A 57,671-nucleotide genomic window follows, 5' to 3' on the forward strand; every position below is an offset into this window, starting at 1 on the left:
TTTTCTACAGTTGCACCACTGAAGATACTCCGCTGGAGCCTATCTCAATTCTGGAAGATCAATACTTTTTACGCTTCAGGGAAAATAAAATATTAAAGGAATACCGCATCATAGAATTAAAAGAATCCGGCAGCATATATTCAGATGTTGAAGGTGATGCAAACAGGCCGGGAGCATTAGAACTGTGGGGAGCTGATATTCCTGTTCATGCTACTTCAATAAACGCTATTTTAAATGATGATGCTTCTCCGGAAAAATTTCAGCTTAACCTCTATACTTCTGAAGAAATAGAGGTGGAAAAAGAATATACCATAGGCCCAGATACTTACATGGATTTTATCTTTTACAAAGGGAATACGCTCTACGGCGACCATTTAGCCCATGATCCCGAAAAATACAACTGGAAAATCCTTTTCTCCACTATTAATGAAGATGAAATAAGCAGGCTATTCTCCGGAACACTACAGGGAACAAATGGCAAAATTGAAATTACGGAAGGCTGGTTTCATGTTCCCCTGGAGGAAATTTTAGTCGCCAGTGAATAGATAAATCCAAAAGGAAATATTTCAGTTTTTAAAATTTATAATTCAGCGCCAGGATGAAATTCCTTCCAGCCGCTGAAATTCCTGAAGAATACGTCCTGTAAAGCTGATTGATAATATTTTCCAAAGCAGCAGTGGCGTTCCAATGTTTGTTCAGATTATATTGTGCAGCCAGGTTCACGGTATACCAGGCGGGGGAATATGGGTTCCCATCTTCATCTATCGCATAGAGATAAGGCTTATCCTGCTCTGATGGCGCCAAATCTTCAAAATTAAACTGGCCGTTATATTCCCCGTAAAAATCCAGTTTTAATTTACCCTTGTTCCAGAGGAGATGCATATTGCCAAATAGCGGGGCGGCATGACGCAAAGGCAAATACTCCTCCCCTTCCTTTTCCTTTCCCTCCATAATACTTATTTGAGATGTAAGCCTTAAAGCCACAGAAAAATCAATCTGCACTCCTCCTTCAAACCCGTAAACATAGGTGCTGGCGGCATTTTTTATGGCCTGTACCCGGCTTGGCTCTCCCTGGTAGTCAATCACCGTTTCTCCATTAAGAGAAAAATCCCGGCGCACCATAGCATTATCAAGAAAAGAATAAAAACCGGTGAGCTGAAAATTAATATTTCCAGCAGGAGACCACTCCAGCCCCAGTTCCGCATTATATGCATATTCAGAATCCAAATCTGGATTTGGCACCACCACAGCACCAGGCTCAGAATCAAAAATTTTACCAATATCATCAATATTAGGAGCCCGAAAAGCTGTGGAAAGATTTAACCTCCATCTAAAATAATTGTTCTGTTTCCAGTTAATCCCGGCACTTCCGGTTAAAGCGCCGGTGCTGATATTTGCTTCTTCAAACGGAAAATCATAAAACCGGTCATTAAATTCAGCATCAAGAAGAATATGGCTATAGCGCAAGCCTGACTGAAAAACCAAATCTTCGTTTATTTCCCATTGATAACTGCCATAGGCTGCAAGGGATTGCCAGGAAGAACCATCAGGATAACGGGATGCTGTTGGCATATTTTCGCCAGTAGTAATATTGGTGCTTTCTCCTTCAGAATTCACGTTATTCAGAACATATTCCAGTCCGTAGAAAAATTTACTTTCAGCAAAAGCCTTTTCAAAATCTAAGTTAAGAGAATAGGCATCTACGTTTTCTTCAGTAGTAAATAAAATTTCTCCTCCAAAATCGCGATCGTTCCGGCTCTCTGCAAAAAATTGATAAGCGCCTGTAAACTGCGCTTTATCATAAAACTTCCCGCTCCCTTTTTTGTTGATTTTGAAGTCGCCGAGGAACCAGGTTTGCGGACCATAGTACCATTCTGCAGCACGCAGCTGGCCATCCCTTTTTCTATACAACCTGTCGTACCGCGGATAATTTGAAGTTTGGGAAAAGATAAGCCCCAGATTAAAATCCCAGTCGCCACCGGGCATATATTTAATTTTTTCCAGAAGGTTTATCTGGTTGTAACCTGTAGGTTTTTGCAGCCTGGGATCTTCATTTTCTACCTGGACATCTTTCCCGTTACGCCTCAGAGCGTAATCTTCCCGAAGATATTCATCAGGCCCGTGTTTTCCCATTTTTAAATCATCAAAATCTGAATAAGAAATAGATGTTTGGAAAGCCAGTTTCCTGCCCCCAATATTCACATCGGCATGAATTGTTTTTTCAGTATTGGCTGTGGCATAACGGGCATAGGCATTTCCAGAAACCAAGGTTTCTTCTGAAAACGAAAATTCAGGATCCAGTGTATAAAAATTCATTACCCCGCCAATGGCATCACTGCCGTAGACCACAGAGCCGGGGCCAATAAGAATTTCAGCTTTTTCCACAGCAAGCGGATCTATGGAAATTACATTCTGAAGATTTCCGCTCCTGAAGATAGCCGTATTCATACGTACACCATCAACAGTTATCAACAGCCGGTTGGTGGCGAAACCACGAATCATGGGGCTTCCTCCGCCCAACTGACTTTTTTGAACATATACCTGACCGGTGTTTTGGAGCAGATCGGCTGAAGTTTGCGGACTGTAAAGTTTGATCTCTTCCGGGCTAACGCTAATTATTTTCTGCGGAATATTTCTCCTGTTCATCTGAAATTTAGAAACCGAAAGGACCACCTGTTCAAGCTCATTTTGGCCCGATAGCAGAAAAACCACATTATTATTCCGCAAAATTTCAGCTTTGCTTATCCTTTTTTCTTCATGAGAAACATGCTTAAGAATAATAATATCATTCTCTGAGAACTTTGAAATATCTGCAAAACCCTTAAAATTGGTAAAGCTGGTTTTGGTTTTTTCAGCATTATAAATTGCCACGTTCCCCAGCGGCTTTCGGGAATCTTCCCCTAAAACCTGAATTTCCTGGGCATCAACCGAAAAAAGACTTATAAAAAAGGCAAATATGCCGTAGTATCTTTTCATCTGTTTAAATTTTAGGCTTTAAGCTGAATGGTTACAGGTTTTAACCATTCCGCCTATGTTTGCCTATTTTAGGTCCAGCATCATGCTGAATTTATTAATTAAAGATTTCATTTAATACGGCAAGGGACTTTGGCTTCCTGAAACCTTCAATATGCAGCTCGTAATAAAGCAGGAGCATATTTAAAAATGCCGTGCGGCTGTGTTGATTGAGTTTTATGTTTTGAGAAGTATCAAAATCGGCGGAAAGGAACTGCCTTAAAAGAACCACATTCGCTCCTTCCACGCAATACTCATTGGTATTAATATCCTGAAAAACCCCATCCAGCAAGTTAAAAAAAGGCAAATCAGCCTGGGAATCATCTGGCTGAAATCCCAAATAACGTGTAAACTTCAACAGAAATAATAAATGAAAATTAGCAATGGAATCATGAAGGTCCAGCCAGTTAAGACTAAACTTAAGATATTGAAACAAAGCAGGATTGGGTTCTTCTTCCTTAATGGCATTTTTCAGAACTTCAGCCAAAAACATCACCATAGAGCTTTTTAGCACATTAGTATGCAACGACTGGTAGGTATGCAAAACTTTGGCTTCCTTTAAATATTCCAGTGTGCCTTTGTCTTTATGACTGGCGACGACTTCCAGCTGAGTCAAAAGCTGAAAAAGCGATGCCTTAAATTTCCCTTTTTTTGATTTTAATATCCCGCGCAGCATATATGTTTTCACGCCGCTCTCGAGTGTGTAAGCCCTCACAATAAGATCTGCCTCGCCATATTTAAGCGCACTTAATATTATGGCTTCTGTGTTAACAAGCATCAGGAAGAAATTTGGAATTCAAAGATATTAAAAAAGCCGCCCAAAAAGGAGCGGCTTAAATCTGCTTTTATACATGGGTATTTACACAACACCCTGGGCCAGCATGGCATCGGCAACTTTTACGAAACCTGCAATGTTAGCTCCTTTTACATAATCTACATATCCGTCTTCATATGTTCCGTATTCCACACACTTAGAATGGATACTGTTCATGATTTCGTGAAGCTTCTTGTCTACTTCTTCTGAAGTCCAGGAATAACGCAAGGAGTTTTGCGACATCTCCAATCCTGAAGTAGCCACACCACCCGCGTTTGAAGCTTTACCTGGCGAAAATAGGATTTTCGCCTCCTGGAATACTTCTACAGCTTCCGGGGTACAAGGCATATTGGCACCTTCCCCAACACACATACATCCATTCTCAACCAGTTTTTTAGCATCCTCTTCCTGCAGCTCATTTTGGGTAGCGCAGGGAAGTGCAATATCGCATTTTACGCCCCATGGGGTCTCCCCGTCGTAATATTTGGCATCTGGGTATTCTTCTACATATTCGCTGATTCTACCGCGCCGCTCGTTCTTAAGCTTCATGATAAAATCCAGTTTATCTGCGTCAATTCCTTTTTCATCATAAACATAACCTCCGGAATCGGACATGGTAAGCACTTTTGCGCCTAACTGAATGGCTTTTTCAGCCGCAAACTGGGCTACGTTTCCTGATCCGGAAATGATTACTGTTTTACCTTCCAGTTTTTCTCCTCTCCTGGAAAGCATGTTTTGTGTGAAATAGACGTTACCGTAACCAGTGGCTTCAGGACGAATTAAGGAACCGCCATAGGAAATTCCTTTCCCGGTAAGAATTCCGGTAAATTCGTTTCGCAATCTTTTATACTGGCCAAAAAGATAACCAATCTCGCGGCTACCCACCCCAATATCACCGGCAGGAACATCGGTATCTGCTCCAATATGTTTAGCCAGCTCTGTCATAAAGCTCTGGCAAAAGCGCATTACCTCATTGTCTGATTTTCCTTTTGGATCGAAATCTGATCCTCCTTTACCTCCGCCCATTGGCAAAGTGGTAAGGGAGTTTTTAAACACCTGCTCAAAAGCGAGGAATTTCAGGATACTAAGGTTTACCGATGGGTGAAATCTCAAACCTCCTTTGTACGGCCCAATTGCAGAATTCATCTGAATCCTGAACCCTCGGTTTACCTGAATGTTTCCTTCGTCATCAAGCCAGGAAACCCTGAACATTACTACACGCTCTGGCTCTACCATACGTTCAAGAAGCTTGACATTCTGATATTTTTTATTTTTTTCTATAAAGGGAATTATAGTTTCTGCAACCTCATGAACAGCCTGCATAAATTCCGGCTCGTTCTGATTTCTTTTTGATACCTTATCTAAGAACTCTTTTACATTTTGTTCCATACAATGTGGTGCTAATAAAGTTTATTAAAAAATATTGCTTTTCTGCGGTGCAAATATAGAAGTTCTGTAAAAGATAGCCGATGATTTTTATTTTTTGATATAATATTAACAGCGCCTTTTTGAAGGCTTTGGAGCCTTCATCTTCAAATTCACTATTGTTAAAGTTCTTTTTATATATTTGCTACTGTCTCATAACCAGTCTCAATGCCCCGAACTGCTTACTTCTTATTATTTTTTACTTTTTTTTTGGGTAAAAGTTGTTACGCGCAATTCGGACTTTCTCATGAAATTGGAGCACTCGCAGGACCGGCTTCTTTTTATACCGATTATGGAGAGCGATGGAATCTGAATACGAATGTTAACAATTCGGGACTAGGCGTAGGGCTAATTCACTATATCAATTTTGCCTTTGATGCTGAATGTAGCTGTTACACCCGCAACCGCTTCTTTAATAATCACTTCAGGATACGTAATGAGATTGACTATTTTAGATCTAACCTGGAACACAGGGGGCCGGTCGCATCTAAAAATACAGTGGGAGGCCAGCTTTTAAGGGCCATGCATGGCTCCACCGAGACCTTTGAGATAGGGAGTTCTCTGGAATATCATTTTTTAAATATCAAGGACTTTACTAATTATGGCTATATTTTTTCCCCGTTTCTAAGTCTGGGGGTTCATTATGTGTATTTTAGTCCTTTCGCTTACTCAGATCTTGGCTCTTTAGATGACCCTTCGAATGTTTTCCCCACATTTGTTGACGGCATAAATCTGGAATCTGGGAGTACTTTTGCGGTCGTGGGAAGCATGGGTGCACGCTATAAGATTGGGCGAAGCGGAGATGTTATGATTGAAAGCCGGTGGAACTATTACAACAGTGATTGGTTGGACGGGTTAAATATCGATGCTCCCCAGAACAAAGCTAAAGACTGGGTTTTCTGGCTGAATATTGGTTATGTATACTATCTGAATTTTTAAAACGCTATCGTTTCAGAATCCACTATTTTTCCTCCATTCTCGATAATTTCTTGCTTAGCTTCTTCAAATTCAGCGTTATCGAGCGCCCTTGTGGCATCTTCAATTAATGTCGCTGAAAATCCCTCTTTTAGAGCATCTTTAACCGAAAAGAAAACACAAAATTCAGCCGCGAGTCCGCAGAAATAAATTTCCTTAACACCTTTTTCCTTTAGATATCCTGACAGACCGGTAGATTTTAAATGCGCATTGTCATAAAAACCACTGTAACTATCAATTCCTGGGTTTGTCCCTTTTCTGAATATTGCTTCTATTTTTGAAGTTTTCAGGTTTTTGTGAAAAGCAGCGCCTTCAGAATTTTGCACACAATGCTCCGGCCACAAAATTTGTTCTATTCCGTCCAGATCTATTTTTTCAAATTCCTTTTTTCCGGGATGGCTTTTTGCAAAACTGGCATGTTCTTTTGGGTGCCAGTCCTGTGTGGCTATAACGAGGTCAAATTTTTCCTGAAGCCTGTTAATTATAGGCACTATTTTATCGCCCTCCGGAACAGCCAAAGCTCCACCCGGCATAAAATCGTTCTGAACATCTATAATAAGTAGTGCCTTCATGTTTTGCTTTTATATTCCTTAATCAATTTATCCCGTTCCTCTTTTAAGCGGGCGCTCAAGCCCACCTTGTAAATATGTGGATTATTGAAACGCTTATATTCAATAGGCAATTCTGCAACCCGTGAAAGGCTGTACTCCGCAATTTCCTTCAGCGTACGCTTATTCAACAGGCTTTTTCCATTATCCATCACCTTCTCCAGTAGCGGCTCCTGCTCATACTCTTCAATATTAAGTGATTTATAAGGCTCAAAAGGATGATACATTTCTTCTATACGCGTTTCTTCCGCAAGACCAATAACATCGGCACCAATGCACTTCCCTTCTTTATTTTTTATCCTGAAAACCTGTTTTTTATGCGGAAGGGTAACCTTGGAAAGGCTCTCTGAAATCTTTATCCTGGGTTTCCCTGCGGAATAAACCAATTTATAAACCCCGTCCAGTGCGGCATCAGGATTACCCGTAACAAGATTTGTCCCTACTCCGAAAATATCTATAGGCGCCTGCTGCTCCAGAAGGCTTTTTATTACAAATTCATCAAGTTGATTGGAAGCTGCGATCTTTACATATTCAAGGCCCGCAGCATCAAGAAGTTTGCGGCTTTCTTTTGCGAAATATGCCAGGTCTCCGCTATCCAGCCGTACTGCTAAAAGTTTCTGCCCTCTCTCCTCCATTTCTTTTGCCACTGTTACAGCATTGGGAATACCACTTTTTAAAGTGTTATAGGTATCCACGAGAAGCACACAGTTTTCCGGCCGCCCTTCAGCAAAATCCCTGAAGGCTTCAAGTTCATCATCGTAACTCTGTACAAAAGAATGCGCCATTGTCCCTGAAACAGGAATATCCATCTCCCTGCCTGCAATTACATTGCTGGTACCGTCAAAGCCACCTGTAACTGCTGCACGGGTGGCATAATAGCCGCCCGGGCCCTGAGACCTTCTTAATCCAAAATCCAGCAACATTTTATCTCCCGCCACCAGCCTGGTCCTGCTGGCTTTTGTTGCGATAAGGGTTTGAAAATTGAGAAGATTTAGCAGAATGGTTTCAATAAGCTGTGCTTCAATAATACTGGCTTCTATCTGCAAAACCGGCCTGGTTGGAAAAACAACATCTCCTTCTTTTACTGAAATTATATTACCTGTAAACCTGAAATTTTTAAGGTAGTTAAGAAAGTTTTCCCTGAAGCCCTTTGTTCTTAAATATTCAATTTCTGACTTATCAAACCTGAAGTTTTCAATGATTTCAAGCAGGTCTTCCAATCCTGAGAAGACGGCATACCCCCCGTTGAAGGGAATTTTTCTGAAAAAATATTCAAATACAGCCTTTTGATCTTTATGGCCTTTTTCAAAATAAACCTGTGCCATGGCCAGCTGATACTGGTCTGTATAAGTAGCGGTAAAATTGAACATAATAAATTTGCCTTGGATTTGAACTTAATAAAGTTCTTCAAGCTTTCTCTGGTAAATTTCCAGGTCTGCCTGCGTGAACAGGACAAATTTAATCTTTTCTAGGTGCTTTAACTTTGAAACTTCCCCTAAAATTGTTTTTACGGCAACTTCAGTGGCTTCTTCCATAGGGTAGCCAAAAACTCCCGTTGAAATTGCGGGAAAAGCAATGGATTTAATTTTATTCTCTTCAGCAAGCTTAAGAGCATTCTTATAACAATTGGCGAGTAGGTCTTCGTAATTTTTTTTTCTTTCATACATCGGGCCAAGGCAATGGATCACATACTTATTCGGTAATTTATATGCCCTGGTAATAACAGCTTCTCCAGGACGTATGGGCGCAAAATCCTGGCACTCTTTATAAAGCTCTGGGCCAGCTGCATGATGGATAGCTCCTGCCACACCTCCCCCGGTTGTTAATTCGGCATTAGCAGCATTTACAATGGCTTCCACATCGGGTTGCTGTGTTATTCCGCCTTTTACAGCTTCTATACTTACATTGGTGTGAGTACTTTCCATGTTGAAATTTTTTATGAATCTAATATTTTTTTGCCTGATAAAAAATGAAAATCTTAATTTTGACAGGAAAAATATAAGACATTGACTTTTAAGAAGGTATAACAGGTTCTTCTTTTAAATTTTGCCCTCTTTTGGCAGAGAAGTAAAATCAGGAATATTTATTCAGAATTTTTAGTATGAATTTAAAAATTACTTTATATTTGCATCCGCAAAATTGATTGCAAAATTCCTCCTTAGCTCAGTTGGTTAGAGCATCTGACTGTTAATCAGAGGGTCCTTGGTTCGAGCCCAAGAGGAGGAGCAATAAGTTTAAGGCAAAATCCATTGGGCGAGAAGCCTGTCCCGAGCGAGTGAAACGGAGTCGAGGGAAGCCCAAGAGGAGGAGCAAAAATAAAAAGGGTATTAGTGACCTTTTAAAATGACACTAAAGACATACTGAAATTCCTCCTTAGCTCAGTTGGTTAGAGCATTTGACTGTTAATCAAAGGGTCCTTGGTTCGAGCCCAAGAGGGGGAGCAAAATGAAGCCTGACAGAGATGTTGGGCTTTTTTATTTTTGCTCGGATGCAACTATAGTGAAATAGGTAGTTGAAAAGCTGTTAGTGCAAATTATTTTTTTCCAGCAACCGGTAACAAAGCCCTGAAGAGATTCCAAAGATGATATGGGCAATAAATAGTTGCTCCAGGTGCTTCCTTAGATGAGTGTGAGGAGGATCAGGATGAAGTTGGAGCGCGGTAAACCATGCTGCCATACCTATAATTCCGCTTGGTACGCCAAGTAAAAATCCACTTGCCAGGCCCGGCTTCAGAGAAGAATTTTTCCAAATTTGATCATACACCATATTAAAAGACACTCCTATGCTGTAATGTATAAGCCATCCTGCAGGGATGGAGGCTTTTGCAGAGATCTTTTCCGGGGCAATTCGGTGGACGAGCTTACTCAGCATTACCGGTTCCTCAAACTGTTCCTGGTGTCTTTTTGCCTGCCTATAGCTATAAATGGTCATAAAGCTGGTGCCGGCTATGCTGCACAAAAGTATTTTCAGCATAATCTATGATTTTTTTAAAGTTGATTGTTTTTTTCCTCGGCTTCTTCTGTCTTTTCAGTGAGCGCAGATTGCGTAAGAGCAGATTCACTTTCATACCCTTTATAAACCTTTGCTCCAGTTTCTTTTGGATCAGGCAGGAGTTTATTGGCGAGGCCAAAGATACTTCCATTTAATCCTGGAGCTAAACCTTCAATAGCTACGGCGAGTTTGGCCGGTAAACCTACATTCAGCACTTTTCTGCCGTACTGCATTGCATTGATGATTTTGGCAGCTGCTTTTTCGGCACTCATCGATAATCCGGGAATGGAATCGGAAATTTTAAACCACGCGTATTCTTTATGATGTTGAGCTTTAACATCAATATTTCTTGGGCTTCCCGTTTGCATTAAACCAGGGTAAACTGAAGTAACCAGTATATTATAACGGGAAAGTTCTGCAGTAATGCCTTCTGAAAATCCCGCCAGGGCAAATTTACTAACCGTGTATGGCAACAAATGCGGGAAACTAACTTTGCCATTAATAGAGGCAATATTTACAATACGGCCTGCCCTTTTTGCCTTCATGGCGGGCAAAACTTCCTGAACCAGGTTAAAAGGACCCCAAAAATGTACTTTAAGAGCCTGCTGATAATCCTTTTCCCTCATATTTTCCATTGGCCCTACCTGAATAATGCCGGCATTGTTGATGAGGATTTCCACCTCTCCCCATTTTTGGCGAATAGAGGCAATGAGATCATGTACCTCCTTCTTATGGGTTATGTCACACTTTATACTAAGGAAATCCGGAGTTAATTGAGACAATTGTTTGGAGGCCTCTTTCAATTCATCATCATCCCGTCCACAAATAGCCACCCGTGCTCCTTTACTTGCGAGCTGCCGGGCCATAACCAAACCCAAACCCCGGGTTGCCCCTGTTACCAATACCACCCTGCCCTGCAGTTCAAGATGTTGTTTTTGCCTACGTAGCAAGCCTGCAGTAATTAAACCACCCACTGCTGCCCCTCCTAAAATATAGCGACTAAGTTTCATGTTCGACCTATTATATTGAAATTACAATAACACCAGCCAACATGGTTTTTGTAGTATTCCGGCTGCTATACTGCTTGACAATTTTTTCCACCATCTCATCATCCTTCTTTGGAATAATACCCTAGATTAAATATAGAGCAAATAAACTATTGAAGCAATTTTTATTTTTTAGATATCACCCCTCCAAAATTTAATTCAAGGCGAAAATAGTATTATAAATTGCCAAAAAAGATTTATTACATGCTGCCTCCTCTTCTTATATTTGAATAAAATTGGAAGTTCATAAATAAAACCACATAAATATAATAATCTAGTAAAAAGGAAGGGGTTATCCTCTTAAATTCACATCTTTCAGCTCTGTTTTAATTGCAGAGGATTAAACAAGGCCAGCACAACAGCTTAATTAATTTTATAATATGAAGAGATATTTCTTTTTCAGAGATAAGTATATTGCCGGTATTACGAGTATCATAATGGGAATGTCGGCATTTACGAACCTAAATGCCCAGGATCAGAACGCTGATATCCTGAATGCCCCGCCAGATATGAGTGAGGATTTTGAAGATTATTCCAATACTTTTTATTTTGCAGATGAGCTTACGGAATTTGATCCTGCCACTGGAAAAGGAACTATAAAATACCTGCGCAATAATTACGAAACTAACCAGGCCTTCAATAACATGCTGATGCGGCCGGTGCCCGTGGAAGCCAATGAGTTCCCAACTACCGAATACGAAGCTTCGCCGGAACTGCCTTTTAAAATCCAGTTTGTTTCAGACAGGACTGTCCGCATAAAAATGGCTTCCGGGCCGCAGTTTCATGGCCAGGAAGAATCATTAATGCTTGTTGATGGCACGGCACCCAGCCACCCTGAAGCATGGGAATCTTCAAAAATTGATGGCGGCTATAAATTTACCAGCGCCCATGGTTCTGTAGAAATTCAGACCAAGCCATGGCATGTGAAGATCTTTGATGAAAACGGGAAATTATTGACCAGCACTTTACATAGTTCTGATGTTTCCAATACCTACACTCCTGTTTTGCCCTTTTCGTACGTGCGCAGAAACAGCGATTACTCCAGAAGTATGGCACCCGTTTTCACTCTCGAGCCGGGAGAAAAAATCTTTGGTTGCGGGGAGTCTTTTACGCAGTTCAACAAAAGAGGCCAAAAAGTGATACTCTGGACAGATGATGCCAACGGCGTGCAGAATGAAACCATGTATAAACCCATTCCGTTCTATATGAGCAGCCGCGGGTACGGTGTTTTTATGCATACCTCCTCTCCTATTAGTGTCGATTTCGGGAAATACTTTAGCGGTGCCAACAAATTGATGCTGGGTGATGATGTTGCCGATCTTTTCATTTTCATCGGAGAGCCAAAAGATATCTTAGATGAATATACCAACCTCACAGGAAAAGCCGCCATGCCGCCACTTTGGTCTTTCGGGTTCTGGATGAGCCGAATCACTTATTTTTCTGAAAAAGAAGGCCGTGAAGTAGCCAACAATCTTAGAAAATATAAAATCCCAAGTGATGTGATCCATTTTGATACCGGCTGGTTTGATGTGGATTGGAGAAATAATTATGAATTTGCCGCAGATCGTTTTGATGATCCCGAAGATATGCTTTCAGATATGAAAGACCAGGGATTTCATGTAAGCCTGTGGCAACTGCCATATTTTACTCCTAAAAACACCCTTTTTGATGAAATTGTTGAAAACGGCCTCGCGGTAAAAGACCGGAAAGGCAATATCCCTTACGAAGATGCCGTGCTGGATTTTTCAAATCCCGAGACCGTTACCTGGTACCAGAACAAACTGAAAAATCTCTTTGACCTTGGGGTAAGTGTTTTTAAAGTAGATTTTGGGGAAGCTGCCCCTGCCAACGGAATTTACCATTCCGGCCGCACCGGATTTTATGAACATAATCTTTACCCGCTACGGTATAACAAAGCGGTTGCCGAAATTACCGAACAGGAAAAGGGTTACACCCTTATCTGGGCCAGGAGCACCTGGGCCGGCAGTCAGCGTTATCCGCTGCACTGGGGTGGCGACGCAGCGACCACTAACTCTGCCATGGCAGCCACTTTAAGAGGAGGATTGTCTTTAGGAATAAGCGGCTTTAGCTTCTGGAGCCACGATGTAGGAGGTTTTGTAACCAAAGCACCAGAAGATCTTTATCGCAGGTGGACACCCTTCGGTATGCTTTCTTCCCATGTGAGAAGCCACGGCGCACCGCCAACAGAGCCATGGGAATACAGTGACAGCTTCCTGAAAGACTTCAGGAATGCCGATAATATGCGTTATCAGCTCATGCCTTACATCTATGCCCAGGCAAAAGAAAGTTCAGAAAAAGGCCTGCCCATGATGCGCGCCCTTTTTGTTGAATTTCCTAATGATGCCGGTTCCTGGCTGATTGATGATGAATATTTATTAGGTTCAAGCATTTTAGTAGCGCCACTTTTTGAAGAGGTAACCAAAAGAGATGTTTACCTTCCGGAAGGCCAGTGGATAGATTACCAGACAGGCAAAGTTTACGAAAGCGGCTGGCATACCATTGAATCCGGAGAAATTCCAATTATCGCCCTTGTTAAAAATGGTACTGTTATTCCGCATATAAAACTGGCGCAATCCACCCAGGATATGGACTGGAGTAAGCTCGATCTAAAAGTTTATGCCGCGGAAGGCACAAATTCTGTCAGCGGGCAAGTTTTTCTTCCGGAAGGTGAGGCTTTACAAACCGTTAAACTCAGCAGAAAAGGAAACAATTTTGAGTTGAATCAAAATCCGCTAAGCGGAAAAACAAGTTTTAAAATAGAATTACAGAAATAATACTAGAATTATCAAAAACAAGTAGAATACCATGAAAAATAGAATGATGTCTTTATTAGCCGCGGTAAGCCTTATCGCATTTTCAGCTTGTAAAGAAGAAACAAAAACGGCTGAAGCCAGCAGGGATTCTGAAGAAAATTCCATCTTTAAAGGAAATCCGGTGACCCAGGATTATGACGCTAAAATCGATAGCCTTGTTGCTCAAATGAGCCTCGAAGAAAAAACAGGCATGCTTCACGGGAGCACCATGTTCGCTACCGCTGCAGTTGAGCGTTTGGGTATTCCGGAACTAAAAATGACTGATGGCCCATTGGGGGTACGTGAAGAAATTTCAAAAGATTCCTGGACGCCTGTGGGAGGGGACGAGGATTACGCTACTTATTATCCCGCCGGCGCAGGCTTATCTGCCACGTGGAATCCGGAGCTGGCTTACACTTTTGGAAACAGTGTGGGTTCTGAAGCACGCGCACGGGACAAAGATGTGTTGCTATCTCCCGCCATTAATATCATCAGGACCCCACTTGGAGGAAGAACCTACGAATATTTTACTGAAGACCCATTTCTAAATAAGCGGCTGGCGGTGCCATTTGTGGTTGGGGTTCAGGATAATGATGTTGCTGCCTGTGTAAAGCATTTCGCTGCCAACAACCAGGAAACGCATCGGGATTATGTAAATGTGAAAATAGATGAACGCGCCTTAAGGGAAATTTACCTGCCTGCGTTCAAAGCTACTGTTGAAGAAGCCAATGCCTACAGTATGATGGGCGCCTACAACAAATTCCGTGGAGAATTTCTTTGTGAAAACGATTATATGCTCAACGAAATACTAAAAGGAGAATGGGGCTTTAAGGGTATTGTAATTTCAGACTGGGCAGCGGTACATAGTACAGTTGAATCCCTTAAAAGCGGACTGGACGTGGAAATGGGAACCCCAAAACCTTTTGATGAATTCTACCTCGCGCAACCATTAATTGATTCAGTTAAAGCAGGAAAAATTTCAGAAGCCGAAGTAGACGAACATGTAAAACGCGTATTGCGGGTAATGTACTCCTTAAACAGCGTTACAGATAATGGTAGGAAGGGCGGAAGTTTGGCTACAGAAGCGCATTTTAAAGATGCCTATAACATTGCTTCAGAATCTGTGGTGTTGCTCAAAAACGATAAAAATATGCTACCGCTTAAAACTGACAGTATAAAAACTTTAGCGGTAATTGGTGCCAACGCTACAAAGAAAAATGCTTTGGGCGGTTTTGGCGCGGGAGTAAAAACCCGGCGTGAAGTTACCCCACTGGAAGGCCTTAAAAACAGGTTGCCGGAATCTGTGGAGATTACCTATGCGCAAGGTTATCAGGAGCGGTTTTCCAAGAGTGAAAAAGGGAAATTTGGCGATGTTACCCTGGACGGCCCGGTAACTATTAACGAACTCGATCCACAAATGGTGAAAGAAGCTGTAAATGCCGCTAAAAATGCCGATGCGGCCATTTTCTTTGCTGGTTCCAATAGAGATTACGAAACCGAAGCATCAGACAGGGCTTCCCTGGACCTGCCTTTTGGCCAGGAAAAACTAATAGAAAAAGTATTGGAAGCCAATCCAAATACCATTATAGTGATGATCGCCGGGGCGCCCTTCAATATTGAAAAAATTAACCAGAAAACTTCAACTTTGGTGTGGAGTTGGTTTAATGGTTCTGAAGGTGGCAACGCCCTTGCAGATGTTCTAATAGGAGATGTTAATCCCTCCGGAAAACTTCCCTGGACGATGCCTAAAGAGCTTAAAGATTCTCCTGCCCATGCCACGAACAGCTTCCCGGGAGACCAGACTGTTTCTTATGATGAGGGGATTTTGGTTGGATACCGCTGGTTCGATACTAAAAACATAGAACCGCTATATCCTTTTGGATACGGACTTTCCTATACTAATTTCAGTATTACCAATGCCAGGGCAGACCAGCAGGAAGCTTATGCTGAAGAGGCCAGCATTAGCCTTTCTGTAGATGTCGAAAACACAGGGGAAATGGACGGTAAAGAAGTGGTACAGGTTTATGTTTCTAAAGATGATTCTAAAATAGAACGTGCGGCCAAAGAGCTGAAAGGCTTTCAAAAAGTAATGGTTCCCGGCGGAGGATCAAAAACAGTTACTATTGATGTTCCGGTTAAAGAACTGGCTTATTATGATGTGGACGGCAAAAGCTGGACGGTGGAACCGGGAACGTACACCTTCAAAATTGGAAATTCTTCGCGTAATATTGAAGATGAAGTTACAGTAGAAGTACAATAGAAAATACTGCTGCTACAACCTTAATTAAATACAGCAGCAGAAGCTTAATGATCCGGCTTTGGAATTTTTTCAAATTTTAAAGCCGGATCATTCATTCTTCGTATATTAACTTATCGTCTGAAAACGTAAGCAGCTCATGCCGGCCCGGCGCTTCTGAAGAAATATAAAAAATATAGCTCATGATTTTTGATGCCCATGTACATTTCTGGAATTATAATCCGCAAAGGGATATATGGATTGACGAAAATATGGAGGCCATAAAAAGAAATTTTTCTCCTGAAGATTACCTGCAAGCGGTCCAGGACCAGGAGGTACAGGGATGCATGGCCGTACAGGCAGCGGAGTCCGAAGAAGAAACAGAATTCCTCCTCAAACTGGCAGAAGAACATGATATAATAAAAGGAGTTGTTGGCTGGGTAGATTTAACTGCGGAAGATGTGGCTGAAAAACTGGAAAAATTCAGCTCAAACCCTTATTTAAAAGGAGTAAGATACGTACTGCAGGATAAAGAAAATGATTTTTGCCTGAATAAAACTTTTTTAAGCGGAATTTCTAAACTACAGGCCTACGAACTTACTTACGATATTCTGGTAGATCATCGCCAGCTGAATTCGGTGATCCATCTGGTTGAGGATTTTCCTGGGCAGCCTTTTGTTCTGGACCACCTGGGAAAACCAGATATCCAAAATATCAAATTTCAGGAATGGAAGAAAAATATAGAACGGCTTGCAGAATTTCCTAACCTGCACTGTAAACTATCAGGATTGATAACCGAAGCAGATTGGAATAGTTGGAAACCTGAAAATTTTAAGCCTTATCTCGATACGGTTTTTACCTTCTTTGGAACAGAAAGAGTATTTTTTGGATCTGACTGGCCTGTTTGTAATCTTGCCGGGGATTATGATGCCGTGACAGCGCTTTTAGCAGATTACACTTCCATATTCAGCAAATCAGAAAAAGAAGCTATATTTTACGAAAACGCTCTCCGATTTTATAATATCTAATTCGAACAGGAGTAAGCTTCTGTTGCTAATCTTCAAAGACTGCAATCCCTTCCTGCAGCCATTGGTTGTATTCTTCAACATCTGGCGTATAGGCGGCGGGTTCATTCAGTTTTTCCCCTTCGTGGTTTAGCAAAACGTAAAAAGGCTGCGCATTTGCACCGTATTCTTTAATCTGAAGTTCGCTCCATTTCTTTCCAACTGTATTTACCTTATTTCCGGTAACTTCTGAAGTATAAGCCTCTTCCTCAGGCAAATTCCTTTTATCATCTACATAAAGCGAGATAAGCACCACTTCGTTTTTTAACTTACTCAAAATTCGTGGTTTCGGCCATACATTTTGCTCCATCTTCCGGCAGTTTACACAAGCCCATCCGGTAAAATCCAGCATAACCGGTTTGTTGACTTTTTTTGCGTAAGCCATTCCTTTTTCATAATCATTAAAAGCAAGGATATCATGCGGCGGAAGCAAATGGGCGCCTTCGGGAATTTCTACATCTGCACCAGAATTTGCTGCAGGCGAATTTCGGCTATAGCCTACTCCATAAGGAGATTCGCTGTATTCCAACGGCGGCGGGAAAGCACTGATCAAATTGAGTGGCGCCCCCCAAAGCCCCGGAATAAGATAAATAGTGAAACTAAGCACTAAAAGCCCCATCAGCATTCGGCCAACCGAAATATTTTCCAAAGGAGAATCGTGCGGCAGGCGAATTTTTCCGAATAAATAAAAAGCAAGCGCCCCGAAAATGGCAATCCAGATCGCTATAAAAACTTCACGTTCCAAAAGGTGCAATTGAAGCACAAGATCTGCCTGCGAAAGGAATTTAAAGGCCAGGGCCAGTTCCAGAAACCCTAAAAATACTTTTACGGTATTCAGCCAGCCGCCACTGCGCGGAAGGCTGTTTAACCAGCCGGGAAAAGCGGCAAAAAGGGCAAATGGTAAAGCTATTGCCAAAGAAAAGCCCAACATTCCTACAATGGGAGCGAGCCCACCGGTAGAAGCCGCCTGTACAAGTAACGTCCCCACAATGGGGCCTGTACAGGAAAAGGAGACGATTGCCAGGGCAAGTGCCATAAAGAAAATGCCAATTATCCCGCCACGGTCTGCCTGTGAATCTACTTTATTTGCCCAGGAATTGGGCAGCATAATATCGAAAGCGCCAAAAAAAGAAATGGCAAATACCACCAGAATAATGAAAAATGCCATATTGAACCATACGTTTGTAGCAAGGGCATTAAGCGAATCGGCGCCAAAAATAGCGGTAACAGCCGACCCGAGTAAAACATAAATTACCACAATGGAAATCCCGTAAATAACAGCATTACGGATTCCCTTCGCCCTGTTCTTGCTTTGTTTGGTAAAATAACTCACCGTCATGGGGATCATAGGAAAAACGCAAGGCGTAAGCAGGGCTGCGAAACCTGAAAGAAAAGCTACCAGAAAAATTCCCCACAGCCCTTTTTCTCCTTCATTATCAGCAATAAAACCGGTTTCAACTTTGTTTGAAATTTCTGCTTCTTCATTTGTAACTTCAGCAGCAGTAGAATTAAAAATACTGGGATTTGTAGAAGCTGCTATTCCCGAGCCCGCCGGAATATTAATGCTAAATTCTTCTAACTCGGGCGGAAGGCAACGCTCGTCATCACAAACCATAAATTCTACCGAAGCCTCTACTACAGCAGATTCCTTTAGCAATTTTATACGCTGCCGGAAAGCAGCATGATCTTCAAAATACTTAATCCTCATTTCAAAAACGGGATCATCTACCGTTTGTCCTTCTTCCTCTTCAGTGCTTCCAACGATTTCATAGGCTTCACTTTCAGGAAAAGAAAAGGTAGTGGGAATTGGGCCTCCGTCAGGCACATTTTGCGCATAAAGGTGCCATCCCTGCTCAATTTCCGCAGAAAAGACAAGAATATATTCATTTTCAGCCCCTGAAACTTTTTCCACGGAAGGGGACCAGTCCACGGGATCATAAATCTGGGAAAAACCCTGCAGGGAAATTAGTAGGAAAAGGCATAGAAGGAAACGCTTCATAATTATGATTTTTGCACGCTTAAAATTACCAAATCTAAACATAGTAACTTCTTAAAAAAGAAAAGCCGAAAATTCACATTATCGGCTTCAGTATATTGTTTAATTAAAATTATTCAAAAAGCCATTTATAGATATCGTTCCCGTTGGCATAGAGCACAAGACCAAGGATAAGCACAAATCCAACAAGTTGTGCTACTTCCATAAATTTGTCGTTTGGTTTTCTCCCGGTAACGATCTCATACAGCAGGAAAGTCACATGCCCTCCATCCAGGGCCGGGATCGGAAGAATATTCATAAAAGCCAGGATTATGGATATTAAAGCCGTGGTATGCCAAAAGCCCTGCCAGTCCCAGGTATCGGGAAAAAGGCCGCCAATAGCTCCAAATCCGCCTAATTGTGAAGCTCCTTTCTTGGTAAAAACATATTTAAACTGATACACGTAATCACGCAGGGTCCAGTATCCATCTTCAAAACCTTCAGAAATACTTTCGGCTAAACTGTATTCCCGTTTTGCGACTTCAAAGCTGCGTTTCTGGCGCACGCCAAGCAAACCTTCTTCATCGGGAGTGACCATGGTACCTTTAATTTCGCCATCCCTTTCGTAAACAATTTCAATTTCTTTGTTCTTATTCTCCTGTGTTATAGGAGATATTTCATGCCAATAGCCAATTTCCTGTTTATTAATCGAAATAATGCTGTCGCCTTTTTTCAGCCCGGCCAAACCAGCTGCCCTTTCAGCTACAACAGTATCCAATACAGGCCGTTGAATTGGCACAAATGGCTGGAGCACCCCACTCTGGAACATGGTGGTGCCAATTTCTTCCGGAAGGGAAATAGTTTCCTCTTCCCCGTTTTGATGAAGCACTGTTATGGAATTGACGTCCCTCATAAACAGGTGCCTGTTAATATCCAGGCTGTTCTCAAAATCCTTTCCATTAACTTCTAATATCCTGTCCCCATCCTGGAAACCGAATTCCTTAAATTCATCGGCCACTGCAAAACCTTTTGGCATTTGCTCGGGCCCCACATAAACAGTTCCCCAAACAAAAAGGATCATCATAAAAATAAGGAAACCCAGCACCAGGTTTACCGTAACGCCACCTAGCATAATAATTAGCCTCTGCCAGGCCGGTTTACTTCTAAATTCCCATGGTTGCGGAGGTTGCGCCATTTGCTCCTTATCCATGCTTTCGTCTATCATTCCCGAAATTTTAACGTAACCACCAAGCGGCAGCCAGCCAATTCCGTAGACGGTCTCTCCTATCTTTTTCTTAAAAAGCGCGAATTTCACATCAAAAAAGAGGAAAAATTTCTCTACTCTGGTCTTAAATATTTTGGCGGGAATGTAATGCCCGAATTCGTGTAATACAATAAGCAACGACAAACTCAGCAAAAGTTGTATTGCCTTAACTGCAAATGGATCCATTATCTAATCTTCAAATTTAAATCGCACAAAAGTAACTTTTTAAAAACTCCTATAAAAGTTTATGTATAAAGGCTGATAGCAAAATTGAAATTTTAATAATCTGAATGCGACTATTTAACCGCCAGCCTTTAGTTTTGCACTAAATATAGAATTATGCTAAAGTTTTTTGCACGGTACAAATTCTTTGCCATTGTATTTTTTATCCTTTCAGTGATAATTATGGCCTGTATCTATACCTTGCTCAAGCCAGACAGGACTCTCCCGGTTTATCAGCCAGATATGGTGAATGCAGATTTAGTGGATACCACAGTACAGTACGTAAGGAAATATCATAAGATAGGCGATTTTAAACTGGTGAACCAGAATGGCGATACCATTACCCAGGATTTCTACAAGGACAAAATATATGTGGCCGATTTCTTTTTTACCACCTGCCTTACCATCTGCCCTATAATGACAGATCACATGGTGAAGATACAGGAGAAAATAAAGGATGACCCTGAAGTTTTCCTGCTGTCCCATACTGTTTTTCCGAAGACAGACAGCGTTCCGGTTTTAAAAAAGTATGCTGAAGAAAAAGGCGTTATTGATGAAAAATGGAACCTGGTTACCGGCGATAAAAAGCAAATTTACGACCTGGCCAGAAAATCTTACCTCGCCACCAAAAGCACCGGCGATGGAGGCAAATATGATATGGTCCATACCGAAAATTTTGTGCTGGTAGATAAAAACCAGCAAATAAGGGGCTTTTATGATGGCACAGATCCAGAAGCCATAGAAAATTTAATGGAGGATATTAAAATTCTAAAAAGGGAATATCGGGATTAGGAGTTTTTGAGCCTGAGGCTTTTCTACTAGTTTTATTTACCTTACTTTTGCCTTGTTTAAATTCAATCTAAATAAAATTTGAAGCTTACCGTAGCAGATCTCAGAAGAGGGCAACGTGGAATAATAAAAGAATTTTCTGCAGATGTTGTGCCTTTAAAGCTCCTGGAGATGGGTTGCTTGCCGGGAAATGAAGTGGAACTGGTGCAAACCGCCCCCTTTAAAGATCCTATGTACCTCAACATAAACGGAAGCCATCTTGCCATTAGGAAAGAAACCGCATTAGAGATTGAAATTGAGTTAATAGAGTAGCATGGCGAAACAAATTAATGTTGCGTTAATAGGAAATCCCAATACCGGAAAAACCTCCGTTTTTAATCACCTAACCGGCCTTAATCAAAAAGTTGGGAATTATCCCGGGATTACGGTAGAGAAAAAGGAAGGAATCTGTAAACTTCCCCGGGGCCTCAGGGCGCATATCCTGGACCTGCCTGGCACATACAGCCTTAACGCTTCTTCTGTAGATGAAAATGTGGTAATTGAATTGCTGCTCAATAAAAATGACAAAGATTATCCCGATGTTGCCGTAGTGGTTAGCGATGTGGAAAACCTTAAGCGCAACCTTCTTCTTTTTACGCAAATTAAAGACCTGGGAATCCCCACCATTCTCGTGGTAAATATGGCAGACAGGATGCAACGCAAAGGCATTTCCCTTGATGTGGCTGCGCTGGAAGAAAGGCTTAAAACCAAAGTGGCCCTGGTAAGCGCCAGGAAAAGACAGGGAATAGACGAGCTTAAAGAACTTATTATAAATTACCGCCACATTACCACAGAACCCTGCGTTAATGCTTCGGTAATAGATCCGGAATATTTCGGCAGGCTTAGAAAAGCTTTTCCAAACCAGTCGCTTTATAAGTTGTGGCTGGTGATTACCCAGGATGTCAACTTCGGCAACATCAACAGGCACGAAGTAAATAAAAACAAGGATTTTAGCACAAAATCTGCCAGCGATCTAAAACGCCTTCAGCAGAAAGAAACCATTTTGCGCTACCAGTTTATTAACGGCACTTTAAAGGAAGCGATGACGGTAGATGTTAATGCCGCTACCGATCTCCGGTCACGGCTGGACAGGATCCTTACCCATAAGGTTTGGGGCTACGTGGTTTTCTTTACAATCCTGCTGCTCATCTTCCAGGCCATATACAACTGGTCAAGCTATCCCATGGATCTTATAGACGCTACTTTTGCTTCCCTTAGCGAATTAACGCGTAATTTTATGCCATCTGGGGTTTTTACAGACCTGGTTACCGAAGGAATTATCCCGGGCCTTGGGGGAATTGTAATTTTTATCCCGCAAATCGCCTTTCTCTTCCTGTTCATCTCGATTCTGGAAGAAACCGGTTATATGAGCCGGGTGGTATTTCTAATGGACAGGCTAATGCGCAGGTTTGGCCTTAGCGGCAAAAGTGTTGTCCCGCTGGTATCTGGTACTGCCTGCGCCATTCCCGCAGTTATGGCCACCAGGAATATTGAAAACTGGAAAGAACGTCTTATCACCATTCTGGTGGTGCCTTTTACCACCTGTTCGGCAAGGCTGCCTGTATATCTGATCATTATCGCACTGGTGATTCCTGAAGGCACCTTCCTTGGCTTTAATTACCAGGGCTTAACTTTAATGATGCTTTACCTGATAGGTTTTGGAACGGCAATTTTTTCTGCCTGGATTCTAAACGGAATCCTAAAGGTGAAAAACCGCACCTATTTTGTGATTGAAATGCCAAATTACAAAATGCCCATGCTTAAAAATGTAAGTATTACTGTAGTTGAAAAAACCAAATCTTTTGTACTTGGCGCCGGAAAGATTATTTTGGCAATTTCCATTATTTTATGGGTTTTGGCGAGCTATGGGCCGGGAGAAAACTTTAGCAATGCTGAAGAAATAGTAGCTTCAAAGTATGAGCCTGAAGCCGATCTTTCTACAGAAGAATTCCAGGGAGAAGTATCCTCCTATAAACTGAAGCATTCCTATATAGGCATTATGGGAAGAGGTATAGAACCTGTTGTGGCCCCACTGGGCTATGACTGGAAAATAGGCATTGCCATTATAAGTTCTTTCGCGGCGCGGGAGGTGTTTGTGGGTACACTTGCCACTATTTACAGCGTGGGAAGCGATGAGGAAGAAACCATAAAAAACCGGATGGCCGCAGAAGTAAACCCTATCCTGGGCGGCCCACTGTTTACCCTTGCCAGTGGAATTAGCCTGCTGCTTTTTTATGCCTTTGCCATGCAATGTATGAGCACGCTTGCAATTGTTAAAAAAGAAACCAATACCTGGAAATGGCCGGTACTCCAGTTAGTGATTATGAGCGGTTTTGCTTATCTTGTAGCTTTGGTGGCCTTTCAGCTTTTAAAATAAAAAATTTGTAAGGAAACAGTTTTAAACCGACTTAACAAACATGGAATTACTACAACATATTTTAGTTTTTATAACTTTTGCAGTTGCCGTAGGTTATCTTGTTAGCAAATTCATCTGGAAACCTGCCTTCCTTACTTCATCAAAAGGAAATAACAAAAAGGCCAGTCCCTGCGGAAAATCTGATTGTGGCTGCCACTAATCTTCAACTTTTTCTGTGATTTTAAGCTGAAGGCTGTATTCTGAATTTTGTATTTCCTGAGGACTTTCAGGATAAGGATAAACTGCAAAGTCTGAAAGAGCGAAAGATTTTCCGAAGAAATCTTCTAAAGGAAAATTTGTGCCGGCAACAATTTTCTCTCCAACAGATTTACCATTCTCAAAAAACTCCAACAGCACTTTTACCTCTCCTGCCCAGATACAGGTGACATTCCTGGGGCATCGTGAATCTGAAATCACTTTTTTAAATTTCACGCCGTGGGTGTTAACTTCAAAAACATCCCCGGAACAAAGAGATTCCTGATAAACCTTTAATTCAACCTCTTCCTGCTGAGCATACATCAATCCGCAGCTAAAAATCAGGACCGCCAACATTAAATTTCTCATCTCCACTTTTTATTAAAGACGATAAAGCCTGCCCTGTGTTGCAAAATTATGCAAGGCCAACATCCAGGGTCATCATAATCATAAATCCACCTATAAAGCCAAGAGTGGAAATATCGGTATAACTCTCCTGCTGCGACTCGGGCACCACTTCTTCCACCACCACAAACATCATGGCTCCTGCAGCAAAGCAGAGCGCATAAGGTAAAACAGGCTGAAAAGTCATTACTGCCCAGGCACCCAAAACTGCCGCAATTGGCTCCACAATGGCAGAAAGCTGGCCAAAATTAAAACTTCTCCACCTGCTTAAACCCTGCCCTCTTAATGGCATTGCAACGGCAAAACCTTCAGGAAAATTTTGTAAACCTATTCCCATAGCCAGTGCGACTGCACCGCCTATACTTGCTCCTTCAAAGCCCGCAGCAACCCCTCCAAAAAGAACACCTATGGCAAGGCCTTCCGGAATATTATGCAGGGTAATGGCGAGGGTTAAAAGAATAGATTTATGCCATTTTGTCTTCACCCCTTCCTTCTCACTCATCTGGAAATTCACGTGCAAATGCGGCAGGATTTTATCCAGAGCAAAAATGAACAGTGCGCCAAGGCCAAAACCAACTACAGCGGGAATAACCTTTACAAAACCTTCTCCAGGGCTCATTTCGATTCCCGGCGCCAGCAGGCTCCAGAAACTTGCCGCTACCATTACCCCGCCTGTAAAGCCCAGCATTCCATCAAAGACCTTACGGTTCATTTTTTTAAAGAAAAAAACAAGGGAGGCTCCCAGCGCTGTGAGCCCCCAGGTAAATAAGGTGGCATAAAGCGCTGCCAGAACAGGATCTAATTGCTGAAAATAATCTATAATCGACTTCATCTTATTTACTTTTCTTAATTAATTTTTAATTTAAAATTTATGCTATAAAAACCGGGATACTAACCCTATGTCTCACTGCTTCCACAGTAGTACCAAACAACAAATCCTTTAGCAGCGAATGCCCGTGGCTTCCCAGCACCAGCAAATCAAAATCTGCAGCGTTCACTATTTTAGGAATGTTTTTCTTGGGTACCCCAAATGCCAGCTCCACTTCTACTTTATAACCATGTGATTGTAATTCTTCCTTATAACTTTCAAGATATTCATTATCACTAAAAGTTTCATAATCTTTTATATCACTGCCATACATTAGAGCACCGGCGGTTTCTACCACATGAATAAGGCTATAATTGGCCTCCTTTCCACCCAATTTTAAGGCTGAAGAAATGCATTTTTTATCTGAGGCAGAAAAATCTATGGCAATAGCAATTTTTTTATAAGATTCCGGCATAGACAATTCCCCTATTTCAGCTTTGGTTATATGTGGCACCATTGATCTTTTTTGGTATGAATCTTTTAAGTATGGCCAAACCCCGATAAAAACAAGAAGCAAGGCAGCGGCAACGGCAATTGGAACAATAAATATCCAGATATACACCGGATGATCTGAAATTTTTATCCAGCCGGCAAGTTCATCAATTACCAGTTTGGCATTAAGGCTAACAATAACAGCGGTAATTAACCAGGCGGCAATTCGCAGCGGCCAGTTTATGGCAAAACCTTTCATCAGCTTCTTATCGCTCACAAAATGAACCAGTGGAATTACGGCAAATCCCAGCTGAAGACTCAACACTACCTGGCTTAAAACCAGCAGCTCTCCTGTTGCTCCTTCCCCAAAATAAATTACCGTTAGAAGTGCCGGCACAATAGCTATAAGCCTGGTAACCAACCGGCGTACCCATGGCTGAATCCTTAAATTAAGATAACCTTCCATCACAATTTGCCCGGCCAGGGTCCCGGTTAAGGTAGAGCTTTGGCCTGCGGCTATAAGAGCAAGGGCAAACAACACAGGTGCCCAGGAGGTGCCGAGCAATGGCTCCAGTAATTTATGTGCATCTTCAATTTCGGCAACTTCGTACATGCCGTTTTTGTAAAAGACAGTCGCGGCGAGAATAAGTATGGCCGCATTTACCAGGAATGCCAGGTTTAAAGCTATGGCAGAATCCAGAAAATTAAACTTTAATACCTGTCGTATACCATGCCTGGTTTTTTTTGTGCGCCGGGTTTGTACCAGGGAAGAATGCAGATATAAATTATGTGGCATCACCGTAGCCCCTATGATGCCAATAGCAATATATAGGGCGCGGCTATCTGGAATAGAAGGTATAAAGCCGGTGGCAATCTCAGCAACATCGGGTTTGGCAAAAAACATTTCAAGAAAAAAACATAAGGCAATTACAGCAATTAGCGCGACGATAAAAGCTTCCATTTTTCTTATTCCTTTATTAATGAGGAAAAGCAGCAGGAAACTATCTAATACGGTGATACACACGCCCCAGAACATCGGAATGTCAAAAAGCAGCTGGAGCCCTATGGCCATACCCACCACCTCTGCCAGGTCACAGGCGGCGATAGCGATTTCAGCTAAAATGTAAAGGATAAAATTCACGGCTTTTGGATATTCCCTTCTTGAAGCCTGGGCAAGGTCCAGCCCGCTAACCACTCCTAATCTTGTACAAAAACTTTGCAGGAGGAGGGCCATGATGTTGGACATAAGCAAAACCCAAATAAGGCTATAACCAAACTGGCTCCCACCCGCAAGATCTGTGGCCCAGTTGCCGGGATCCATATAACCCACACTTACCAAATACGCCGGCCCTAAAAAAGCCAGAATTTTTCTCCAGCCGGTTTTCTTGCCTGATGTTTTTACAGAGCCATGTACTTCTTCCAAAGATTTTGTACTTCTTTTTTCCATTCTATTCCAGCTGAATATAAAGATTAGAAGCGGTTTTATGAGAAAGGGTAATTGTATTGGAATCGACCTCCAGTTCTATAGACTGGTCAAAATCTTCTATATGACGAACTTCTAAAATGCTCCCCAGGCCAATATCCAGTTTATCCAGGTACTGAAGAAAAGCCGCCGAAGAATCCTTTACCCCAACAATTTTTCCTAGATCTGATTTTTTACAGGCAGAAAGCAAAACCTTTGAAGTTTGCACAAAATTTCCCTGGGCATCGGGAATAGGATCCCCGTGTGGGTCCCGGCGCGGATATTCCAGAAATTTATCCAGTTCGGTAATAAGTTTATCAGATTTTATGTGCTCCAGTTCTTCGGCCACATCGTGCACCTCGTCCCAGCTAAAATTTAATTTTTCAACAAGAAAATATTCCCAAAGCCGGTGTTTACGGATTACCTCCAGCGCAGTTTTTCTCCCGGCCTTACTGAGTTTTACGCCCTGGTATTTTTTGTATTTTACAAGGTTTTTTTCTGAAAGCTTCTTTACCATATCGGTAACCGAAGAAGCTTTGGTCTCCATCTCTTCTGCAAGGGCATTTGTACTCACCCCACCCTTATAATTTCTCTCCAGGTGAAAGATGGCTTTTAAATAATTTTCTTCTGAAAGACTGAACATCAATGCTATTTTATAAGCCAAAAATACAATTTTATTTTTAAAAACTAATTTTTTAGATTTACCTAAAAATAAATTTTAATAAAACTTAAACATGACGCACACCAATTACTTCTTCCTGCTCTGTTTTATATTCCCACTGTGGGTTTTTGCACAACAAATAAATCTAAATGGAAAAGTAAGCAGCATGGGCACACCTGTTCCCTTTGCCAATATCCTATTAGAAGGTAAAACACAAGGGACTTCTGCAGACCGCAATGGTTATTTTAGTCTGGAACTTCCGGAAGGACAATTTAACCTGAGAATACAGGCGATAGGTTTTAAAACCAAATCCCTTATAATTAATACTGAAAATTACCAGAACCGGCCACTGAATATCGAATTAAGCCAAGACCAGCTGGGGCTGGATCAGGTGGTGATTAGCGCCACCAGAAACCGGGTAAATTTAAAGGAAGCACCGGTTGTGGTGAATGTATTAAGCCCAAAACTATTTAATGCCACCCAATCCATCTCGGTTGCAGAAAGCCTGAATTACCAACCCGGTGTTCGAGTGGAAACCAATTGCCAAAACTGTGGTTTCACCCAGGTTAGGCTTAATGGGCTGGACGGCAGTTACACCCAGGTTTTAATTAACAGCCGGGCGGTTTTTTCAGCATTAAACAGCGTTTATGGGCTGGAACAAATTCCCACTTCCATATTGGACCGTATTGAAGTTGTAAGAAGCGGCGGCTCTTCCCTTTATGGTTCCAATGCTATTGCCGGAACTATAAACATTATTACAAAAGATCCCGTCTTAAACTCGTGGCAGGTATCTTCTAATTTAGGATTTATTGATGGTGAAACGCCAGACCGGACATTAAATTTAAACGCCTCGGTAGTTAGTGAAGATTTATCCAGCGGAATTACCGTTTTCGGAATGAAAAGGGATCGGGATGCTTATGATGCAAACGGGGATGGATTTACAGAACTAACTGAACTCACCAACACCAGCCTGGGGGCAAAAACTTTCCTAAAACCTGATGATAAGAGCAAAATAACATTAGACATTACCGCTCTTGAAGAGTACCGCCGTGGTGGGGATCGCTTAGATTTGGCGCCACATCTTACCGATATCACCGAAGAATTAGATCATAACACTGTAATTGGTGGGATTACTTATGAGGTACACAATGAAGATTTCAGTAATAATTTTTCAGTTTATGCTTCCGGGCAGCACACCGGCAGGAAAAGTTTTTATGGTGGCCTTGGAGGAGGTCGTACCCGGCAGGATTCCATAACCGCCGCAAATGCCTATGGAAATACCAATGACCTTGCTTTACTTTTTGGAGGCCAGTTTACCCGGAATTTCAAAAACAGCAATGATATTTTAACCGTAGGAACCGAATATAACCTTAGCAATACTGAAGATAACATACCCGGCTATAACCGCTACATAGATCAGGAAGTAAATTCCATAGGCACTTTTGCACAGTACGAATGGAAACCTTCTGAAAAATTTACCGCGCTTCTTGGCGGCCGTCTGGATTATGTGAATGTAGACGGAAATTATAATATCCAAAATGTGAACCGCATATCTAAAATTGACCAGACTGTTGTGAGTCCGCGGTTAACATTGCGGTACAAACCCGCTGCAGCCTGGCAGATTAGAGCCGGCTACGCCCGGGGCTTTAGGGCGCCGCAGGCATTTAATGAAGACCTGCATATTTCATCAGTAGGCGGGGAACCGCAATTCGTGATCCTCTCAGACCACCTTAAAACTGAGTATTCCAATGCCTATACGGCTTCGGTAAATTATTCCAAAAACCTTAATAAACTGCAAACCAATTTTTTACTTGAAGGTTTTTACACCGATCTCCGAAATCCTTTTACAACGGTAAGCACAGGAGCAAGCCTTCCTAACGGGTCTATTTTAGAAGAAGTAAGAAATGGAAACGGCGCCTATGTAAGCGGGGCAAATATTGAAATTGGCGTTTCACCTTCTTCAAGATTAACCTTCCAGCTGGGAGGAACAATTCAGCAGTCAAAATATAAAGAAAAACAGGTGTTGTTTGAAGCTGATGATAGCAATCCTAATGAAAGCAACGTCATTATTTCAGAATTCGTACGAAATCCTAATGTTTATGCGTATTTTACCACAAACATTTCTGTTTTCGAAGAAAGCAGCCTGGATGTTACGGGAACTTATACCGGCCCCATGACAGTGCCGCTGGTAATTAGCGACACCGGATTTTTACAACTTAATAAAAGTGATTCATTTTATGATATCAATGTAAAACTTAATCATCATATTGATATTACAGACAGCTTTCAGATAAATGTTTTCGGCGGGGTCCAGAATATCTTTAATGCTTATCAGGATGATTTTGATACCGGGGCCACGCGGGATTCAGATTACATTTATGGGCCATCACAACCCCGTACTTTCTTCTTCGGAATTAAGTTTGGGAATCTGCATAATTTGTAGGATTTAGAACTGGGATAGGAGAATTTAGATCGGCACGAGAAATGAACACCAAACTTCCAATACTATTAATATTCACCTTCTTTTCACTCTTATGTTTTGGACAGAAAAAGGGTGAAATAAACTGGCTTAATTTTGAGCAGTTGGAGGACTCTCTTCAGGCTAAACCCAAAAAAACGTTTATTTACTTTTATGCCGACTGGTGTGTGTATTGTAAGAAAATGGAAAGAAATGCTTTTAGAAATCCAGCAGTTACCGAAAAACTACATTCCAACTACTATGCGGTAAAAATGAATGCTGAAAGTACCGATACTATTCATTTTGATGGACAAAAATTTTATAACCTGCAGGCAGAAACGCAACGAAATGGTATTCATGCGATCCCGCTGCTTCTGGCCAGCCGAAAAAACAGGGAATTCAGCTTACCGGCTATTTTAGTATTGGATGAAAATTTTAAGGTTAAGGACCGAAAATTTGAATATTTGACGAGCGAAAAATTAAAAAAGTTAATGAGTGAAAAGGACTAAAGAATGTGCTTAGTACCTAAGCAACTGGTATATATTAACTTTCTTTCCGATTAGAAGGAGTTCTTATATGGTTAGGTGTAATTTTAAATTTAGAATATTCTATTTCCTTCCCATTCTGATCCCAAATTTTTCCTTCTACAAGATTACCCTTTTTATATAAATCTTTTCTTTTTAAATTACCATTTTTCCAATAAGCAACTATTTGCCCATGAAGCTTAGAATCTTCTAGCCTTAGTAGTAAACTTAGCTGATTATTATCATAGTATTCTCTGTATTCTGTTACGTTACATCTTTCTAATTCTGAAAAATCCTCACATTGAAATCTTTTTTGGAGTTTTAATGTCCCGTTAGAATGAAATTCTTCTTGAATTCTTCTGGGAAAGGGATCATTATTAACGACAATTTGAGCGTAAAATATGGAAGGAAGTGCTAGAAGTAAAATTAAAATTGATTTCATCATTTAACAATTTTGAAGCTGTTAAATATTTATACTCAATTAAGATACTAAAATACAGCCAGGTATACAAGTAGTACTAACAAAAAAGAGGAATTACCAATACCTCAATCGCGTTAGGGATTGCAGCGAAAATCCTTTTGTGAGGCACGAGCAAAAGATTGCAGCGGAAAGCCCGGGCCGCAGGCAACGTCCATATTATTACATTCCGCGTTCCTTCTGAATCTGTTCGTAGGCTTCCTGTACTTTCCGAAATTTTTCCTCGGCGCCTTTGCGATAGGCTTCATCCATGTGGCCCAGTTTATCGGGATGGTATTTTTTGGCCATGGTACGAAAGGCTTTTTTGACTTCGGCATCGCTGGCACTTTTCTCAATTTCAAGGATTTTGTAAGCACTCTCTGCAGATTTTTTAAGAAACATGGCCTTGATGCTTTCAAAATCCATCCTGGAAATGCGAAGATAACCAGCGATTTCCTGAATGATTTTTGCCTCGGCAGTACTTACTGTGCCATCGGCCTGGGCAATCCCAAAGAGAAAATGGGTAATCTGTAGCCGAGTGGGATATTTGGTGCGGTGTGCCAGGTACTGCGCAATCCTGTATGCCGAAAGTTCCCGGCTCTTAATCACATCGTTAAAAGTGCGAAAGGTAGCATTTGCCCGCTCTTTGCCATAAGCGCTTACAAAATAAGACCTCACATAATCCAGCTCCCGCTGGGAAACCTGTCCGTCTGCTTTTATAACTAAAGCACAAAGCGAAAGCAGGTTAAGTTCGAAATCTCCAGGCGAAACGCTTTGTTTTTTCTCTTCTCCAAAGAGTCCGCTAAGTAGTCCGCCGGTTGAGCGGGTGTAATTATCGAGTAAAGTTCCTATTAAAAAGCCGGCAACAGCTCCCGGAATCCTAAAGTAAATCAGGCCAAGGATGGCCAGCAACCATTTAATCATGAGGCAATTTTTCTTTCACCACAAAGATAACATTTTAGCTAAAGTCTCATGCCGCCAACGGATTTTTAAAGCAGGAAACGTATAAATTCAACCTATTCGCTTATAGGAATTTGAGATATGCCTGCGTTAAGTTAATTTGTATCTTTGCACTTCACTTAAGTTTAATAAAAAATATCAATATATGTATCCAGCAGAATTAGTAAAACCGATGCGCGAAGATTTGACCAATATCGGTTTTGAAGAATTGCACAGCGTAGAAGAAGTTGATGCCGCGATGAAGAAAGAAGGAACTACTCTGGTAGTGGTGAATTCGGTTTGTGGATGTGCCGCTGCTAACGCGCGTCCAGGCGCAAGAATTTCTTTGCAGAATGCTAAAAAACCAGATAACCTTTTTACCGTTTTCGCAGGAGTAGATAAAGAAGCTACAGATAAAGCCCGTGGTTACATGGTGCCTTTCCCTCCATCTTCTCCATCTATGGCCCTGTTTAAAGATGGTGAACTGGTACATATGCTGGAGCGCCACCACATTGAAGGCCGCCCTGCAGAAATGATCGCAGAAAACCTTGCAGGTGCCTACAACGAGTACTGCTAAGATTTTTTAGATAAGAATTTTAAAAACCGTTTGGATTTATTTTCAAACGGTTTTTTGTGTTTTTTACGCAACCATTCCAGATTTCATACATCTTTAAGAAAACAGCCTTTCCATGAAATCTATAATTCTATATTTAATTTTCCTGCTCTTAAGCTTTTTTAGCTGCTCCCCACAAAGTGACACCGTTTCCAGGGAAGAAGCCTCAGCACAACTTCAGCTCAAGTTAAATCAAATAAATGAATTTATTGCCGAAGCTTCCTGCACTGCAGATGGAAATTGCGCCTATATTCCCTACGGAAGCAAAGCCTGCGGCGGCCCACAAGGCTACCTTATTTATCCTTCTGCCATTGATGAAACAAAGCTTGAAGCTATGGTTGCAGATTATACCGAAGCTGAAGAAAGGTACAATGAAAAATTTGGGATTGCTTCAGATTGCCGTATCCCGGCACCGCCAGGTGAGCTGCGGTGTGAGAATGGAATATGCAAAGAAGCAGAAGACTAATCCTCCACTTGCCCTGTGTTGGTTTAAAAGTATATTTTTGTGCTTTTAAACATTAAGATGAAAAAAATACTTTCCTACCCGCTTTCGGTAATAAGTTATATCTTCTTTTTTCTCACTTTGCTTATCTTCCATGTGATCCAATGGATTGCACTGAAGCTTGGCGGATACGAAGCACACAAAAAAAGTGTGGATTATTTTAATTTCGTGTTGATGCGCTGCCTGGATGTGCTGGGCGCACGCTTCAGCTGTGACAATCCGCACAATATCCCTGCCGATAAACCCTGCATTTTTGTGGCCAACCACCAGGGAATGTACGATATTCCACTTATTATATGGTACCTGAGGAAACACCATCCAAAATTTGTGAGCAAGAAAGAACTGGGGAAAGGTATCCCCGGGATTTCATTTAATCTAAGGCACGGTGGCTCGGTTTTGATAGACCGCAAGAACGCCAGGGAATCTTTGGTAAAAATGGCCGGTTTTGCCAAATATCTCAAAGAAACAAATCGCTCTGCGGTTATTTTTCCCGAAGGCACCAGGAGCCGCACCGGGAAACCCAAGAAATTTGCTGTACGCGGACTGCAAATCCTCATCAAACAAATGCCCGATGCGGTAATTGTACCGCTTACGATCAACAACTCCTGGAAACTCTTCCGCTACGGGCTTTTCCCGCTAGACCTGGGCATACATTTTAAGCTGAAGGTGCACGAGCCTATTCCCGTAAGTTCGAATGACCCTGAAAGCCTTATCGCTCTGACCGAAAGAACGATAATTGGAGATATTGAATAATCTTCTATTAACAAACTTAAACCTCACAGGTTTTGAAAACCTGTGAGGTTTCAATATTGAATACATGACCACAAGACAACCTGAAATTATAGAAAACACTATTGCCTTTGTAAAAGAAACCCTTAAAAACGCCGAAGGAGGGCATGACTGGTTTCATATTCAAAGAGTATATAACAATGCAAAACTAATTGCCAAAGGAGAAAATGCCGATGATTTTGTGGTGGCTTTAGGCGCTTTGCTGCATGATATCGCCGACTCCAAATTCCATAACGGCGATGAAAGCGTAGGCCCGAAAATGGCTAAAAATTTTCTTCAATCTCAGCAAGTTTCTGCAGAAACCATTGAACATGTAGTTAAGATCATCGAAAATATCTCTTTTAAAGGCGGCAATGTTAACCGCAGCTTCAGCTCCCCGGAACTGGATATCGTGCAGGATGCAGACCGTATCGATGCCCTGGGCGCCATTGGCATCGCAAGAACCTTTAATTACGGCGGATACAAAGGCCGCGGTTTATATGATCCTGAAATTAAGCCAAATTTCAACATGACCAAAGAGGAATATAAAGCCTCCAACGCGCCCACCATCAATCATTTTTATGAAAAGCTTTTACTGCTGAAGGACAGGATGAATACGGAAAGCGGCAGAAAAATCGCCAACAAGCGGCATCAATTCATGAAACTTTACCTGGAGCAGTTTTATAAAGAGTGGCATGGCGAAGCCTGATTTTTCAACCAAACATCTCCCGTAAATCCATGGCATTTTTGGGGGCGTTGGCTTCATAATCATTATTAAAATAGATGTAGACTTCGCGCGCGCCGCAGTCTTTGATCTTCTCATACCATTCCCTCAATTCAGATTTTGAATAATAGTAGCGGTACCAGTCTTTTGCCAAACCATGAAAGCGAACATAAGCGGCCTTTTTGCGCGTCACTACCATATCTTCTGGAAAGCCAGAAGCTGAAATTGAGCAAAAACTCACACTGTTTTTTCTTAAGATCTCATACACCTCTTCATTTAACCAGGATTCATGGCGAAATTCGATTACATTTTTATTTGAAGTTTTTAAGGTCTTACAAAAATTTATCAGTTTCTCATCATTGCGATGCAGGTTTGGCGGCAATTGCCAGAGGATACAGCTGAGCTTGGTCTTCAGGATATCGGCCACATCTTCAAATTTTTTCACCGGCTCTCCCACATCGTTCAGCTTCTTCATTTGCGTAATGTAACGGCTGCCCTTCAACGTAAAATTAAAACCTTTGGGAGCGGTTTTTTTCCACTTTTCCAAAGTAGTGTCCTTCGGAAATCTGTAAAAAGTATTGTTCACTTCCACGGTGTTGAATTTATCAGCGTAAAATTCCAGCCAGTTTTTTTGCGCCAGCTTTTCAGGATAAAATTTCCCGCGCCAGTCTTTATAATTCCAACCTGAACAACCTATAAAAACGTTCATATCTTTTATTTTTTAACTAGCATTTAAATGTCGCATCGAGCGGAGTCAACTGTCACATCGAGCGCAGTCGAGATGTTATTTACCACCCCGGCCTTTGCCTCCCATCCTTAAAAGGAGAGGAACTTTTTCCAATTTTACTTCTCTTCCTGGCAATTTGGGCATAAATAAGTGCTCCTGCCGGATACTTTTATCATTTTTACACTGCCCTTGCAATTTGGGCATTCCGCGCCTTCTTTTCTATGCCTGGTAAGAAAGCTGTCGGGTAATTTGGAATCCTCTGTTTTGCTTTTTATCACTCTTTTCAAAACCCTGCCCATTTCTTTAAAAAGGCATTTTTTGTCTTCTCCGGAAAGATTTTCGGTCTTTGATTTTGGATGAATGCCGCACTGGTACAACATTTCATCGGCATACAAATTTCCAATCCCGGCAATTACATGCTGGTTTGTTAGCGCGCCTTTTATGCTGCCTTTTTTATCCTGAAGCAGTTCCAGAAATTCCTTTTGCCTTACATCAAGGGCATGATTTCCCAGCGAATGCTTCTTCTGAAATTCTTCTACTCCTTCAGCTAAATAAATTTTGCCGAATTTTCGCGGACACACAAATGATAGTCTGGAACCATCATCAAAAACCGTAGTCAATTGTGCGTGTTTTGGAACCTCCTCATGCTGGTAGTATTCCACTTTTCCGGTCATCCCAAAATGGAAAACCAGCTGTTGCCAGGAATTTATCTTCAGAAACAAATATTTTCCCAGCTGGGTTGTTTCTTCAAATTTTAGATTTTCCAGGGCCTTTTTAAAATCCTTTTGCGGTGACTGAAAAAGTTTTGCAGCCCCCGTTTCCACCTTTACAATTTTCTTGTGCAGCGCGGTGGCATCTACATATTTCTTCTGGTAAGCGACTTCAGGTAACTCAGGCATAAATTCATTCGGTTTTACCTGAAGTTACTGAATAATTGCTGCCGGGCAGAGGCTAAAAGATCGAAAAAGCAAAATTTTAAAAAAGTTTTAACTGACCATCCTTAAACTGCCGGTGCAAATCATGATTAAGCGGCTTGCGATCGCGACCGCTCAAATATTTCTTGCGGGCAATTTTAAACTGCTGTTCTACCTGCTCGGCAAATTTCCCTTCACCCTTCATTCTTGTCCCAAAGCGGCTGTCGTTAAGGCTGCCGCCATGGATATTCTCAATCTGGTGCAGGACTTTATCTGCCCTGTCTGGCATGGCCTTTTTAATCCAGTCGGTAAAAATCTGCCCAATGGCTCCGTTCAGCCTCACAATCGTGTAACCTACGCTTTGCGCCCCTCTTTCTGAAATTTCCTTTACCAAAGGCATAATTTCATGACTGTTTATAGCCGGAATAATAGGTGCCATCATCACGCTTACGGGAATATTTTCTTTGGAAAGTTTCTCCACGGTTTCCAGGCGTTTTTTAATACTGGCCGTGCGGGGTTCCAGGATACGGCGGGTTTCTTCATGTAAAGAGGTGATGGAAAGGTTCACCCTCACCAGGTTATCCGCAGCCAGTTCCTTCAGGATATCGATATCCCGCTGTATAAGTGCATTTTTAGTGATGATCCCCACCGGGTGGCGATATTTAAGAAAAGTCTGAAGCAATTTTCGGGTAATTCCCAGCTTCTTTTCTATAGGCTGATAACAATCGGTATTCCCGGAAAGTACAATGGTTTCTGCCTCCCATCTTTTGCCGCATATTTTTTTCTCCAGCAGTTGTACCGCATTGCGTTTTACAAGGATTTTCTGTTCAAAATCAAGGCCCGGGCTAAACCCCCAGTATTCATGAGAGTTGCGGGCATAACAGTAGATACAGCCATGTTCACAGCCCTGGTAAGGATTCAGGGAATAACCCATTCCCACATCGGGACTATTCACTTTGTTAATAATGGTTTTGGGAAAAGTATCTATTAAAACCGTTTTATTTTTGTGGGCTTCCTCCCCTTCAGCGGCGCAATAGTTGAGAAAATCATCGCGGGTTTCATGGCTGTGCGCATCAAACCTGTTTTGCACATTAAGCTGTGCCCCTCTTCCTCTTATCATATCTTCTGTAGCCATAAAAACAAAAATAAGGAATATATCCACATAATAGGATTTATTCCTTATTTAAATCTTATATAAAATGGGATCTAACCTCCTCCAGTAATGGCCAGGATTATTTACCCGGAAATTCTGCTTTTCTCTTATTCAAAAATGCAGAAGTTCCTTCTTCAAAATCTTCGGTTCCAAAGCAACGGCCAAATTCTTCAATTTCGATATCATAACCGTTTACCCCGGCTTCGTAATTGGCATTTATGGCCCTGATGGCTGAAGTAATGGCCACAGGGGAATTCTTCATAATCTTTTCAGCAAGCTTTTCAGCAAAATCCAGTAATTCCGCCTGCTCTGTAACATGGTTTACCAGGTGGTACTGAAGTGCCTGGTTGGCATCTACCATCCCCGCGGTCATGATCATCTCCATCGCCCGGCCTTTTCCCACCAGCTGCGGCAAACGCTGGGTGCCGCCGTACCCGGGGATAACGCCAAGCGAAACTTCGGGAAGTCCCATTTTGGCATTATCGCTGGCGATCCTGAAATGCGCCGCCATAGCCAGTTCAAGTCCGCCGCCAAGGGCAAAACCATTAATGGCCGCGATAACGGGCTTGGGAAAATTGGCCACGTAATTAAATAATTTCTGCTGACCTTCAGCGGCAAGCTGTTTTCCTTCTTCCGGGGAGAAGTCTGAAAATTCACTAATATCGGCCCCGGCCACAAACGCCTTTTCCCCGCTTCCGGTTAAAATAACCACCTTAGCTTCATCATCGTCTTTTGCATCGGCAAAAGCATCGTGCAATTCCGCAATGGTTTCTTTATTAAGCGCATTAAGCTTTGAAGGCCTGTTGATGGTAATTTGCAAAATCCCCCCTCCAATTTCTACAATAATATTCTTATAATCCATAATCATTTTTTTGCTGGTTGTTTATTTTGGAAACCTTACCTTAAAGATAGTGCCTTTATTGGGATTAGAAACAAAACTGATGCTCCCGTTGTAAGTCTCCACAATATTCTTTACCATGGCCAGGCCAAGGCCCATCCCGCTGGATTTGGTGGTGAATTTGGGCTCGAAAATCTTTCCTTTGTTTTCTTCGGAAATCCCCGACCCGTTATCGCAAATGCTCACACAAACTTCTTCCTCCTCTTCTTCCACACTTACGACAATCTTAGGGTTTTCTTTCCCCTGAAGGGCCTGCACCGCATTTTTTACCAGATTGGTCACCACCCGTATGAGCTGTGTACGATCGAATTTGGCCAAAATCTCTTCCTTTTCTGAAGTAAAAATAATGTACTTCTCATTGAAAATATCGAGGGCCAGCTTTACGATTTTCGGCACATTAAGGGTTTCGCTTTGCTGCGCCGGCATTTTGGCGAAATTGGAAAAAGCTGAAGCAATAGAGCTCATGGTATCGATCTGGTTGATAAGCGTATCGCTGTATTCCTTTACCTTCTGCTCGATATTAGGATCGTTTTTGTTGAATTGCCGCTCAAAACTCTGCACACTAAGCCTCATTGGCGTTAGCGGGTTCTTGATCTCATGCGCCACCTGCTTTGCCATTTCGCGCCAAGCCTGTTCCCGTTCCCCAGTGGCAAGCTTTACCGCGCTTTCTTCCAGCTCGTCTATCATACTGTTATATGCCGAGACCAGGGCGTAAATTTCTTCGGTGGCATTGCTAAGCTCAATTTTCTGGTTCCGCTTATCCAGCCGCGTCTGGTTGATCTTTTCAGAAATAATTTTAAGGGATTTGGTGATGTAACTGGACAGGAAATAAGACATAATTATGGCCAGGATGAGCATAAAGAGGTAAATTTCCCCCATGCGCATCAGGAAGTTATGAAGGTCGCGGTTCAGCACACTGTCATCCTGAAGGTAAGGCAAATAGAGGATAGCCAGGGGTTTGAATTTATGATCGGTAATATAGCTGTAAGACGACTGGTATTTCTGGCCGTTGACTTCAGTTTTTTTAAGTACCCTTTTAGTTGAAGAGGCGTCCAGCTTTTTGACGATTTCAGGATCTATTTGGGTGTTAATGGTGTCCCTGAAGAAGGATTCTTCAGACTTTACGAGCAGCCGGCCTTTAAGGTCATAGATATTGATTTGCATTTCGTGCACCGTGGCCATCTCGTAAATCTTCTGTTGCTCTTTAAAAATAGCGGGAATATTTTCGGTATTTACAAGATAGGTGGTACTGGCCAGCACAAACCTTATATTTTCTTTAATTGCCTGTTCCTTGCGCTCCAGCCTTTCCTTATGATAACTTTCGGCCTCCTGCTTGTACTGGTAAACGGTGACGCCGGCAATAAGAATAGACGCCCCCAAAACCAATAAGATCATGGCTATGAAAATACGGGTGCGTAAGGAAAGTTTTAAAAGCCTCATAAAATTTTTCTTCCTGCAAATTAAATCAATTATCGAACCAGTCTAGGCATTGGGGTTTTTTGCACGTATCCTTTTATACATTTTTATGCCCAGCATTAACATGCCGGCCAGTAAAAAAATACCCAGCACCCCGTAAATCCAGTTAAGGGCGTTGCGCAGAATCACCAGGAATATTACGGCAAAAAGGATTAATGTGGAGCCCTCATTCCATAGGCGCATCTGGTTAGAAGTCCACTTTACCACATCCTGCTGCAGCTCTTTAAAAATAAGGTGGCACTTAAAATGATACGCATACAGTAAAGCCACAAATCCCAGCTTTACCAGCATCCAGTCCTGCTGCAACCATGCTGGCATTAAAAAAAGCAGCCAGAAAGCGAACAGACTTGCCAGGATAGCCGAAGGCCAGGTGATAATATACCATAAGCGTTTCGTCATTATTTTAAACTGGGCAGAAAGAATTGATTTTTCCGGTTCGGGTTTGGACATGGCTTCTATATGATAAATAAAAAGCCTGGGAGTATAAAAAAGCCCGGCGAACCAGGTAATCACAAAAATAAGATGAAGGGATTTTATGTAATTGTAATATTCTATCACCGTTGTATGTTTTTTTTGCCGAATGTTCCTTCAGCAATATCAGCTTTAGCTTAAATAGTAATGGAGATTTTAAAAGCCATGCTTTTTACTTATTTCTGCTTTTACTTTTTCCCAATCCTCTGTTTTAGTTTCACCTTTCAGAAAAGACTGATATCGGTTTTCTAATTCCTTTTGCTGATTTTCAGAAAGTGCTGAAATATTCGGATCTTTAGAATATGGTTGTGGACCTTCATTTACTTCAGGATAAAAAGAGCTAAAGCTGCTTTGTATTTCCATCAATAATTCTGTGTTGTTACAGTCAATAATTTTCTGAAGAAGTTCTATTTTTAATTGATTTATATTCATAACCCCGGCTTTAAAACAAATATACCATAATACGCTGAAAAGCTTTTTCTAAGAAAGGATAAGATTCCTGCGAATTTCGCGGTTCAGAAAATAACCCGTTACTATGGTAGAAAGAAGATCAGCAATGGGAAAAGATAGCCATACGCCCGTTTCGCCATAAAACCGCGGAAGGACGAGTACCAGCGGAATAAAAAAGAAGCCCTGCCGGGTAAGGGTAAGCAAAAAAGCCGGAGTGGCTTTTCCCACCGCCTGGAAATATGCCGCGCCTATAAGCTGAAGGGCAACAACAGGAGTTGCCGCAAAAACTATTCGCATGGCATTGGGGGTTTTGGTAATAACAGTGCTGTTATCAGTAAAAATATAGACTATCTCTTCAGCAAAGAACATAATGCCGCTAAAGACCAGAATGGCTAAAATCACCGCGTAGAGAATGGCCGTATTGATGCTCTTTCTTACCCGAGGGTATTTTTTCGCGCCATAATTGAAGCCTGCGATTGGCAAAAAACCCTGGGTGATGCCCAAAACGGGAAAGAGGGCAAACATGAGCATCCTTCCTATAATGGCATAAATGGTAACCGAATTTTCCCCGCCAAGCTCATAGAGGATATTGTTCATCAACAAATAGGTGATGCTCACCAGCGCCTGCCGTGCCAGTGTTACAAAACCCAAAGAAGAAATTTCTTTTATAATCGCGCGGTCAAAACCCAAATGGGACAGCCTTATTTTTAATTCGGAATGCCCGGAAAGAAAAAACCAGAGGATATACAGGAAACAGCAAATATAAGAGGCGGTTGTGGCCCAGGCGGCGCCCAGCATCCCCAAATCCAGCTGGTAGATTAAAATATAATCCAGGATTAAATTCCCCACCGAAGGAATAATCATGGCTGCCATGGCAAACCTGGGTTTTCCTTCGGCCCGTATCACGCTGTTTCCCATCATGCAGAAAGCCAGGAAAGGAACCCCGCAAAGGATGACCCTGTAGTAGATTTTAGCAAGGCCAAAAATATCCCCGCGGCCACCAAAGGCCGGGATAAGCTGATTGGTGAAAATTAAACCGGCGGCAGCCATACCAATGGTAAGGAGAAGGGCTATGCTTATCTGGTTGCCAAAGGTGTTTAAAGCTTTCTCCCTTTTCCCTGCCCCAAGGGCGCGGGAAATAATGGAAGATCCCCCAACGCCTATAGCCATTCCCAGGGCAGCTATAAAAAAGGCGATTGGCAATACAATATTTATCGCGGCAATGGCAGTAGCTCCTATCCAATTTCCAACAAAAACAGTATCAATAAGGATGTTTAGGGACATTACCAGGATACCCACAGATGCGGGTACGGCCTGCCGGATAAGCAGCCTGCCTACAGGTTCATTCCCTAATGCCTCCGCGTTTCTTCTTGCCATCAGGCTTCAACAGGCTTTTGATGAGCCCATTCATCAATCCACCTGGCCATTACGTTTACCCAGTCCTTCCTGTCATTCAAACAGGGAACAACAGTAAACTCCTCTCCCCCTACTTCATGGAAAATCTCTTTCCCTTCCATGGCTATTTCTTCTAAAGTTTCCAGGCAGTCAGAAACAAAAGCCGGAGTGACTATGGCAAGTTTTTTCATGCCCTGCTTTCCAAATCTTTCAATGGTCCTGTCTGTATACGGCTGCAGCCATGGGTCAAACCCCAGGCGGGACTGGAAAGAAACACTATAACTGTTCTCCTTTAACTCGAGATACTCGGCAACCAGTCTTGTGGTTTCAAAGCACTGGTGACGGTAACAAAACTGGTGCGCGGCCGAAGCTGTTTTACAACAGGAACCGTCGATCTTACAATGTGAACTGGTAATATCGCTCTTCCTGATGTGCCTTTCCGGCACCCCGTGATAAGAAAATAACAAATGCTGAAAATCTATTCCTTCAAGTTTTTCTGAAATACTGTTGGCCAGCGTCCTTATATAATCGGGATGATTATAAAAAGGCGGCACCGTGGTGAATTTCATATCTGGAAAATGTTCCTTCCGAAGTTCTTCCGCTAAAACCAGGATGGTTTCTGTTGTGGCCATGGCAAACTGCGGGTAAAGCGGAAAAAGCAGTACCTCATCTACCCCTTTTTCGTGCAGTTCCCTGAGGCCTGACAAAATATTGGGCGTGCCATACCGCATGGCAAGGGCTATGGGCACCGAGGTAATATCATCAATTTTCTCCTGAAGCCTTTCAGACAGCACGATAAGTGGTGAGCCTTCTTCCCACCAGATGCGCTGGTAAGCTTCGGCCGATTTTTTAGGGCGGGTGTTAAGAACTATTCCTTTCACCAAAAGCGTTCGCGCCCAGTAAGGCACATCGATAACCCGCTCATCCATCAGGAATTCACCAAGATATTTTTTAACGTCTTTTGGATTGGTACTATCAGGAGAACCCAAATTTACAAGGAGCACACCTTTACTCATATCTTTTTCTTTTTCAGCACAAAAATAGGACTATAAAATAAAGGCTAAAGCCCCGTTGCATTATACTTTTTTATGGCCTTATAGAAGCTTTCCCACCTATCCCGGGGAAGGCATGGACATAATATATTTCTTTGGAGTGGTGCCAAATTTCTTTTTAAAAGCCGCGATAAAGTGGCTGGAAGTGCTGTAACCCACCTTCAGGCCAACTTCATTTACATTGTACTCGCCGCTATCCAGCAACTTTCTGGCAAATTCCATTTTATAATCGAACAAAAAGCTATAAACGGAATCGCCGTAAATTTGCTTAAATCCTTCTTTTAGTTTCTTCAGGCTTAAATTTATTTCGTCTGCCAAGTCCTGCAAAGAAGGCGGCTCGGCCATTCGGGCAATCACAATATCCTTGGCTTTCCTTATTTTTAGAATATTTTCCTCATCACTTAAAAAAGGGCACTGCTCCACATCGGGATCTTCTGTGCGGTTAAAATAAAGGCTGAGCAATTCGAAAGCCTTAGCCTTAAAATAGAGGTTTTTAATGCTGGGGGTTAGGTTAAAATTCATCAGCTGGTTCAGCACAATTGCCATGGAAGGAGACACAGGCGAGTCCTTATAATATTTTTTGTCCCGGTTTTCGGCACTTAGGAACGTGATATAATCGGCTTCCTGGGAGAAAAGCGAATGGAATTTTTTGATGGAAATCACCAGGGAAATAAGCCACGAATCTGCCGCTAATGACAAATTTAAAGGCAGGCTTCGCTGCGGGTTATACAGCAAAAGCGAATTCTCTTCTACCAACGGCAGCTCATAATTGCTGTTATTGAACAAAAATTTGCCATGGCCCTTTACGCTGAAGTGAAACTGGATAAAACTACTATCTATCTCACGAACAAATTGTTGCGTTTCCTTACCGTCATTCTGGAACTTCAGCACAAAAAAACCCTCCTCCACCTTAATTTCCTCTACAAAACCTACAGCGGTATTTTTTTCTCCGGAAACCATAATCCTTAAAAATTATTATTTAGAACGAAATTAAACAGCGAAAAATTTTCGCTTTCATACTACCACAAAAGTAAGGTATTTTCAGATCAGAGCCTTTATTTATATGATTATTATCACGAATCGACATATTTAGTACCTCCAGCGTTACTTTTTCCTTTTTCAAAATATTACTTTTGCTCCCCTAGACCCTAAATAGGTACATGGAAGATTTTCATATTTCAAAAGGAAAACATTTTTACACGATAGGCCTTAGCTACAAAAAGGCCGATGCCGAGATAAGAGGGCATTTTAGCCTTGATGAAGACGCCAAAATTAGGCTGCTGGAGCAGGCAAAGGAGGAAGGCATAGACGGCATCCTGGTGACATCTACCTGTAACCGCACCGAAATTTATGGTTTTGCACAACACCCGTTTCAACTTATAAAGCTGCTTTGCGAACACACTCACGGCACTGTGGAGGAATTCGAAAAGGTGGCGTATGTACATAAAAACAAGAAGGCAATCTCCCATATGTTTCGCGTGGGGACAGGCCTGGACAGCCAGATACTGGGTGATTTCGAAATTATAAGTCAGTTAAAAACAGCTTTTATCCGCTCAAAGAAAATAGGAATGGCCAATGCATTTCTGGAAAGGCTGGTAAACGCGGTAATACAGGCCAGCAAGCGCATAAAAAACGAAACTGAAATTTCCAGCGGCGCCACTTCGGTGTCTTTTGCCTCTGTTCAGTATATTCTGAATAATATTGAAAATGTTTCAGAAAAAAACATTCTGCTCTTCGGTACCGGTAAGATTGGCAGGAACACCTGTGAAAACCTTATAAAGCATACTCAAAACGACCATATTACCCTTATAAACCGCACCAAGGATAAGGCTGAAAAAATCGCAGGTAAATTTAACCTGGTGGTTAAGGATTATGCCGATTTGCAGGCCGAAATAAGGAAAGCCGATATTTTAATTGTGGCCACGGGCGCGCAGAACCCCACCATTTCAAAAGAGCTTATCTACTGCAAAAAAGAGCTTTTAGTGCTGGATTTGTCTATTCCCAAGAATGTTTCAGAAGATGTGCAGGAAATCGAGAATGTGAAACTGGTGCACCTGGACCAGCTTTCCAAAATTACCGATGAGACGCTGGAACGAAGGAAACAGTTTATTCCGCAGGCCGAAATCATCATAGGGGAGGTGGAAAACGACTTCAACAAATGGCTTGAAACCCGCAAATTCGCCCCTACTATTAAAGCCCTAAAGAAAAAATTACGGACGATGAAAGATGCCGAACTGGACTTTCAGCGTAAAAAAATAGCCGACTTTAATAACGAACAGGCTGAAATTGTTAGCAATCGCATCATTCAAAAGATTATGAAGCATTTTGCCAACCATTTAAAAGAGGACACCAATACCACAGATGAAAGCCTCGAACTCATCCAACGCGTGTTTCAGCTTGAAGAGCTTCAAAAATGAACAAAATTATAAAAATTGGCACCAGGGACAGTGAGCTTGCCCTCTGGCAGGCAAAAACCGTACAGGCCGCGCTGGAGAAACTGGGCCATGAGAGCGAACTTGTACCGGTAAAATCTTCGGGAGATCTCAACCTGGACCAGCCACTTTACGAAATGGGCATTACGGGTATTTTCACCAAAACCCTCGATGTGGCCATGATTAAGGGCGATATTGATATTGCCGTACATTCCATGAAAGATGTGCCCACCGCTCTTCCAAAGGGCATTGTGGAAGCCGCGGTGATGAAAAGGGCCAATTTTAAAGATATCCTTGTACATAAAGGCCTTGATTTTTTAGAGGCTGAAGGTACCATTGCCACGGGAAGCCTTCGCCGCAAAGCCCAATGGCTGAACAAATATCCGGAACATAAAGTTGTAGACCTTCGGGGAAATGTGAACACCCGAATGAATAAGCTGGAAGAAAACAGCTGGAACGGCGCTATTTTTGCTGCCGCAGGCCTGGAAAGAATCGATCTAAAACCCGATAATTTTATTAACCTGGACTGGATGATTCCCGCTCCCGCCCAGGGCGCAATGCTGGTGGTGGCTATGGAAAAAGACGATTTTTGCAGGGACGCCCTAAATGCCCTTAACCATAGTAAAACAAAAATAGCCGTTCATATAGAAAGGGAATTTTTGAAGAAACTGGAAGGCGGCTGTACCGCGCCCATTGGAGCGCTGGCAACTGTTAAGGACGAAATTGTGCATTTTAAAGGCGCGCTTTTCAGCATAGACGGGAAACAGAAATTTGAGATGGAAAAAGAAGTTGCTGTTGAAGAAGTTGAAGGCTTTGGAAGCCGCTGTGCAGAAGAAATCCTGGACAATGGCGGCCGGGAGCTAATGCTGGAGTTTAAAAAGGTGATGAAAAAATAAAATATGCCCACAATTCTTTCCACAAAAGTGCTTTCCCCCTCTCAAAAGCAACTTGTTTTAAATGGCGGGATTGGATTTGTGGAATATGATGCCATTAAGATCGATTTTACAGATTTTAACCTGGCTGCCCCTGTTAAAAATGCCATTGTTACCAGCAAAAATGCCGCTAAGGCCATTCAAACAAAAGGAATTTTGGCAGAAAAGTGCTTCTGCGTTGGCAATAAAACCTCGGCATATTTAAAGGTACATGGATACGAGGTTGTCGCAATCGAAAATTACGGAGCAGACCTGGCAAAGCTCATCTTTGAAAAGCACAGGGAAGAGAAGTTCACTTTTTTCTGCGGAAATAAAAGAAGGGACGAAATTCCTTCAGCTTTAAAAAAGCATCATATCGCTTTTGAAGAAATTGAAGTTTATAAAACAAGCCTGAATTTTCAACAATTTCAGCAGGAATTTGAAGGAGTGCTGTTTTTTAGTCCGAGTGCGGTACAGAGTTACACCAAAAATAACAAATTGAAAGATTCAATCGCTTTTTGCATTGGGGAAACCACGGCTTCCGAAGCAAAAAAGCATACCGGAAATATTGTTGTTGCGAACAGCCCCGGTATTGAAAATGTAATTGTACAGGTGGTGAAATATTTTAGAAGATGATATAATTATTAAACCTCACAGGTCTTTGAAAATCTGGCGGGTATCAAAGTTCGAACTCATGTAAATGGATTTAGGTAATTCATACCTACAAGGTCAAAAAAAGACCTTGCAGGATAGCAATAATTCCTGCAAGGTTTAAAAAACCTTGTAGGTCCTAAATTAGCTAACCAAAGGTTTTAAGAAAAGCCAATGAAACTGGAATCATTAATAGAAGATAAATACTATCACATCTACAACAGAGGGATTAATGGTTGTATCATTTTTACCAATGATGCCAATAAGCAATATTTTCTAAATCTGTACAAAAAGTACCTTTCCACTTACGTCTCTACCTTCGCATATTGCCTTTTAAGCAACCATTTTCATTTTGTAATACGTATTGAAGCCGAGCCGAAATTAGTCACTCAGGCTTTTTCCAATTTATTTAATGCTTATGCCAAGGCTTTTAATAAACGGGAGGAAAGGACGGGAAGCTTATTTGAAAAACATTTTAAGAGAATTGAACTTACACAGGAAAAATACCTTCAAAGGCTAATTTTATATGTTCACTTGAACCCAAAAATGCACTTTGGAGAAGATTTTGAAAACTACAGCTTTTCTTCTTACTCTTCATTAATTTCGAAAAAAGAAACGCTTTTAAAACGAGAGGATGTGTTGAATTTATTTGAAAACAGGGAAAATTTTATAGATACTCATCAAATTAGAAATTTGGAAATAGAAGAAAAATTTAGACTTGAATAATAATTTAATTTAAAACCTACAAGGTCAAAAAAGACCTCACGTTAGCAGAAACTCCTGCAAGGTTTACAAAACCTTGTAGGTATAAAAATTAAGAGAAAGAAGACATAAATATGATCAAAAACGATTTATTACTTAAAGCACTAAAAGGGGAAACGGTAGAAAGGCCCCCGGTTTGGATGATGCGCCAGGCGGGAAGGTACCTGCCCGATTTTATGAAGTTAAAAGAAAAATACGATTTCTTCACCCGTTGCCGCACTCCTGAACTTGCTACTGAAATTACCGTGATGCCCATCAGGCAAATTGGTCCGGATGCCGCCATTTTATTCAGCGATATCCTCGTGGTTCCGCAGGCCATGAACATCGAGGTACAAATGAAGCCCGGCGTTGGCCCCTGGTTGCCCAGTCCTGTACGCTCCCTGGAAGATGTGCAGAAGGTTCATGTGCCCAATGTGCACGAAGAACTTCAGTATGTTTTTGATGCCATAAAAATGACCAAACAGGAACTTAATGATGAAGTGCCGCTGATCGGTTTTGCCGGTTCCCCATGGACCATTTTGTGCTATACCGTACAGGGAAAGGGTTCCAAAAACTTTGATCTGGCCAAAAAATTCTGCTTCACCAATCCGGCCGCGGCGCATGCCCTGCTTCAAAAAATTACCGATACCACCATCGCGTACCTCAAGGCAAAAGTGGCCGCAGGGGTAGATGCTGTGCAGCTTTTTGACTCCTGGGGCGGGATGCTCTCCCCTGCAGATTATCAAACCTTCTCCTGGAGGTATATGCAACAGATTATTGATGCTCTAAAAGGGCAGGTTCCGGTTATTGCCTACGGAAAAGGCTGCTGGTTCGCACTCAAGGAAATGTCAGAATCGGGTGCTGCGGCTCTGGGTGTAGACTGGACCTGTACTGCCCGGAACGCGCGTTATTTAAGCGGCGGGAGCATTACCCTGCAGGGCAATTTTGATCCTTCCAGGTTGTATTCGCCACCGGCGCAGATTCGTAAAATGGTACACCAGATGATTGATGATTTTGGAAAAGACGCCTATATCGTCAACCTGGGCCACGGTATTTTACCCGATATCCCCGTTGAAAATGCCCGTGCTTTTGTAGATGCGGTTAAAGAATATAAATAGACATTATGTTGCGGAAAGGTTTTAAAGATGAAGAGGAGCAAAAACGAAACGAAGTTTTTGATGATTTGCTGGAGTGGGAAATGGTGCCTGATTTATGGGAAAAAGAGCAGCGTAAAAAATTAACCAACCGGCTTAAGGAAAAGCTTGACCTTGAACTGCAAAGCTTAGAAAATTCAGCGCCACGGGAAATACTTGAAATACTTCAGGAAAAACATTTCCAGGCTTCAAATTATGAAAAATTGGGTGATCTTTTTCTTAAAATGGCTGAAGTTGAACCCGTAGAACTCGAAAGTTCGCTTGCCCAAAAAGCCTTGGCACTTTATCAGTATTCACAGCAGGAAAGCAAAACCTTTTCCTTCTCCCTTATTCAGAAAATGAACGATGCAAAATCCTTAATTTAATGAAGGAGCAATTCTATAAGTATATCGAGAACCTGCAGGACAGCATTACCTCTAAATTAGAAGAAATAGACGGTAAGGCTAAATTTAAGCAGGATATCTGGAAACGTGCTGAAGGTGGCGGCGGAAGGACCAGGGTAATAGAAAACGGTGCTGTTTTTGAAAAAGGCGGGGTGAATATCTCGGCGGTACACGGCCCGCTTGCCCCCGCCATGCAAAAATATTTTAAAGTTGGGGAAGTCGATTTTTTTGCCTGTGGCTTAAGCCTTGTGCTGCATCCCAAAAATCCGATGGTGCCCACCGTGCATGCCAACTGGCGCTATTTCGAAATGTATGATAAAGATGGAACAACCATAGACCAGTGGTTTGGGGGAGGTCAGGATTTAACTCCCTATTATCTTTTTGAAGAAGACGCGGCGCATTTTCATCAGGTTTGCAAAACGGCCTGCGACAAATCGAATCCTGAATTTTATCCGCAATACAAGAAAAAGTGCGATGAATATTTCTGGAATTCTCACAGGGATGAAGCCCGCGGAATCGGTGGGTTGTTCTTCGATTACTGCAAAGCTTCCGCAGAAATGAGCATAGAAGACTGGTATGGTTTTGTGACCCGGGTTGGAGACAGTTTCCTTGAAGCCTATGTTCCCATAGTTGAAAAACGCAGGGAACTGCCTTATTCTGAAGCACAGCGAAACTGGCAGGAAATTAGGAGGGGACGCTACGTAGAATTTAACCTTGTGCACGATAAAGGCACCCTGTTCGGGTTAAAAACCAATGGAAGGATTGAAAGCATTCTAATGAGCCTGCCACCCCACGTGCAATGGGTTTACGATCACCAGCCCAAGCCGGGAAGCGAAGAAGAAAAACTGGTAGAAGTGTTAATGGAACCAAGGGAGTGGGTTGAGTAGCTTTAAGCTTAAAGCAATAAGCTCTATGCTTTTTTAAAATATTAATATGGTTGATTACAAAAACTATAAGGTCTGGCAGAAATCTCATGCATTGGTTCTTGAGATATATAAAATCACCAGGACTTTTCCTGCAGACGAAAAATTCAACCTGATTTCCCAGATGAACAGGGCCGCTCTTTCTATTCCAACTAATATTGTGGAAGGCTGCGGAAGAGAAACTCAAAAAGAATTTCTCCGCTTTTTACATATTTCCTCGGGTTCTGCTTTTGAACTTGAATATTTAATTTTAGTTTCCACAGAATTAAGTTTTATAGATAAAATACTTTCAGATAAATTAATGAAATAAAGAAAATGCTGTTTTCATTAGTTCAAAAAATTAAAAATAATTTGTAGAACCGCTTGAAGCTTACAGCTTAAAGCTTACAACTTAGAGCCATGCTAATACGAAACCGAAGATTAAGAACGAACGAAGCCATAAGAAGCCTGGTGAGGGAAATTGCCATTACTCCAGATGATTTTATTGTGCCGTTATTCGTGGTGGAAGGGAAAAACATACAGGAAGAAATCGCTTCTATGCCTGGTTATTACAGGTTAAGCCTGGATTTGCTGAAAAAGGAAGTGAAGGAATTGTGGAGCCTTGGGCTTAAATCTGTACTGCTTTTTGTAAAAGTTCCTGAAAATTTAAAAGACAACGCAGGCAGCGAAGCCTTAAATCCGGACGGGCTTATGCAACGGGCGGTAAAGACCGTAAAAAATGCCGTTCCTGGAATGCTGGTAATGACAGATGTTGCCTTAGACCCTTATTCTTCTTACGGACATGACGGAATTGTAGCCGACGGGAAAATACTGAACGATGACTCTGCCGCTGTTTTAGCTGAAATGGCCCTGTCTCATGCCAAATCCGGCGCCGATTTTGTAGCGCCCAGCGATATGATGGACGGGCGCATTTTTGAAATGAGGAGCCTTCTTGAAGATGAAGGATTTTATGATACCGGCATTATGAGCTACAGCGCCAAATTTGCTTCGGCATTTTATGGGCCTTTCCGCGACGCGCTGGATTCGGCACCGGTAGATGCACAGAACATCCCAAAGGACAAGAAAACTTACCAGATGGATCCCGCCAATCGTGATGAAGCGGTAAAAGAAACGCTTATGGACATAAAAGAAGGAGCCGACATCGTAATGGTAAAACCCGGGCTGTGCTATCTCGATATCGTTCGGGATATTAAAAATGCCGTAAACGTGCCGGTAGCAGTTTACCAGGTAAGCGGCGAATATGCCATGATAAAGGCTGCTGCCGAAAAAGGCTGGCTGGATCATGACGCGGTGATGCTGGAACAGTTAACTGCCATAAAGCGTGCCGGCGCCAATATGGTGGCCAGTTATTTCGCAAAGGATGCGGTAAAACTAATTTCCTGAGAAATCGAAATATTCCAGCTGTTAACAGGCAAAACACTCCAAGTTGAAGTAACTTCAGGAGGTCTAAGTTTTTCCTGTTAATGGCTTTTTTTATGCTGAAAAATTGAACATCGAATTCACTTTCTGCGTACATTTATGCAGTGAAATTCAACAGGTTAAATATTCTGCTTCCCCTTCTGCTGGTGCTGCTCTACAGCTCCACCGGCCATACGGCTGTTGTCACTTGCTTAATTTCCGATCATTTTGATGCCGGGGATTACCATTATCTGCAGTCAAACCAAAACCGTAATGCTGTTTTTCTTGAAGAATTAGCTACAGAATCAGCATCGCAGGTTACTGAGGATCTTTTAAACGGGGCGGCTTATTTCCCTGCCGGAATTCATTCCAGTTTTCTTTCTAATAAAATTTCAGCAGCATATAGTTCCTGGCCATATCTCCTGGACCTCAGGATCCTTCTGGAGCTGCAAATATTTCCATTTAACTTTTTTTGGTGAAAAAGGCACTTAGCCAAATTTAAAGCCCAAACGGTAAAAACCCGTTAAAGCAGGGAAAACCTGATGCTGCTTTAATTTAAGCAACTATTTCATCCCTGCCGGCAAATACTCACCTAAAAATTTAAAAAATGGATACACCATCAATTATTATTGGCAGCACATTGCTGTTGCTCTTTGTAGGGCCAATACTTTACGCGATCTGGATGCAGAACCACAAGGATAAGAAACGCCTGAAAAAATTAAATGAAGTAGGCTCAACTCAAAAATTGAAGTTCGACTATACCGAAATCTCCAATACGCTGCTGCTGGGCCTTGATGCCCAGGCCAGGAAGCTCGTGGTAATTGAACCCCAAAACAACATGCAGTTTGATATTATAGATTTAAACAAAATAGACAACAGCAAGATTTTAAAAAAAGCTGTTCCCAATGCCGATCGCTCCAGAGGCCGCGAAAGGATTGTTCAAATTAGCATTGAACTTCTGGAAAATCACGGGAAAGACAAGGTTACCGAAATCATGTTTTATGACGAAGATGGCCCGGAAGCGGCAGATATGGCTGCAAGGTTATTTTTGGCAGAAAGATGGGAGAAGCTAATCCACATGAATCTTTCCGCATAATTAATTATATCCTGAAGTGGAGCCTCACCACTTCAGGATTTTTAAAGATCCTGCAATGAATAATTCATTTCTCACCCGCCTTGCTGCGGCTCTAAGTATAATAATAGTTTTTGTAATTGACTATCATATTCCGCCAGGCACCGCTATTGGCGTTTTATACCTTACTTCCATCACCATTGTTTTTAACCAGAAAAAAAGGGTCATCCTCTTCTGTTCGCTGGTGTCTACCTTTCTGATTCTTTTGAATGTGTACCTTTTTAAAGATATTATTCATGACAATTCCGTTTATTACGACCGGTTGCTGTCCATTTTTGGCATTTGGGCCTCCTGCCTCATTGCCCTGCGGTACCGCTCACTTTCAGAAAGGCATAACAACTACAAAAAGAAGAGAATAGAAATGGTGGAAGAAATGCTTTTTATTACCAATCATAAAGTAAGGCAGTCTATTAGCCAGATTCAGGGGTTGAATATTCTGCTGGACCACCAGGGTTCAAGTGAACAGGAATTAAAAGAAATCAGTATACTTTTAAAGCAGCCTGTTCAGGACCTGGATGATTTTACACGGGAGCTTACCAGGTTTATGATCGAAAAAGAAATTATAACCCAACCTAAGCCAGAACCACAGAAAAGCGGGTGTTTCTAACGCTTTTGCCCCATTTTATATTTTATTTGGAAGAATTTGGTGCCAGAATGCCTAAATTAGAGTTTTAAAAACTTCTAAAATTAACATGGGATTACTTCTCACCTTTGCATTCCTGTCCATTTTCTTTTCATTTATGTGTTCTGTCCTGGAAGCCGCATTGCTGAGTTTCACGCCTTCTTATATTAAAATTAAAACGAAGGAAGGTAAAAGTTATGCCCACACCCTTTCCAATTATAAGCAGGATATAGATAAACCCCTTATTGCCATCCTTACCGTGAACACCGTGGCGCATACCGTAGGTGCCATTCTGGTAGGGGTACAGGCTGAAAAAACATACGGGGACGGGAGCAATGCCGTGGGAATTGTTTCTGCAATTATGACCATTGCCATACTTGTACTTTCTGAAATTATTCCCAAAACCATAGGCGCCACCTACTGGAAATCCCTGGGGAATTTTACGGCCAAAACCCTGAAAATTATGATTTTTCCGCTGAAATACACCGGGGTTCTATGGCTTATGATGCTCACCACCCGGTTAATCGGCAAATCTGCCCATGTACATTCCATGAGCAAGGAAGAATTTGCCGCAATAACTGATGCCGCCAAAGAAGAAGGCGTTTTTGAAGAAAGTGAAACCACCGTGATCAAAAACCTGCTCGTATTTAAATCGGTTAAGGCGAAAGATGTGATGACGCCATTTTCGGTAGCGGTTACCGAAGATGAAACCACTACCATTGAAGCTTTTCATAACAACCATAAGAATTTAAAGTTTTCCCGTATCCCTGTTTACAGGGAAAAATCGAATAATATTACCGGGTTTATCCTGAAAGATGATGTGCTGGAAGAAATGATAGACGAAAAAGGCCCGGAACCCCTGAGCAGCTTAAAAAGGGAAATATCAGTAACCGATGCCACCACTCCAATACCGGAATTATTTGAAATATTTGTCCAGAAAAGGACCCATATTTCTATGGTTGTAGACGAATATGGGAATACCGTTGGCCTGGTGACTATGGAGGATATTATAGAAACACTGCTGGGGCTTGAAATTATGGACGAGAGTGATAATATTGAAGATATGCAGGTGCTGGCCAGGAAGAACTGGGAAAAGCGCGCAAAAAGGCTGGGCCTCATGCAACAGAAATCTCAGGAAAAGAACAAAGATGAAAATGGCAATTCTTAATACCCCTGTTGGTTTAGCTGAAATTAAAGGAGATGAAAACGGTATTTCAGAAATTAAAATTATTGAGAAACAAAAAGAACTGAGTTCCAATATTCCTGAAGTACTATTGCCTGCAATTCTTCAGCTAAATGAATATTTTGAGGGGAAACGCAAAAAATTCAACCTTAAATTGAATCCTTCCGGAACCAATTTTCAGAAGAAAGTATGGAAAGCCTTACAGGAAATCCCGTATGGCAAAACCCTTTCTTACCTGGAATTATCAAAACAACTTGGCGATATAAAAGCCATCCGGGCGGTAGCTTCAGCAAACGGCAAAAATCCGCTCTGGATTGTGATTCCCTGCCACAGGGTAATTGGCAGCGACGGTTCTTTAACCGGATACGCCGGTGGGGTTCAACGAAAAAAATGGCTGCTGGAACATGAAAATCCGCCTGTACAACAATCCCTATTTTAGAAGTTTAGGAAGATGAAAAAGTTGCTTAAAATAGCAGGATTTGTTGTGGCATTTATTCTTGTCGCGGTATTGCTTCTTCATTTTCTGGGTTACGATTATTTGCTCCGCGGAATCCAGGTTACCTATCTCCAGGGCCATAAAACCGCTTATATAGATGATTATCCTGAATTTGAAAACCGCACAATTTTCGCATCCGATGAACCTCAAGCCTGGCCAGAACATCGCAATTACAATGAAGTTGAAGCCACTGAAGAATTGGAAGAATTGAATGAAGAACTCGGTACGGCCGCTTTTCTTATCATTAAAAACGACAGCATCTGGTTTGAAAAATATTACCAGGATTACGGACCCGCTTCCAAAACAAATTCCTTTTCCATGGCCAAGAGCATTGTTTCAGCTTTGCTGGGAAAAGCGATCATGGAGGGTTATATAAAAAGCCTTTCCCAGCCGGTATCAGACTTCTTTCCGCAGTTTGATTCCTCTTTAAAAGTAGGAGACCTGGCTTCTATGGCTTCCGGCTTAAACTGGAAAGAAGATTATTACAATCCCTTTGGAATGACAGCAAGGGCTTATTTTGATGATAACATACGCGAACTGGTGCTGGACCTTAAGGTGGTGGAGCAACCGGGGGAAGAGTTTAAATACCTCAGCGGCAACATTCAGCTTTTGGGAATGGTTATAGAAAAAGCCACAAAGTTGCCGCTTTCTGAATATCTTAGCCAGAGCTTCTGGAAACCCATGGGAATGAAAGATGATGCTTTATGGCAGCTGGATAGCCGGGAAAGCGGGATGGAAAAAGCTTACTGCTGCATCGCTTCCAACGCCTGCGATTTTGCGAAATTCGGTAAGCTTTATGAGCACCGCGGGAAGTGGAACGGAAAGCAGGTCCTGGATTCCGGGTTTGTAGCGAAATCTATCCGGCCCAGGTTTAAGGAAAGTCCGCAATACGGTTACGGTTTCTGGCTAAGCAATTACCGGAACAAGGAAATTTTTTACATGCGCGGCATACGCGGGCAATATGTAATTGTTATTCCTGAAGACAAACTCATTATTGTTCGCCTGGGGCAGGACCTTATCAGAAAAGAAGAAGGAGCAGTACATTCTCCCGATTTCTTTATGTATATTGATGAAGCATACAAAATGCTGAATCGTGCTGGAAAAAATTAACCTGGAACATATTCTTTTCCTGGACATAGAAACTGTCCCTGAAGAAGAGTCTTTCCCAGACCTGCCGGAAGAGAAGCAATTACTTTGGGAAGAAAAAACCCGCTACCAGCGTAAAGAGGAATTTACCGCAGAAGAATTTTATGAACGGGCGGGGATTTGGGCAGAATTTGGAAAAATTATCTGCATTTCCGTAGGGCATTTTAGGTTTAAAGAAGGCAGGAGAAGCTTCAGGACCACCACTTTTTATGGAGAGGAGAAACAACTGCTTCAGGAATTTTCAGCATTACTAAATTCTCACTTTAATAAGCCGGAGCATCTTTTGTGTGCCCATAATGGCAAAGAATTCGACTTTCCTTATATCGCCAGGAGAATGATTATAAATGATGTTGCTTTACCTCCAAAGCTGCACCTTTCCGGGAAAAAACCCTGGGAAGTGATGCATCTGGATACGATGGAGCTGTGGAAATTTGGCGACTATAAACATTACACTTCACTAAAACTGTTAACCAGCATCCTCGGAATTCCCAGCCCAAAAGACGATATAAATGGAAAACAGGTTAGAAAATGCTATTACCAGAATGAAATGCCGCGGATTATTACTTATTGTGAAAAAGATGTGATTGCCATCGCGCAGATCGTCCTTAAATTCCGCCGGGAAAAATTACTTTCTCCTGAAGAGGTCACAAAGGTATAAGCCCCTTACATTTAGCCAAATATTAAGATTAAAACGCCATAGGTTTGCTACCTTTAAGGGAGAAGGCGGGCCAGTTTGTGCTCTCTTTTGAAATAAATGTGTAATTAAAAAACATCAATTATGTACCTATACATTGAATTATGGAATGTTACCAAGGAATGGATGAAACTTTCTAAAGAAGAAAGGCGCGCTTACTTTGAGAAAGTAGGAGCGGGCATCCAGGAATTAAGTAAGGCCGGAGTTGAGAACGTGGGCTGGGCTTTAAATGATGAGCACACTCCGTACCGCAGCGACTACCGGTACATGGCGGTGTGGAAAATGCCTTCCCTGGAATACGTGGAAAAACTGGAAAAAGCGGTGGCAGATGCCGGATGGCACGATTATTTTAACCAGGTAAATGCCAGAGGGCAAATTGTTCCGCTTAATGAAGCCATTGAATTCCTTACTAATCTTGAGTCACATTCCACAGGAATTGATGGATAAGATTTTTACGGAAGAACTTTTTTAAAATTTACAGTTGCATTTCAGGAATTTCCCCTTCTGTGATTAGCTTGCCTTCTGTGGCTTTTTTTATTTCTTCCACTGAAACCCCCGGTGCTCTTTCCAGA

Annotated in this window: 58 protein-coding genes and 2 tRNA genes (2 of these 60 cut by a window edge); 33 read left to right on the forward strand and 27 right to left on the reverse strand. The window is 42.0% G+C overall.

Annotated features, from left to right (window positions below):
- A protein-coding gene (locus RM553_RS04375) for a hypothetical protein (protein WP_311533734.1) crosses the window boundary here: on the forward strand, positions 1-545 show its 3' portion. It extends 43 nt beyond the left edge of the window; only the last 545 of its 588 coding nucleotides appear in the window; the start codon falls outside the window, past its left edge; it ends in the stop codon at positions 543-545.
- Positions 546-573: 28 nt separating this feature from the next.
- On the opposite strand, the gene RM553_RS04380 is transcribed toward RM553_RS04375, so the two are convergent.
- From RM553_RS04380 to gdhA, 3 genes are all read right to left on the reverse strand, one after another.
- Positions 574-2,976 carry a TonB-dependent receptor plug domain-containing protein gene (locus RM553_RS04380; RefSeq protein ID WP_311533735.1) on the reverse strand — a complete coding sequence of 801 codons (2,403 nt, stop codon included), beginning with the start codon at positions 2,974-2,976 and terminating at the stop codon, positions 574-576.
- Positions 2,977-3,070: 94 nt separating this feature from the next.
- Positions 3,071-3,790, reverse strand: coding sequence for a DNA repair protein RecO (recO, locus tag RM553_RS04385; protein WP_311533736.1), 720 nt, complete (start codon positions 3,788-3,790; stop codon positions 3,071-3,073).
- An 81-nt stretch (positions 3,791-3,871) separates the two neighbouring features.
- Positions 3,872-5,215, reverse strand: a complete 1,344-nt coding sequence (gene gdhA, locus RM553_RS04390) for an NADP-specific glutamate dehydrogenase (protein WP_311533737.1) — start codon at positions 5,213-5,215, stop codon at positions 3,872-3,874.
- 204 nt (positions 5,216-5,419) lie between these two features.
- Between gdhA and RM553_RS04395 the strand changes: the two genes are divergently transcribed.
- A complete protein-coding gene (locus tag RM553_RS04395; protein WP_311533738.1) occupies positions 5,420-6,190 on the forward strand; it encodes a THC0290_0291 family protein in 771 nt (256 codons plus the stop codon).
- Here the strand turns inward: RM553_RS04395 and pncA are convergent.
- From pncA to RM553_RS04410, 3 genes are read right to left on the reverse strand one after another with little or no spacing between them, the layout of a single operon-like run.
- Complete coding sequence (gene pncA, locus RM553_RS04400; protein WP_311533739.1) at positions 6,187-6,798, reverse strand: bifunctional nicotinamidase/pyrazinamidase; 612 nt, start codon at positions 6,796-6,798, stop codon at positions 6,187-6,189. The two genes, RM553_RS04395 and pncA, sit on opposite strands and share 4 nt — an antisense overlap.
- On the reverse strand, positions 6,795-8,204 hold the full coding sequence (locus tag RM553_RS04405; RefSeq protein ID WP_311533740.1) for a nicotinate phosphoribosyltransferase: 1,410 nt from the start codon (positions 8,202-8,204) through the stop codon (positions 6,795-6,797). The genes pncA and RM553_RS04405 overlap by 4 nt, the downstream gene beginning before the upstream one ends.
- A gap of 24 nt (positions 8,205-8,228) precedes the next feature.
- A complete protein-coding gene (locus RM553_RS04410) occupies positions 8,229-8,759 on the reverse strand; it encodes a macro domain-containing protein (protein WP_311533741.1) in 531 nt (176 codons plus the stop codon).
- 227 nt (positions 8,760-8,986) lie between these two features.
- Here RM553_RS04410 and RM553_RS04415 point away from each other — a divergent pair.
- Both RM553_RS04415 and RM553_RS04420 read left to right on the forward strand, forming a co-directional pair.
- Positions 8,987-9,060, forward strand: a tRNA-Asn gene (locus tag RM553_RS04415).
- Between the two features lie 141 nt (positions 9,061-9,201).
- Positions 9,202-9,275: transfer RNA gene (locus tag RM553_RS04420), tRNA-Asn, on the forward strand.
- Positions 9,276-9,357: 82 nt separating this feature from the next.
- Here the strand turns inward: RM553_RS04420 and RM553_RS04425 are convergent.
- Both RM553_RS04425 and RM553_RS04430 read right to left on the reverse strand, forming a co-directional pair.
- Positions 9,358-9,807, reverse strand: a complete 450-nt coding sequence (locus tag RM553_RS04425) for a hypothetical protein (protein WP_311533742.1) — start codon at positions 9,805-9,807, stop codon at positions 9,358-9,360.
- Positions 9,808-9,821: 14 nt separating this feature from the next.
- Positions 9,822-10,835 carry an SDR family NAD(P)-dependent oxidoreductase gene (locus tag RM553_RS04430; RefSeq protein WP_311533743.1) on the reverse strand — a complete coding sequence of 338 codons (1,014 nt, stop codon included), beginning with the start codon at positions 10,833-10,835 and terminating at the stop codon, positions 9,822-9,824.
- Positions 10,836-11,308: 473 nt separating this feature from the next.
- Between RM553_RS04430 and RM553_RS04435 the strand changes: the two genes are divergently transcribed.
- The 3 genes from RM553_RS04435 to RM553_RS04445 all read left to right on the forward strand — a co-directional run bounded on the left by RM553_RS04435 (position 11,309) and on the right by RM553_RS04445 (position 16,948).
- Complete coding sequence (locus RM553_RS04435) at positions 11,309-13,666, forward strand: glycoside hydrolase family 31 protein (protein WP_311533837.1); 2,358 nt, start codon at positions 11,309-11,311, stop codon at positions 13,664-13,666.
- Between the two features lie 31 nt (positions 13,667-13,697).
- Entirely contained in the window at positions 13,698-15,944 is a 2,247-nt protein-coding gene (locus RM553_RS04440; protein ID WP_311533744.1) for a glycoside hydrolase family 3 C-terminal domain-containing protein, read from the forward strand.
- Positions 15,945-16,123: 179 nt separating this feature from the next.
- The gene (locus RM553_RS04445; RefSeq protein WP_311533745.1) at positions 16,124-16,948 is read left to right on the forward strand and encodes an amidohydrolase family protein; all 825 of its coding nucleotides are present in this window, start codon (positions 16,124-16,126) and stop codon (positions 16,946-16,948) included.
- A 25-nt stretch (positions 16,949-16,973) separates the two neighbouring features.
- Here the strand turns inward: RM553_RS04445 and RM553_RS04450 are convergent, their stop codons facing one another.
- Together RM553_RS04450 and rseP are read right to left on the reverse strand one after the other, a co-directional pair.
- Positions 16,974-18,983: a protein-disulfide reductase DsbD family protein gene (locus RM553_RS04450; RefSeq protein ID WP_311533746.1), complete on the reverse strand. Its 2,010-nt coding sequence runs from the start codon at positions 18,981-18,983 to the stop codon at positions 16,974-16,976.
- Positions 18,984-19,092: 109 nt separating this feature from the next.
- Positions 19,093-20,409, reverse strand: a complete 1,317-nt coding sequence (gene rseP, locus RM553_RS04455; protein WP_311533747.1) for an RIP metalloprotease RseP — start codon at positions 20,407-20,409, stop codon at positions 19,093-19,095.
- Positions 20,410-20,562: 153 nt separating this feature from the next.
- Between rseP and RM553_RS04460 the strand changes: the two genes are divergently transcribed.
- From RM553_RS04460 to feoB, 3 genes are all read left to right on the forward strand, one after another.
- A complete protein-coding gene (locus RM553_RS04460; protein WP_311533748.1) occupies positions 20,563-21,237 on the forward strand; it encodes an SCO family protein in 675 nt (224 codons plus the stop codon).
- Positions 21,238-21,315: 78 nt separating this feature from the next.
- On the forward strand, positions 21,316-21,546 hold the full coding sequence (locus RM553_RS04465; protein WP_311533749.1) for a FeoA family protein: 231 nt from the start codon (positions 21,316-21,318) through the stop codon (positions 21,544-21,546).
- A gap of 1 nt (position 21,547) precedes the next feature.
- A complete protein-coding gene (gene feoB, locus RM553_RS04470) occupies positions 21,548-23,650 on the forward strand; it encodes a ferrous iron transport protein B (protein ID WP_311533750.1) in 2,103 nt (700 codons plus the stop codon).
- A 195-nt stretch (positions 23,651-23,845) separates the two neighbouring features.
- Here feoB and RM553_RS04475 read toward each other — a convergent pair whose 3' ends face one another.
- From RM553_RS04475 to RM553_RS04490, 4 genes are read right to left on the reverse strand one after another with little or no spacing between them, the layout of a single operon-like run.
- Positions 23,846-24,253, reverse strand: coding sequence for a hypothetical protein (locus RM553_RS04475; RefSeq protein WP_311533751.1), 408 nt, complete (start codon positions 24,251-24,253; stop codon positions 23,846-23,848).
- 46 nt (positions 24,254-24,299) lie between these two features.
- Positions 24,300-25,121 carry a ZIP family metal transporter gene (locus RM553_RS04480; RefSeq protein ID WP_311533752.1) on the reverse strand — a complete coding sequence of 274 codons (822 nt, stop codon included), beginning with the start codon at positions 25,119-25,121 and terminating at the stop codon, positions 24,300-24,302.
- Between the two features lie 37 nt (positions 25,122-25,158).
- The gene (locus tag RM553_RS04485; protein ID WP_311533753.1) at positions 25,159-27,036 is read right to left on the reverse strand and encodes an Nramp family divalent metal transporter; all 1,878 of its coding nucleotides are present in this window, start codon (positions 27,034-27,036) and stop codon (positions 25,159-25,161) included.
- Position 27,037: 1 nt separating this feature from the next.
- A complete protein-coding gene (locus RM553_RS04490; RefSeq protein WP_311533838.1) occupies positions 27,038-27,694 on the reverse strand; it encodes a metal-dependent transcriptional regulator in 657 nt (218 codons plus the stop codon).
- Between the two features lie 91 nt (positions 27,695-27,785).
- On the opposite strand from RM553_RS04490, the gene RM553_RS04495 reads away from it, so the two are divergent.
- Both RM553_RS04495 and RM553_RS04500 read left to right on the forward strand, forming a co-directional pair.
- On the forward strand, positions 27,786-30,155 hold the full coding sequence (locus RM553_RS04495) for a TonB-dependent receptor (RefSeq protein WP_311533754.1): 2,370 nt from the start codon (positions 27,786-27,788) through the stop codon (positions 30,153-30,155).
- Positions 30,156-30,196: 41 nt separating this feature from the next.
- Positions 30,197-30,679, forward strand: coding sequence for a thioredoxin family protein (locus tag RM553_RS04500; RefSeq protein ID WP_311533755.1), 483 nt, complete (start codon positions 30,197-30,199; stop codon positions 30,677-30,679).
- Positions 30,680-30,713: 34 nt separating this feature from the next.
- On the opposite strand, the gene RM553_RS04505 is transcribed toward RM553_RS04500, so the two are convergent.
- Entirely contained in the window at positions 30,714-31,139 is a 426-nt protein-coding gene (locus RM553_RS04505; protein ID WP_311533756.1) for a toxin-antitoxin system YwqK family antitoxin, read from the reverse strand.
- Between the two features lie 195 nt (positions 31,140-31,334).
- Positions 31,335-32,075, reverse strand: a complete 741-nt coding sequence (locus RM553_RS04510; protein ID WP_311533757.1) for a tellurite resistance TerB family protein — start codon at positions 32,073-32,075, stop codon at positions 31,335-31,337.
- 181 nt (positions 32,076-32,256) lie between these two features.
- On the opposite strand from RM553_RS04510, the gene RM553_RS04515 reads away from it, so the two are divergent.
- From RM553_RS04515 to RM553_RS04530, 4 genes are all read left to right on the forward strand, one after another.
- Positions 32,257-32,667 carry a BrxA/BrxB family bacilliredoxin gene (locus RM553_RS04515; RefSeq protein WP_311533758.1) on the forward strand — a complete coding sequence of 137 codons (411 nt, stop codon included), beginning with the start codon at positions 32,257-32,259 and terminating at the stop codon, positions 32,665-32,667.
- A 112-nt stretch (positions 32,668-32,779) separates the two neighbouring features.
- On the forward strand, positions 32,780-33,169 hold the full coding sequence (locus RM553_RS04520) for a hypothetical protein (RefSeq protein ID WP_311533759.1): 390 nt from the start codon (positions 32,780-32,782) through the stop codon (positions 33,167-33,169).
- Between the two features lie 57 nt (positions 33,170-33,226).
- Entirely contained in the window at positions 33,227-33,958 is a 732-nt protein-coding gene (locus RM553_RS04525) for a lysophospholipid acyltransferase family protein (protein ID WP_311533760.1), read from the forward strand.
- A 64-nt stretch (positions 33,959-34,022) separates the two neighbouring features.
- Positions 34,023-34,682 (forward strand): HD domain-containing protein, encoded by a 660-nt coding sequence (locus RM553_RS04530; RefSeq protein WP_311533762.1) that lies wholly within the window; start codon positions 34,023-34,025, stop codon positions 34,680-34,682.
- Between the two features lie 4 nt (positions 34,683-34,686).
- Here the strand turns inward: RM553_RS04530 and RM553_RS04535 are convergent, their stop codons facing one another.
- From RM553_RS04535 to RM553_RS04580, 10 genes are all read right to left on the reverse strand, one after another.
- Positions 34,687-35,406 carry a DUF72 domain-containing protein gene (locus tag RM553_RS04535; protein ID WP_311533763.1) on the reverse strand — a complete coding sequence of 240 codons (720 nt, stop codon included), beginning with the start codon at positions 35,404-35,406 and terminating at the stop codon, positions 34,687-34,689.
- 134 nt (positions 35,407-35,540) lie between these two features.
- Entirely contained in the window at positions 35,541-36,323 is a 783-nt protein-coding gene (locus RM553_RS04540; protein WP_311533764.1) for an Fpg/Nei family DNA glycosylase, read from the reverse strand.
- A 76-nt stretch (positions 36,324-36,399) separates the two neighbouring features.
- Complete coding sequence (locus RM553_RS04545) at positions 36,400-37,473, reverse strand: PA0069 family radical SAM protein (RefSeq protein WP_311533839.1); 1,074 nt, start codon at positions 37,471-37,473, stop codon at positions 36,400-36,402.
- Positions 37,474-37,570: 97 nt separating this feature from the next.
- Entirely contained in the window at positions 37,571-38,353 is a 783-nt protein-coding gene (locus RM553_RS04550; RefSeq protein WP_311533765.1) for an enoyl-CoA hydratase/isomerase family protein, read from the reverse strand.
- A 21-nt stretch (positions 38,354-38,374) separates the two neighbouring features.
- Positions 38,375-39,829 carry a sensor histidine kinase gene (locus RM553_RS04555; RefSeq protein ID WP_311533766.1) on the reverse strand — a complete coding sequence of 485 codons (1,455 nt, stop codon included), beginning with the start codon at positions 39,827-39,829 and terminating at the stop codon, positions 38,375-38,377.
- Positions 39,830-39,871: 42 nt separating this feature from the next.
- Positions 39,872-40,420 carry a CopD family protein gene (locus RM553_RS04560; RefSeq protein ID WP_311533840.1) on the reverse strand — a complete coding sequence of 183 codons (549 nt, stop codon included), beginning with the start codon at positions 40,418-40,420 and terminating at the stop codon, positions 39,872-39,874.
- 72 nt (positions 40,421-40,492) lie between these two features.
- Positions 40,493-40,768: an addiction module protein gene (locus tag RM553_RS04565; RefSeq protein ID WP_311533767.1), complete on the reverse strand. Its 276-nt coding sequence runs from the start codon at positions 40,766-40,768 to the stop codon at positions 40,493-40,495.
- Positions 40,769-40,816: 48 nt separating this feature from the next.
- Entirely contained in the window at positions 40,817-42,163 is a 1,347-nt protein-coding gene (locus RM553_RS04570; RefSeq protein ID WP_311533768.1) for an MATE family efflux transporter, read from the reverse strand.
- Entirely contained in the window at positions 42,163-43,197 is a 1,035-nt protein-coding gene (hemH, locus tag RM553_RS04575) for a ferrochelatase (protein ID WP_311533769.1), read from the reverse strand. Before hemH ends, RM553_RS04570 begins: the two co-directional genes overlap by 1 nt.
- A 96-nt stretch (positions 43,198-43,293) precedes the next feature.
- Positions 43,294-44,193 (reverse strand): AraC family transcriptional regulator, encoded by a 900-nt coding sequence (locus RM553_RS04580; RefSeq protein WP_311533770.1) that lies wholly within the window; start codon positions 44,191-44,193, stop codon positions 43,294-43,296.
- A gap of 200 nt (positions 44,194-44,393) precedes the next feature.
- On the opposite strand from RM553_RS04580, the gene hemA reads away from it, so the two are divergent.
- From hemA to RM553_RS04665, 17 genes are all read left to right on the forward strand, one after another.
- A complete protein-coding gene (hemA, locus tag RM553_RS04585; RefSeq protein ID WP_311533771.1) occupies positions 44,394-45,650 on the forward strand; it encodes a glutamyl-tRNA reductase in 1,257 nt (418 codons plus the stop codon).
- Positions 45,647-46,561 carry a hydroxymethylbilane synthase gene (hemC, locus tag RM553_RS04590; protein WP_311533772.1) on the forward strand — a complete coding sequence of 305 codons (915 nt, stop codon included), beginning with the start codon at positions 45,647-45,649 and terminating at the stop codon, positions 46,559-46,561. The genes hemA and hemC overlap by 4 nt, the downstream gene beginning before the upstream one ends.
- A gap of 3 nt (positions 46,562-46,564) precedes the next feature.
- The gene (locus RM553_RS04595; RefSeq protein ID WP_311533773.1) at positions 46,565-47,212 is read left to right on the forward strand and encodes a uroporphyrinogen-III synthase; all 648 of its coding nucleotides are present in this window, start codon (positions 46,565-46,567) and stop codon (positions 47,210-47,212) included.
- 189 nt (positions 47,213-47,401) lie between these two features.
- On the forward strand, positions 47,402-47,953 hold the full coding sequence (locus RM553_RS04600) for a hypothetical protein (protein ID WP_311533774.1): 552 nt from the start codon (positions 47,402-47,404) through the stop codon (positions 47,951-47,953).
- A 110-nt stretch (positions 47,954-48,063) separates the two neighbouring features.
- Positions 48,064-49,086: a uroporphyrinogen decarboxylase gene (gene hemE / locus RM553_RS04605; protein WP_311533775.1), complete on the forward strand. Its 1,023-nt coding sequence runs from the start codon at positions 48,064-48,066 to the stop codon at positions 49,084-49,086.
- A gap of 5 nt (positions 49,087-49,091) precedes the next feature.
- Complete coding sequence (locus RM553_RS04610) at positions 49,092-49,487, forward strand: hypothetical protein (protein WP_311533776.1); 396 nt, start codon at positions 49,092-49,094, stop codon at positions 49,485-49,487.
- Complete coding sequence (gene hemF, locus RM553_RS04615) at positions 49,487-50,392, forward strand: oxygen-dependent coproporphyrinogen oxidase (RefSeq protein WP_311533777.1); 906 nt, start codon at positions 49,487-49,489, stop codon at positions 50,390-50,392. The genes RM553_RS04610 and hemF overlap by 1 nt, the downstream gene beginning before the upstream one ends.
- A gap of 46 nt (positions 50,393-50,438) precedes the next feature.
- Positions 50,439-50,738: a four helix bundle protein gene (locus RM553_RS04620; RefSeq protein WP_311533778.1), complete on the forward strand. Its 300-nt coding sequence runs from the start codon at positions 50,439-50,441 to the stop codon at positions 50,736-50,738.
- Positions 50,739-50,827: 89 nt separating this feature from the next.
- On the forward strand, positions 50,828-51,811 hold the full coding sequence (hemB, locus tag RM553_RS04625) for a porphobilinogen synthase (RefSeq protein ID WP_311533779.1): 984 nt from the start codon (positions 50,828-50,830) through the stop codon (positions 51,809-51,811).
- A gap of 140 nt (positions 51,812-51,951) precedes the next feature.
- Positions 51,952-52,305, forward strand: a complete 354-nt coding sequence (locus RM553_RS04630; protein ID WP_311533780.1) for a hypothetical protein — start codon at positions 51,952-51,954, stop codon at positions 52,303-52,305.
- Positions 52,306-52,433: 128 nt separating this feature from the next.
- Positions 52,434-52,922: a hypothetical protein gene (locus tag RM553_RS04635; protein ID WP_311533781.1), complete on the forward strand. Its 489-nt coding sequence runs from the start codon at positions 52,434-52,436 to the stop codon at positions 52,920-52,922.
- A gap of 55 nt (positions 52,923-52,977) precedes the next feature.
- Complete coding sequence (locus tag RM553_RS04640; RefSeq protein ID WP_311533782.1) at positions 52,978-53,565, forward strand: hypothetical protein; 588 nt, start codon at positions 52,978-52,980, stop codon at positions 53,563-53,565.
- A gap of 85 nt (positions 53,566-53,650) precedes the next feature.
- Positions 53,651-54,748: a hemolysin family protein gene (locus tag RM553_RS04645; RefSeq protein WP_311533783.1), complete on the forward strand. Its 1,098-nt coding sequence runs from the start codon at positions 53,651-53,653 to the stop codon at positions 54,746-54,748.
- On the forward strand, positions 54,729-55,202 hold the full coding sequence (locus tag RM553_RS04650) for a methylated-DNA--[protein]-cysteine S-methyltransferase (protein ID WP_311533784.1): 474 nt from the start codon (positions 54,729-54,731) through the stop codon (positions 55,200-55,202). Before RM553_RS04645 ends, RM553_RS04650 begins: the two co-directional genes overlap by 20 nt.
- A gap of 12 nt (positions 55,203-55,214) precedes the next feature.
- On the forward strand, positions 55,215-56,369 hold the full coding sequence (locus tag RM553_RS04655) for a serine hydrolase domain-containing protein (protein WP_311533785.1): 1,155 nt from the start codon (positions 55,215-55,217) through the stop codon (positions 56,367-56,369).
- A complete protein-coding gene (locus RM553_RS04660; protein ID WP_311533786.1) occupies positions 56,353-57,063 on the forward strand; it encodes a 3'-5' exonuclease in 711 nt (236 codons plus the stop codon). Before RM553_RS04655 ends, RM553_RS04660 begins: the two co-directional genes overlap by 17 nt.
- Before the next feature lie 120 nt (positions 57,064-57,183).
- Positions 57,184-57,546 carry a DUF6616 family protein gene (locus tag RM553_RS04665; protein ID WP_311533787.1) on the forward strand — a complete coding sequence of 121 codons (363 nt, stop codon included), beginning with the start codon at positions 57,184-57,186 and terminating at the stop codon, positions 57,544-57,546.
- Between the two features lie 28 nt (positions 57,547-57,574).
- On the opposite strand, the gene RM553_RS04670 is transcribed toward RM553_RS04665, so the two are convergent.
- Positions 57,575-57,671 carry the 3' portion of a CoA transferase subunit B gene (locus tag RM553_RS04670; RefSeq protein WP_311533788.1) on the reverse strand. 557 nt of this gene lie beyond the right edge of the window, so the window shows 97 of its 654 coding nt (coding positions 558-654); its start codon lies beyond the right edge, outside the window — the gene reads right to left on this strand; its stop codon occupies positions 57,575-57,577.

It is taken from the genome of Autumnicola tepida, from assembly GCF_031846485.1.
GTDB lineage: Bacteria > Bacteroidota > Bacteroidia > Flavobacteriales > Flavobacteriaceae > Autumnicola > Autumnicola tepida.

Coding starts and splice junctions, on each gene's coding strand:
- RM553_RS04430 (WP_311533743.1), bottom strand. CDS start 10,835: ATGAAACTTAGTCGCTATATTTTAGGAGGGGCAGCAGTGGGTGGTTTA.
- RM553_RS04545 (WP_311533839.1), bottom strand. CDS start 37,473: ATGGCTACAGAAGATATGATAAGAGGAAGAGGGGCACAGCTTAATGTG.
- RM553_RS04535 (WP_311533763.1), bottom strand. CDS start 35,406: ATGAACGTTTTTATAGGTTGTTCAGGTTGGAATTATAAAGACTGGCGC.
- rseP (WP_311533747.1), bottom strand. CDS start 20,409: ATGGATCCATTTGCAGTTAAGGCAATACAACTTTTGCTGAGTTTGTCG.
- RM553_RS04425 (WP_311533742.1), bottom strand. CDS start 9,807: ATGCTGAAAATACTTTTGTGCAGCATAGCCGGCACCAGCTTTATGACC.
- hemB (WP_311533779.1), top strand. CDS start 50,828: ATGCTAATACGAAACCGAAGATTAAGAACGAACGAAGCCATAAGAAGC.
- RM553_RS04480 (WP_311533752.1), bottom strand. CDS start 25,121: ATGAAGTCGATTATAGATTATTTTCAGCAATTAGATCCTGTTCTGGCA.
- RM553_RS04595 (WP_311533773.1), top strand. CDS start 46,565: ATGCCCACAATTCTTTCCACAAAAGTGCTTTCCCCCTCTCAAAAGCAA.
- RM553_RS04635 (WP_311533781.1), top strand. CDS start 52,434: ATGGATACACCATCAATTATTATTGGCAGCACATTGCTGTTGCTCTTT.
- RM553_RS04600 (WP_311533774.1), top strand. CDS start 47,402: ATGAAACTGGAATCATTAATAGAAGATAAATACTATCACATCTACAAC.
- RM553_RS04450 (WP_311533746.1), bottom strand. CDS start 18,983: ATGAAGCGTTTCCTTCTATGCCTTTTCCTACTAATTTCCCTGCAGGGT.
- RM553_RS04570 (WP_311533768.1), bottom strand. CDS start 42,163: ATGGCAAGAAGAAACGCGGAGGCATTAGGGAATGAACCTGTAGGCAGG.
- RM553_RS04460 (WP_311533748.1), top strand. CDS start 20,563: ATGCTAAAGTTTTTTGCACGGTACAAATTCTTTGCCATTGTATTTTTT.
- gdhA (WP_311533737.1), bottom strand. CDS start 5,215: ATGGAACAAAATGTAAAAGAGTTCTTAGATAAGGTATCAAAAAGAAAT.
- RM553_RS04500 (WP_311533755.1), top strand. CDS start 30,197: ATGAACACCAAACTTCCAATACTATTAATATTCACCTTCTTTTCACTC.
- hemC (WP_311533772.1), top strand. CDS start 45,647: ATGAACAAAATTATAAAAATTGGCACCAGGGACAGTGAGCTTGCCCTC.
- hemE (WP_311533775.1), top strand. CDS start 48,064: ATGATCAAAAACGATTTATTACTTAAAGCACTAAAAGGGGAAACGGTA.
- RM553_RS04445 (WP_311533745.1), top strand. CDS start 16,124: ATGATTTTTGATGCCCATGTACATTTCTGGAATTATAATCCGCAAAGG.
- RM553_RS04510 (WP_311533757.1), bottom strand. CDS start 32,075: ATGATTAAATGGTTGCTGGCCATCCTTGGCCTGATTTACTTTAGGATT.
- hemH (WP_311533769.1), bottom strand. CDS start 43,197: ATGAGTAAAGGTGTGCTCCTTGTAAATTTGGGTTCTCCTGATAGTACC.
- RM553_RS04490 (WP_311533838.1), bottom strand. CDS start 27,694: ATGTTCAGTCTTTCAGAAGAAAATTATTTAAAAGCCATCTTTCACCTG.
- RM553_RS04475 (WP_311533751.1), bottom strand. CDS start 24,253: ATGAGAAATTTAATGTTGGCGGTCCTGATTTTTAGCTGCGGATTGATG.
- hemA (WP_311533771.1), top strand. CDS start 44,394: ATGGAAGATTTTCATATTTCAAAAGGAAAACATTTTTACACGATAGGC.
- RM553_RS04410 (WP_311533741.1), bottom strand. CDS start 8,759: ATGGAAAGTACTCACACCAATGTAAGTATAGAAGCTGTAAAAGGCGGA.
- RM553_RS04495 (WP_311533754.1), top strand. CDS start 27,786: ATGACGCACACCAATTACTTCTTCCTGCTCTGTTTTATATTCCCACTG.
- RM553_RS04655 (WP_311533785.1), top strand. CDS start 55,215: ATGAAAAAGTTGCTTAAAATAGCAGGATTTGTTGTGGCATTTATTCTT.
- RM553_RS04650 (WP_311533784.1), top strand. CDS start 54,729: ATGAAAATGGCAATTCTTAATACCCCTGTTGGTTTAGCTGAAATTAAA.
- RM553_RS04395 (WP_311533738.1), top strand. CDS start 5,420: ATGCCCCGAACTGCTTACTTCTTATTATTTTTTACTTTTTTTTTGGGT.
- RM553_RS04380 (WP_311533735.1), bottom strand. CDS start 2,976: ATGAAAAGATACTACGGCATATTTGCCTTTTTTATAAGTCTTTTTTCG.
- RM553_RS04520 (WP_311533759.1), top strand. CDS start 32,780: ATGAAATCTATAATTCTATATTTAATTTTCCTGCTCTTAAGCTTTTTT.
- RM553_RS04610 (WP_311533776.1), top strand. CDS start 49,092: ATGTTGCGGAAAGGTTTTAAAGATGAAGAGGAGCAAAAACGAAACGAA.
- RM553_RS04580 (WP_311533770.1), bottom strand. CDS start 44,193: ATGGTTTCCGGAGAAAAAAATACCGCTGTAGGTTTTGTAGAGGAAATT.
- RM553_RS04505 (WP_311533756.1), bottom strand. CDS start 31,139: ATGATGAAATCAATTTTAATTTTACTTCTAGCACTTCCTTCCATATTT.
- RM553_RS04555 (WP_311533766.1), bottom strand. CDS start 39,829: ATGAGGCTTTTAAAACTTTCCTTACGCACCCGTATTTTCATAGCCATG.
- RM553_RS04515 (WP_311533758.1), top strand. CDS start 32,257: ATGTATCCAGCAGAATTAGTAAAACCGATGCGCGAAGATTTGACCAAT.
- RM553_RS04565 (WP_311533767.1), bottom strand. CDS start 40,768: ATGAATATAAATCAATTAAAAATAGAACTTCTTCAGAAAATTATTGAC.
- RM553_RS04435 (WP_311533837.1), top strand. CDS start 11,309: ATGGGAATGTCGGCATTTACGAACCTAAATGCCCAGGATCAGAACGCT.
- RM553_RS04640 (WP_311533782.1), top strand. CDS start 52,978: ATGAATAATTCATTTCTCACCCGCCTTGCTGCGGCTCTAAGTATAATA.
- RM553_RS04550 (WP_311533765.1), bottom strand. CDS start 38,353: ATGGATTATAAGAATATTATTGTAGAAATTGGAGGGGGGATTTTGCAA.
- RM553_RS04620 (WP_311533778.1), top strand. CDS start 50,439: ATGGTTGATTACAAAAACTATAAGGTCTGGCAGAAATCTCATGCATTG.
- hemF (WP_311533777.1), top strand. CDS start 49,487: ATGAAGGAGCAATTCTATAAGTATATCGAGAACCTGCAGGACAGCATT.
- recO (WP_311533736.1), bottom strand. CDS start 3,790: ATGCTTGTTAACACAGAAGCCATAATATTAAGTGCGCTTAAATATGGC.
- RM553_RS04525 (WP_311533760.1), top strand. CDS start 33,227: ATGAAAAAAATACTTTCCTACCCGCTTTCGGTAATAAGTTATATCTTC.
- RM553_RS04440 (WP_311533744.1), top strand. CDS start 13,698: ATGAAAAATAGAATGATGTCTTTATTAGCCGCGGTAAGCCTTATCGCA.
- RM553_RS04530 (WP_311533762.1), top strand. CDS start 34,023: ATGACCACAAGACAACCTGAAATTATAGAAAACACTATTGCCTTTGTA.
- feoB (WP_311533750.1), top strand. CDS start 21,548: ATGGCGAAACAAATTAATGTTGCGTTAATAGGAAATCCCAATACCGGA.
- RM553_RS04540 (WP_311533764.1), bottom strand. CDS start 36,323: ATGCCTGAGTTACCTGAAGTCGCTTACCAGAAGAAATATGTAGATGCC.
- RM553_RS04405 (WP_311533740.1), bottom strand. CDS start 8,204: ATGTTCAATTTTACCGCTACTTATACAGACCAGTATCAGCTGGCCATG.
- RM553_RS04485 (WP_311533753.1), bottom strand. CDS start 27,036: ATGGAAAAAAGAAGTACAAAATCTTTGGAAGAAGTACATGGCTCTGTA.
- RM553_RS04645 (WP_311533783.1), top strand. CDS start 53,651: ATGGGATTACTTCTCACCTTTGCATTCCTGTCCATTTTCTTTTCATTT.
- pncA (WP_311533739.1), bottom strand. CDS start 6,798: ATGAAGGCACTACTTATTATAGATGTTCAGAACGATTTTATGCCGGGT.
- RM553_RS04665 (WP_311533787.1), top strand. CDS start 57,184: ATGTACCTATACATTGAATTATGGAATGTTACCAAGGAATGGATGAAA.